This is a genomic window from Acidiphilium multivorum AIU301, from assembly GCF_000202835.1.
In the GTDB taxonomy this organism is placed as follows: domain Bacteria; phylum Pseudomonadota; class Alphaproteobacteria; order Acetobacterales; family Acetobacteraceae; genus Acidiphilium; species Acidiphilium multivorum.
In genome coordinates this window covers 980,116-1,036,956 of the sequence record NC_015186.1, presented here as the reverse complement: position 1 = coordinate 1,036,956, position 56,841 = coordinate 980,116, and the positions used below count along the sequence as shown (strand labels likewise).

The window sequence follows — 56,841 nt, the reverse complement described above, 5'->3', positions numbered from 1 at the left end:
CCGCCGTCATGTTCGGGAACAGCGAATAGGCCTGGAACACCATGCCCATGTTGCGCCGCGCCGCCGGCAGGGCGGTGATGTCGCTCCCCGCCAGCACCACCCGCCCGCCATCCGGCCGCTCGAACCCGGCGACGATGCGCAGCAGCGTCGTCTTGCCGCAGCCCGAGGGCCCGAGCAGCGAGACGAACTCCCCCTGCCCCAGCGCGAGGTCGATCCCGTGCAGCACGGTCTTGCCACCATAGCGCTTTACCGCGCCGTCGATTTCCAGATGCGGCATCAGCGCGCCCCTCCGATCTGCACGCTGCGCCCGCCCCGGCCCGAGACCAGCACGCCGAGCATCGCCAGCCAGGTGATCAGGAAGCTCAGCAGCGTCAGCGCCGAGGCCTGCGTCGCCGAAGTCTGGCCGACATAGTTGATATAGACGGCGAACGTGTTGAACAGCAGGATGTTGGCGAAGGTGAACTCGCCCATCACGATGGCGATCGTCAGCAGCGCCGCGCCCAGCAGCGCCGTCGTCAGGTTCGGCACCACGACGCGGAAGATCAGCGTCCCCCAGCCGGCGCCGAGGCTCTGCGACGCCTCGGTCATGGTGCGCAGGTCGAGCACGCGCATGCCGAGATCGAGCGCGCGATAGGTATAGGGCAATGCGAGGATCACGTAGGGTATCACCAGATAGTTGGGGGTGCCGACCAGCCAGTCCGGCCCCGTGTAGAGCGCCGTCATCCCGGCGACCAGCGCGATCGGCGGCACCACGAAGGGCAGCACCGAGATGAAATCGAACACCGGCCGCAGCCGCGGCACCCGCAGGTTCAGCCAGAACACCGCCGGCACCAGCACGATGAGCCCGAGCAGGATCGTCTCCACCGCCAGCCGCACCGAGAGGAACAGGCTCTGCCAGAGCTTCGGCTGGTGGAACAGCGCCACGTAAGCGGCGAAGCCGTAGCGCGAGCCGCCTTCCCACAGGCTGAACGCGCCCGTCGCGAGCAGCGGGACCAGGAAATACAGGCCGAGCAGCCCGAGCCAGGCCTCCGGCAGCAACCGTCCGAGCGCGCCTTTCATCGCCGCCCCCAGCGGCCGATCCGCCGCGCCGCCAGCGCATAGACGCCCATCACCGCGACCATCACCACGATCATCCCGAGCGCCAGCGCCGCCCCGGTCTGCTGCGAGATCATCACATTGCCCGACAGCACGTTGCTGATCTCCACCGGCACCAGCGCGACGATCCCCGAGGTCAGCGCATAGGGCGTCGCATAGGCCGAGAAGGCGTTGCCGAACAGCAGGATGAACGCCGAGAGCAGCGAGGGGAGCAAAATCGGCAACCCGACATGCCGCCAGTAATCGAAGGCGGAGGCGCCGAGATTCTCCGCCGCCTCCCGCCACTCCCGCCGCAGCGCCTCCAGCGCCGGGGTGAACACGATGATCATCAGCGGGATCTGGAAATAGGCGTAGACCAGCACGAGGCCCGGCAGCGAATACAGGCTGAATCCCATGCCGTAGAGATCGACCCCGACCGATTTCAGCCACACCGTGATGATGCCGAGGCTGCCCAGCGTCGCGATGAAGGCGAAGGCCAGCGGCACGCCGGCGAAATTCGCCGCCACCGCGCTGAAGCTCGTCACCAGCGAGCGCACGCCCCGCGGCATGCCCGGCCGCAGCACCAGGTAGGCGGCGATCCCGCCGGCGATCACGCCGACCAGCGCCGCCAGCGCCGACAGCACGAGCGAGTTGCGGAACGCGACCACCGTCTGCCCCTGGCCCAGCGCAGCGACATATTTCAGCGTCAGCCCGTGCTTGCCCGAGAACGCCTCCGCCAGCAGCATCAGCGTCGGCAGCACGAGGAAGGCGATCACGTAAACGACCAGCGGGCCGACGAAGGCGAGCGTCAGCCCGCCGCCCTCGCCGGCCTTGAACCGGAAACTCACGCCTTGACGAGCTTCGTCCAGTTGGCCGCCAGCAGTTGCTGCGCCTTCTTCGTCTGCTCGTTATTGGCGAACACCGCCTCGCCATACGGCTTGGCCGGCGGCAGTTCCGCCATCAGCGACTTCGGAATGGCCCCCGCCTTCGCCATCGCCGAGAACCGCGCCGGATGGGCGAAGCCCTTGAGGTAGAGAAGCTGTCCCTCGTCGGAATAAATGAATTCCTGCCACAGTTCGGCCGCCTTCGGGTGCGGCGCGAACTTGCTGATCGCCTGGCAGTAGAACGCGCCATACGGCGTCGCCCCCTCGGGAATGACCGTGTCGATCGGCGTCATCCCCTTCGCCTTCTTCGCCTGGGCGAGGTTCAGGTAATCCCAGTTGATCACCACCGGCGTCTGGCCGGAAACGAGGCTCGCCGCCGTCGCCGCCGAGGGGTTGAAATTGCCGCGCTTGGCGAGATCGGCGAAGAACTCGATGCCCGGCATGATGTTGTCGAGCGAGCCGCCATTGGCGAGTGCCGCCGCCACCACCGCGGCGAACGCCGCCCCGGCGCCGAGCGGGCTGCCGTTCAGCGCGACCATGCCCTTGAATTCCGGCTTCTTCAGGTCGGCCCAGTCATGCGGCACTGCCTTTGAGACCGAGCGGTTGATGCCGAACGACACCAGGCCGAAATAGTCGCCGTACCACAGCCCGTTCGGGTCCTTCATCGAGGCCGGAATGCTGTCCCAGGTCGCGACCTTGTAGGGCCGGAACAACCCTTCCTGCGCGCCGTTCAGCGCGAAGGCCGGGCCTACATCGACCACGTCCGGCCCGCGCGACTGGTGCTTGAGCGAGCGGATCGACTGCAATTCCTGCGCCGAGCTGTCATCCGGCGCGGCGTTGTGGATGGTGATCCCGTATTTCTTCTGGAACGTCGCGATGATCTCGCCGTAATTCGCCCAGTCCGGCGGCAGCGCGATGGTGTTGAGCTGCCCCTCGTGCTTCGCGGCGCTCACCAGCGCGGGCGATGCGGCGCGGCCCGCGGCGGGCAGCAGGCCCGCGCCGAGCCCGGCGCCGGCGAGTTTGAGGAATGTGCGGCGCGGCGATGAGATCAGGTCGGCCATGTCTTTCTTCCTTGCTTCCTTACGTCCTCGACCGGCCCGCGCCCAAGCGCGCTGCCGATGCGGCGGCGACCATATAACCCGAGGCGGCGGCCCCGCCCATAATGTCCGGCCGCCGCGAGGGGCGGCCGGATGTGAAGGTTTCGTGAAACGAGAAGCGTCAGAACACGATACCGGCGGCGAGCACGCCCATCACCTGGTTGCGGTCGGTCCCGCTGTTGCCGAAACCACCGCCGACAGCCGGCGTGCCAAGATCGGTCAGGTGCAGCAAGCCCACCTCGCCGCGGACGAAGAAGTGCCCCTTGATCCAGGACGGGGTGACGCCGATGCCGAAGCCGGACGAGTTGGCGTTCAGATACCAGGCCTGCGGCCCGATATTCTTGTAGTAGAACACCATGCTGCCGAGCGACCAGGGCGACTTGCCGAACTGGTAATTGGTGATGACCTCGGCGCCGAAATTGCTGGTGAACTTGTTGAGTCCAAGCCGGCTGTTCGGCTTGGAATAGACATACTGCACCTCGGGCACCACGTTCAGGTTGCCGTGCGTGTAGGAATAGTAAGCGCCATACATGTCCGAATTTTCGTAGGCCGGATTGTAAGCGTTATAGCCATAGCCGGTGAAGCTGTTGGCATAGGCCGTGCTGGTCGAGCCATAGGCATGGGTGTTCGGCCCGGTAAAGCCGACATTCTGGGTGCCGTAGAAGGACAGCGCGTTGTTGCTGTCGAACGAATAGGTCACCAGCTCCTGGAACGTGTTGAACACCCCGGTATCGAAACCGTCGCCGAAGGTCAGCGTGGCCGACAGCTTGCCATAGGTGTAGCTCGCCTGCACGCCGCGGCTCGACGAGTTCTCGACGTAGTAGAGCGGCGAGTCGATCAGGTTGGCGTTCTTCCAGTCGGTCGAGGATTCCCAGCCTTCCGTCGAATACACCTGGCCGACCGAGATGTTGAAATTCGCCGTCGGCGCCCAGGTGACGTAGGCGGCATAGACCGGCCCGAGCGAGAAGGTATGGGCGTTCATCGCCTGAGGCTGCACGCCGAAATACAGCGAGTCGTCCGGCTTGACGTCGAGGGTGAACTGGATCGGACCGGAGGATTTCGTCACCGTCAGTTCGAGAACCCGCGCCTCGGCCCCGGCGGACTTCTGGTTGCCCAGAATGCTGCTCGTGCCGGCGCCGGAAATGCCGTAGAAAAATCCGTCGAACCCGCCGCTCACATCGAGCGTGCCGAGCGGCCCGGCCTCGAATTTCTGCGGCGACGGCAGGTTCATCGCGAAGGCCGGCGATGCGAAGGCCATCAGCGCCAGCACGCTGGCTCCGGCGAGAAGCTTCCGGTCGATCAGTCTTTTCGTTCTCATTGCACTACCCTGTTGTTGTTGGAAAATCTTCGGTCTCTGTCGTGACTGGCATTGCGCCGAGCGGCGGCGCGCGTCGCAGATGCGCATCGCAACGGCATCTCGCCGGGCACAACCATTCTCCCTCCCGAAACCAGGTCATCGGGCTGTCGGCCGAATGGCAGTTCCACCGCTCAAGGAAACGATTTTCGCAAGACGTCCATGTTCGCAAAACCCCGCGCCACCAGCCATGAAACACCGCCGTGCACGAGAGACGGAAATCCTGCGGCTCTCACCTCCAACGTCAATCCCTGTTCATTTTCTTCCGCGATTATTCGATCTTTTCGCAATTGTATAAATTCTACGTGTACATCGCCACGTCTTGAATCGAATCGCTGTTTCGCTTGTTCAGATCCGACATTTCCTCCCCGCGCGACAAAATGCCGCGCCGCAAAATTTCGTTCTCAAAGCAAAACGAGTCCGGATCGCGCGGCGTCGGCCGTCGCACCCGTCATTATTCCGCTTCCCGATTTTCCTGAAATTTCCAGCAATTCCGCGATGATGTCAAACCGTCGCGGGCCTTTCCGGCGTCGTCGCGGGTTGACCGCCCCCCGCTTTGCGTCGATCATCGGCGGGATGAACGAGCTCAAGTCCTACTTCCTGCTCGCCATCGCGATCGCGTGCGAGGTGGCGGGAACGTCGTTCCTGAAGGCCTCCGACGGCTTCACCCTGCCGGTCCAGACGATCGGCACGCTGATGTTCTACGCAGCCGCCTTCTACCTCCTTGCGATCATCGTCAGGACGATGCCGATCGGCGTCGTCTACGCGATCTGGAGCGGCGCGGGCATCGTGCTCATCAGCGCCGTCGGCTGGCTCCGGTTCGGACAGTCGCTGTCCCCCGCCACGATGTTCGGCATCGCCGTCATCGCCGCCGGCGTCGTCATCGTGAATCTCTCCTCGGCCGCGCCGCCCCACTGAAGGGTGCGCCGCACAAACGGAACCATGCAAGCCCGGCGTCGGTTCCATGCAAGACAGTCCGTCGTCTATCATACGCTATACGCATGAAAGAACGATGAAAAATTCCAGGGACAGGGCAGGGACAGGCCGGTCGCGGGACCGCAACAGGGACTTTCAACGGAGCAGAGGAAAACAATGAAAAAATACACAATCGGCGCAGCGCTGGCGTCAATCACGATGAGTCTGGGCATCGCCCACGCGGCGGTTCCCGCCTCGTGCAAGACGATCCGCATGGCCAATATCGGCTGGACCGACAATGTGGTCCAGAACGCGGTCTTCTCGACGGTCGCCCAGGCGCTCGGCTACAAGACCGACATCAACCTCTACTCGCTGGAGGTGATGTATGCCGGTCTCAGCAACGGCAAGATCGACGTCTTCCTCGACAACTGGACACCGTCGCAGAACCCGACCACCACGCCCTACGAGAAGAAGCACGAGATCGACGTCATCGGCCCCGACCTCAAGCACGCCAAATACACGCTCGTGGTGCCGCACTACCTCTACGAGAAGGGCCTGAAGACCTTCGCCGACATCCACAAGTTCGCCAAGGAACTGAACTACAAGATCTACGGCATCGAGCCGGGCAACGACGGCAACCTGCATATCCTCGCCATGATCAAGGCGAACAAGTTCGACCTCGGCAAGTTCCATCTCGTGCAGTCGAGCGAGGCCGGCATGCTCGCCGAGGTCGCCCGCAAATACCCGAAGAAGAAGGACATCGTCTTCCTCGGCTGGGAACCCGAGCCGATGAACGTCGAGTTCCACATCAACTACCTCACCGGCGGCCGGGACTATTTCGGTCCTCACAAAGGCGAGGCGACGCTCTACATCAACACGCGCCACAACTACGCCAAGGACTGCCCGAATGTCGGCGTCCTGCTGCACCATTTCTACCTGTCGGTCGGCGACGAGAACAAGATGATGTACGACGTCCAGGTCAAGCATCAGGAGGCCCCCGCCGTCGCCGCCGCCTGGCTGAAGGCGCATCCCGCCTGGGTCAAGAAAACCCTCGACGGCGTCACCACGGTCGACGGCAAGCCGGGCGCGGCGGCGGTGCTCGCCAGCCTGAAGTCGGACTGAAACGGGTGAACCTCCGGCGCGCGGCGGCCCTCCACCGCGCGCCGGATCACGGAGGCTGACCGATGAACGGGCTAGATGGCGTCCAGCACTGGATCGTCCACCATGTCATCCCCCTCGGGGCATGGGCGACGGCGGCGATCGACGCGCTGAAAAACAACTTCCAGGGATTCTTCAACGTCCTTTCGGATGTGCTGGGTTTCCTGCTCGACAACACGACCGGCGCGCTCAACTGGGTCTCGCCGCTCATCCTGATCGTGATCTTTGCCGGACTGACCTGGTATTTCAAGAAATCCTGGAAGCTCGCGCTGTTCGTGCTGATTGCGCTCACCTTCGTGCTCAACCAGGGCTACTGGGGCCGGACGATCGAGACGCTCTCGCTGGTCGCCTACGCCACCCTCGCCTGCATGCTGATCGGCGTGCCGCTCGGCGTCGCCGCCGCGCACCACCCGACGCTCTACCGAATCCTGCGCCCCGTGCTGGACCTGATGCAGACGCTGCCCACCTTCGTCTACCTGATCCCGACGCTGGTGCTCTTCGGCCTCGGCAGCGTGCCCGGCCTGATCTCGACGGTCGTCTTCGTGGTGCCCACCCCGGTCCGCCTCACCTATGTCGGCATCGTCAACGTCCCCCGCCCGCTGATCGAGGCGGGCCAGGCCTTCGGCGCCTCGCCCTGGGAACTGCTCTGGAAGGTCGAGATCCCGGCGGCCATGCCGACGATCCTCGCCGGTCTCACCCAGGTCATCATGCTGAGCCTGTCGATGGTGGTCATCGCCGCGCTGGTCGGCGCCGGCGGTCTCGGCGAACCCGTGGTCGAGGCCATGGAAACCGTGCAGATCGGCCGGGGCTTCACCTCCGGTCTCGCTATCGTCATCGTGGCGGTCATCCTCGATCGGGTGTTCCGGCCGGAGCGCGAAAACGCATGAGCACCGAATTCGCAGCGCGTTTCGAGAATGTCGACATTCTCTTCCCGCCCGCCGAGGGCCGTGCCGGCCGCACCCGGCTCGCCGCCGCCACCGCCATGCTCGATGCCGGCAAGACCCGCGCCGACATCATCGAGTCCACCGGCGTCGTCGTCGGCGCCGCCGATGTGAATCTCGAGATCGCGAAAGGCGAGATCTTCGTCATCATGGGCCTGTCCGGCTCGGGCAAGACCACCGTGCTGCGCGCGGTCAACGGCCTGAACCGGATTTCCCGCGGCCGCATCCTGATCCGCCATGGCGACCAGACGGTCGACATGACCAACCCCGCCCCGGCCGCGCTGCGCGCCCTGCGCAACCGCGCGGTCTCGATGGTCTTCCAGCAATTCGCCCTGCTGCCCTGGCGCACCGTCCGCCGCAATGTCGAACTCGGCCTCGAACTGCGCCGCACCGGCGCCGCCGAAACCCGCGAGGCGGTCGACCGCTGGCTCGATCTCGTCGGCCTGCTGCCCTGGGCGGAGAAGCACGCGCATGAGCTTTCGGGCGGCATGCAGCAGCGCGTCGGCCTCGCCCGCGCCCTCGTCACCGACCCCGACATCCTGCTGATGGACGAGCCCTTCTCCGCGCTCGACCCGCTGATCCGCAACAAGCTGCAGGACGAGCTGCTCTCCCTGCAGCAGAGCATGCACAAGACGATCATCTTCGTCACCCACGATCTCGACGAGGCGCTGAAACTCGGCAACCGCATCGCGATCATGAAGGACGGCCGGGTGATCCAGGTCGGCGCGCCGGAAGACATCGTGCTGCGTCCCGCCACCGACTATGTCGCCGAATTCGTCCGCCACATGAACCCGCTCACCGCCATCCGCGCCGCCTCGCTGATGCGCCCGCTCGATACCGGGGACGATGCCCAGGGTGCCCAGTTCAGCTTCACCGACGACCGCTCGCACTACCGCCTCTCGCTCCGCCCCGACGGCACGCTGGACGGTCTTTCCTGCAACGGCGCGGCGATCGCCGTCCATCCGGTCGATGGCGAAACCGCGACACCGGAAGGTGCCGTCGGCATCGTCGAGACCACGCATCTGCTGAAGGATGTCGTCGAGCAGCGCCAGCGCAGCGGCCATCCCGTACTGGTCGCCGAAGACGGCTGCATCGTCGGCTGGTGCGGCGCCAACGAGGTGCTCGACGCCCTCACCCATGCCGGCCGCGCCACGATGACCGACGCGAGCCCCACCCCCGCCCTCGCCCCCAGCTGAACCGGAGCCCTGCCATGACAGGCGAACCCCGCCGCAACTTCATCGCCGGCGGCCCGTGGTCGCGCGCCGGCCTCGCGCGTTTCGAAACCCGCAACCCCGCCACCGGCGGCGTGCTGGCCGAGATCGAGATCGCCGACGCCGAAACCGTCGCCGCCGCCGTCGCCGCCGCGCGCGAGGCCCAGCGCGCCTGGGCCGCCACCCCCGCGGCGGCACGCGGGCGCATCCTGCTGCGTGCCGCGTCGATATTGCGGGAACGCAACGACGAACTCGCCCGCACCGAAACGCTCGATACCGGCCGCCCGATCGCCGAAACCAGCGTTGTCGATGTCATTTCCGGCGCCGAATGCCTCGAATATTTCGGCGGTCTCGCCGCCTCGATCACCGGCGAGTCGGTCGATCTCGGGCCCGCCGCCTTCGGCTACACCAGGCGCGAGCCGCTCGGCGTCGTCGCCGCGATCGGCGCCTGGAACTACCCGCTGCAGATCGCCTGCTGGAAATCCGCCCCCGCCCTCGCCTGCGGCAACGCGGTGATCTTCAAGCCCGCGCCGCAAACCCCGCTGACCGCGTTCGAACTCGCCGCGATCTACCGCGAGGCCGGCCTGCCGGACGGGCTGTTCAACGTCGTCAACGGCTTCGGCGAAACCGGCCTCGCCCTCGTCCGCCACCCCGACGTCGCGAAAATCTCGCTCACCGGCTCGGTCCCCACCGGCAAGGCCGTCGCCGCCGAGGCCGCGGCCAGCCTCAAGCGCGTCACCCTCGAACTCGGCGGCAAATCCCCGCTCATCGTCTGCGCCGATGCCGATCTCGACAGCGCCGCCGCCGCCGCGATGCTGGCGAATTTCTACTCCTCCGGCGAAATCTGCTCGAACGGCACGCGCGTCTTCGTCCACCGCTCGGTGCACGACCGTTTCGTCGAAACCCTCGCCGCCCGCGCCCAGCGCCTCGTCATCGGCGATCCGCTCGATCCCGCCACCGAGATCGGCGCGCTGATCTCGCCCGAACACGCCGACCGCGTCATGGGCTTCATCGAGGCCGGCCTTCGCGAGGGCGCGCGCCTCGTCTGCGGCGGAAAGCGCCGGACCGAGGGTGTGCCCGCCGGCAACACCTTCATCGAACCCACCATCTTCGCCGGCTGCGCCGATGGCATGACGATCGCGCGCGAGGAAATCTTCGGCCCCGTGATGTCGGTCCTCGCCTTCGACGACGAGGACGACGCCATCGCCCGCGCCAACGCCACCCCCTACGGCCTCGCCGCCGCCGTCTTCACCCGCGATCTCGCCCGCGCCCACACGCTCGTCGCCCGCCTTGAAGCCGGCACCTGCTGGATCAATCATTACAATATCACACCGATCGAGCTTCCCTTCGGCGGCATGAAGCAGTCCGGCTACGGCCGCGAGAACAGCCGCGCCGCGATCGACGCCTATACCGAGATCAAGAGCGTCTACGTCGCCCTCGCGCCCGTGGACTCCCCTTACTGACGAGGCGTTAGAAAATGCCCAGCGAATACGACTACATCATCGTCGGCGCCGGTTCCGCCGGCTGCGCGATGGCGAACCGCCTCACCGAGGATGGCAACGCCACCGTGCTGCTGCTCGAATTCGGCGGCTCCGACCGCTCGCCCTTCATCCAGATGCCGAGCGCGCTGTCGATCCCGATGAACACCAGGAAGTACGACTGGGGCTATCACAGCGAGCCCGAGCCGCATCTCGGCGGGCGGCGGATGCACACGCCGCGCGGCAAGGTGCTCGGCGGCTCCTCCTCGATCAACGGCCTCGTCTACATCCGCGGCAACGCGATGGATTTCGAGCACTGGGAGGAAATGGGCGCGCGCGGCTGGGGCTGGCGCGACGTGCTGCCCTATTTCCGCCGCGCCGAAACCCGTGCGGAGGGCGGCGACGCCTATCGCGGCGATTCCGGCCCGCTGCACACCAGCTACGGCCGCCTCGCCAACCCGCTCTACCGCGCCTTCATCGAGGCCGGGCGCCAGGCCGGCTACCCCGTCACCGACGATGTCAACGGCTACCAGCAGGAAGGCTTCGGCCGGATGGACATGACCGTCCATCGCGGCCGCCGCTGGAGCACGGCGAACGCCTATCTGCGGCCGATCCGCAACCGCCCCAACCTCACCCTGCACGCGCGCAGCCTGGTCTCGCACATCGTCTTCGCCGGCAAGGCGGCCAGCGGTGTCGCCTATCGCCGCTTCGGGCAGGACATCGTCGCCCGCGCCCGCCGCGAGGTGATCCTCGCCGCCGGCGCCATCAACTCGCCGCAACTGCTCAAGCGGTCCGGCATCGGCCCCGCCGCCGAACTCGCCGCGCTCGGCATCGACGTCGTGGCCGACCGTCCCGGTGTCGGCGAGAACCTGCAGGACCACCTCGAATTCTACTTCCAGGTCGCCTGCACCCGGCCGATCACGCTGTATTCGGCGATGAACCCGCTCGCCAAGGCGATGATCGGCCTGCGCTGGCTGCTGTTCCACGACGGTCTCGGCGCCACCAACCATTTCGAGAGCTGCGGCTTCATCCGCTCGCGCCCCGGCGTCGAATACCCAGACATCCAGTATCACTTCCTCCCCGTCGCCATCCGCTACGATGGCCGCGCCCACGCCACCCAGCACGGCTTCCAGGCCCATGTCGGCCCGATGCGCTCGAACAGCCGCGGCTGGGTCCGCCTGCGCGACCGCAATCCCGCAACCCCGCCGCGGATCTTCTTCAACTACATGAGCGAGAAGCAGGACTGGGCGGACATGCGCGCCTGCGTGCGCCTCACCCGCGAGATCTTCGCGCAGGAGGCCTTCGCTCCCTTTCGCGGCGCCGAAATCGCCCCTGGCGCCGATGTCACCACCGATGCGGAGATCGACGCCTTCATCCGCGGCGCCGTCGAAAGCGCCTACCACCCCAGCGGCACCTGCCGCATGGGCGATGCCGCCGATCCGCTCGCGGTGGTCGATCCCGAAACCCGCGTCATCGGCGTCGAGCGCCTGCGCGTCGCCGATTCCTCGATCATGCCGCGCATCACCAACGGCAATCTCAACGCGCCCACCATCATGATCGGCGAGAAGGCGGCCGACCACATCCGCGGCCGCGACCCGCTGCCGCCGAGCAACGCGCCGTTCCATCGCGCCGAACGCTGGCAAACCGCCCAGCGCTGACAGCCGGTGAGCGGCACGGCGGAAATGATCAGACGCATGTCGCTTCGATACAACCCCGGCGGCGTATCGCGCGATGTGCGGCGCGGTCCGGCATGGCATTGTCACTGCCGACAGGAGTTTTGAATGCAGCGTTTTTCCGCCCTTGCCCTCATCAGGCGCGCGCTCGACGGCCAGGCCGGCTGGCAGGCCCAGTGGCGCGATGCCGCCCCGAAGCCCGGCTATGACGCGGTCATCATCGGCGGCGGCGGCCACGGCCTCGGCACCGCCTACTACCTCGCCCGCAAGCACGGCATGCGCAACATCGCCGTGCTGGAAAAGGGCTGGATCGGCGGCGGCAACACCGGCCGCAACACCACCATCATCCGCTCGAACTACCTGTTCGACGAAAGCGCCGCACTCTACGACCACGCGCTGAAACTCTGGGAAGGCCTCTCGGCCGACCTGAACTACAACGTCATGTTCTCGCAGCGCGGCGTGCTGATGCTCGCCCACAACGTGCACGACGAACAGGTCTTCCGCCGCCACGTCCACGCCAACCGCCTCAATGGCGTCGACAACGAATGGCTCACCCCCGAACAGGCGAAGGCCTTCTGCCCGCCGCTGAACATCGCCCCCGGCATGCGCCACGCGGTCACCGGCGGCGCGCTGCAGCGGCGCGGCGGCACGGCGCGGCACGATGCCGTCGCCTGGGGCTATGCCCGCGCCGCCAGCGCCCTCGGCGTCGACATCATCCAGAACTGCGAGGTCACCGGCATCGACCGCGACGCCGCCGGCCGCGTCAGCGGCGTGCAGACCACCCGCGGCCCGATCGCGACGAAGCGCGTCGGCGTCGTCGCCGCCGGCAACACCTCGGTGGTGATGGCGATGGCCGGGCTGCGCATGCCGCTCGAAAGCTTCCCGCTGCAGGCGCTGGTCTCCGAGCCGGTGAAGCCGTGCTTTCCCTGCGTCGTCATGTCGAACACGATCCACGCCTATATCAGCCAGTCGGACAAGGGCGAGCTGGTCATCGGCGCCGGCACGGACGCCTACATCTCCTACAGCCAGCGCGGCGCGTTGCACATCTCGATGCACACGCTGGAGGCGATCTGCGAGCTGTTCCCGATGTTCCGCCGCATGCGCATGCTGCGCAACTGGGGCGGCATCGTCGACGTCACGCCGGACCGCTCGCCGATCATCGCGAAAACGCCGGTCCCCGGCCTCTACGTCAATTGCGGCTGGGGCACCGGCGGCTTCAAGGCCACGCCCGGCTCCGCCGATCTCTTCGCCCACACCATCGCCCGCGACGAACCGCACCCGATCAACGCGCCCTTCAGCCTCGAGCGTTTCGCCGAGGGCCGGCTGATCGACGAGGCCGCCGCCGCCGCGGTCGCGCACTGAGGAGTCCCGCCATGCTGCTGATCCCCTGCCCGCATTGCGGCGACCGTCCGGAAATCGAGTTCGCCTATGGCGGCGAGGCCCACCGCGTCCGCGCCGCCGACCCGCGCGCCGTCGATGACGCGGGCTGGACCGACTATCTCTACATCCGCCGCAACGCCCGCGGCGATTTCGAGGAACGCTGGCGCCACGCCCATGGCTGCGGCCGCTTCTTCAACCTCCGCCGCAACACCTACACCGACATGATCGACCGCGGAGCCGCACGATGAGCCAGAGCTTCCGGCTTGCCGAGGGCGGGCGGATCGACCGCTCCCGCACCCTCGCCTTCCGTTTCGACGGCCGCGCCTATGCCGGCCATCCGGGCGACACGCTGGCCTCGGCCCTGCTCGCCAACGGCGTCCACCTGGTCGGCCGTTCCTTCAAGTATCACCGTCCGCGCGGCATCCTGACCGCCGGCGCCGAGGAGCCGAACGCCCTGGTCGGCGTCGGCCGCGACGAGGGGCACTACACCCCCAACCTGCGCGCGACCCAGGTCGTCCTGCATGACGGCCTGGTCGCCGAAAGCCAGAACCGCTCCCCCTCGCTCGAACGCGACTTCGCCGGCCTCACCGACCTGTTCTGGAAATTCATCCCCGCCGGCTTCTACTACAAGACCTTCATGTGGCCGAAAGCGGCGTGGACGCGGTTCTTCGAGCCGCGCATCCGCGCCATGGCCGGCCTCGGCCGCGCCCCGGAGGCGGCGGACGCCGCCTGCTACGCCCAGCGCTACGCCCATTGCGACGTGCTGGTGGTCGGCGCCGGCCCCGCCGGCATCGAGGCCGCCCTCGCCGCCGCGTCCTCCGGCGCGCGGGTGATCCTGTGCGACGAACAGGCCGAGCTTGGCGGCGCCCTCCTCGCCGAGACGGATGCGACGCTCGATGGCACCAATGCCGCGAGCTTCCTCGCCACCCGCCTGAGCTGGCTGCAGGCCGCCGGCCAGGTCACCATCCTGCCGCGCACCATCGCCTTCGGCTATTTCCCGCACAACATGATCGGCCTCGCCCAGGACCTCACCGATCATCTCGGCGAACCCGACGACACCCAGCCCCGCGGCCGGCTCTGGCAGGTCCGCGCCCGCGAGGTGGTGATCGCCACCGGCGCCATCGAGCGCCCCCTCGCCTTCCCCGACAACGACCGCCCCGGCATCATGCTGGCCGACGCCGCGCGCACCTACGTCACCCGCTACGGCGTGCTGCCGGGCCGCAACGCCGTCGTCTTCACCGCGCACGATTCCGCCTATGCTGCCGCCCTCGCCCTGCACCGCGCCGGCGCCCGCATCGCCGCGATCGCCGATCTCCGGCCCGATCCGTCCGGCGAACTGGTCGAGGCCGCCCACGCCGCCGGCCTGCCGGTCCGCCCCGGCTGCACCCTCACCGGCACCGAGGGGCGGCTGCGCGTCACCGCCGCCACCATCGCGCGGCGCGATGGCGGCGCCGGCGAGCGCCTCTCCTGCGACCTCGTGCTGATGTCCGGCGGCTTCACCCCGAGCGTGCATCTCTTCTCGCAGAGCCGCGGCAAGCTCCGCTTCGACCCCGCGCTCGACGCCTTCATCCCCGGCGAGCCGGCCGAGGCCTGCCGCGCCGCCGGTGCCGCCGCCGGCACCACCTCGCTGGCCGACGCCCTCGCCTCCGGCCGCGCCGCCGGCGAGGCGGCGGCCGCCGCCGCCGGCTTCACCGCCCCGCCCGCCGCGACGATCGCGGTCGCCAACGCCCCCGCCGCCACCGGCGGCTTCCTCGGCGCCACGCCGCACGGCCGCAACCCCGGCTCGGTCCGCGCCTTCATCGACTTCCAGAACGACGTCACCGCGAAGGACATCTCGCTCGCCCTGCGCGAGGGCTTCCGCTCGGTCGAGCACGTCAAGCGCTACACCACCAACGGCATGGCGACCGACCAGGGCAAGCTCTCCAACATGAACGCGCTCGGCATCATGTCGGCCGAGCTCGGCCGCCCGATCCCCGAGATCGGCACCACCACCTTCCGCATGCCCTACACGCCGGTCCCCTTCGGCTATTTCGCCGGCTACGCCCGCGGCACGCTGTTCGAGCCCGAGCGCCACACCCCGATCCACGACTGGGCGGCGGAACAGGGCGCGGTGTTCGAGGATGTCGGCATCTGGAAACGCGCCCGCTACTTCCCGCGCGGCGGCGAGACGATGCGCAGCGCCGTCGCCCGCGAATGCCGCGCCGTGCGCGCGAGCGTCGGCATCTTCGACGCCTCGACCCTCGGCAAGATCGAGGTCGTGGGGCCGGACGCCGCCGAGTTCCTCAACCGCATGTACGTCAACGCCTGGACCAAGCTGAAACCCGGCCGCCTGCGCTACGGCGTGCTGCTGCGCGAGGACGGGTTCGTGATCGACGACGGCGTCATCGGCCGCCTGTCCGACACCCGCTTCCACGTCACCACCACCACCGGCGGCGCCCCGCGCGTGCTCGCCATGATGGAGGACTACCTGCAGACCGAGTTCCCCGAGCTCGATGTCTGGCTCACCTCCACCACCGAGCAATACGCGGTCATCGCCGTCCAGGGCCCCCGCGCGCGCGACGTGATCGCCCCGCTCGTCGAGGGGGCGGACATCTCCGGCGCCGCCATGCCGCACATGAGCATGGTCGAATGCCGCGTCGCCGGCATCCCGGCCCGGCTCTTCCGCGTCAGCTTCACCGGCGAGCTCGGCTTCGAGATCAACGTCCCCGCCGATTACGGCCGCGCCGTCTGGGAGGCGGTGTTCGACGCCGGCCGCCGGCACGACATCACCGCCTACGGCACCGAGACGATGCACGTTCTGCGCGCCGAGAAGGGCTACATCATCGTCGGCCAGGAGACCGACGGCACGGCGACGCCCGACGATGTCGGCCTCGCCTGGGCGATCGGCAAGGCGAAGCCCGATTTCGTCGGCAAGCGCGCGCTCGACCGCGCCGCCTTCGCCGGCCAGACCGGGCGCAAGCAGCTCGTCGGACTGTTCACCGAGCCCGGCGATATCGTGCTCGAGGAAGGATCCCACCTCGTCGCCGATCCCAGCCGGCCGCCGCCCGCCGAGATCCTCGGCCACGTCACCTCCGCCTACTGGAGCGAGACGCTCGGCCGCTCCATCGCCCTCGCCCTGGTGCGCGGCGGGCGCGACCGCATCGGCGACACGCTGCACGTGAAACTCGCGGACCGCGCGATCCCGGTCCGCCTCACCGATCCGGTATTCTACGACCGTGAAGGAGCCAGGCTCGATGGCTGACGTGATGCAGACCCGCCTCGCCTCCCCGCTCGCCGGCCTCGTCGGCGACCGCCGGGTGCGCGAGATGCCCCGCGCCACGCGCGTCTCGCTGCGCGTCAAGCCGGCCGCCGTCGAGGCCGCCGGCGCGGCGCTGGGGGTCGATCTCGCCCTCGGGATGAACCGCGCCACCGAGTCCGGCGCCCGCACCGCGATCCGCCTCGGACCGGACGAGTTCCTGCTCCTCGCCCCCGTCGCCGACACCTGGGAGGCGTTCGAAGCCGCCCTCGCCGCAGCTCTCACGCCGCGCGACTACGCGCTGGCCGACATTTCCCACCGCCAGCTCGGCGTCTCGATCGAGGGGCCGGACTGCACGGCGATGCTCAACGCCCTCTGCCCGCTCGATCTCGACCTCGCCGCCTTCCCCGTCGGCATGGCCACCCGCACCCTGTTCGGCAAGGCCGACATCGTGCTCTGGCGCACCGCCGAAACCCGCTTCCACATCGAGGTCTGGCGCTCCTTCGCCCCCTATCTCTGGGGCCTTCTCGCCGCCATCGGGCGGGAGTATCCCGACTAGGGCTTCCCCCGGCCGGATCGACCCATCCGGCCGGACCAGGCGGCCAGCCCCATCAAGCAACAGAAGCATCAAAGCATGATCAGCGTCTTCGACCTGTTCAAGATCGGCATCGGCCCGTCCTCGTCGCACACCACCGGGCCGATGCGCGCCGCGCACCGCTTCGCCGCGACTCTCGCCGAGGCCGATCTGCTGCCCCGCACCGCGCGCGTCACTGTCACCCTGCTCGGCTCGCTGGCCTGGACCGGCAAGGGCCACGCGACCGACAAGGCGGTGATCCTCGGCCTGTCCGGCGAGGCGCCCGAAACCGTCGACCCCGACCGGGCGGACGCCCTGGTCGCCGCCGTCGCCGCGGCGCGCCGCCTCACCCTCGCCGGCCGGCACGAGATCGGCTTCGACCCGGCGGCGGACCTGGTCTTCGATTTCGAAACCGCCGCCCCCCGCCACCCCAACACGCTGGAACTCACCGCGCACGACGCCGCCGGCACCCTCCTCGCCCGCGAGCGCTGGTGCTCGGTCGGCGGCGGCTTCGTGCTGCGCGAGGACGAACCGGCCGATCTCGGCGCCATCACCGACGACGTGCCCCACCCCTTCGCCACCATGGAAGAGCTGCTGCGCATCGGCGCGGCGACCGGCCTGTCCATCGCCGCGATCGTCCGCGCCAACGAAACCGCGCTGCGCCCGCCGGAGGCGGTCACCGCCCATATCGACCTGGTCATCGACGTGATGATGAGCGCCATCGAGCGCGGCCTCGCCGCCGAGGGCATGCTCCCCGGCAGCCTGCGCGTCACCCGCCGCGCCCGCGCCCTGCGCGCCCGGCTGGAGGCCGATTCCAGCCGCAACGATCTCGCACCCCACGAGCCGATGGACTGGGTCAGCCTGTTCGCGATGGCGGTGAACGAGGAGAACGCCGCCGGCGGGCGCATCGTCACCGCGCCGACCAACGGCGCCGCCGGCGTCATCCCCGCCGTGCTGCGCTACTATCGCGACAGCTGCCCCGGCGCCAGCCGCGCCGGCCTGCACGATTTCATCCTCACCGCCACCGCGATCGGCGGCCTGTTCAAGACTAACGCCTCGATTTCCGGCGCCGAGGTCGGCTGCCAGGGCGAGGTCGGCGTCGCCGCCTCGATGGCCGCCGCCGGCCTCGCCGCCGCCCGCGGCGCGACCAACGCGCAGATCGAGAACGCCGCCGAAATCGCCATGGAACACCATCTCGGCATGACCTGCGATCCGGTCGGCGGCCTGGTGCAGATCCCCTGCATCGAGCGCAACGCCTTCGGCGCGATCAAGGCGATCAGCGCCGCCTCCCTCGCCGCCCGCGGCGACGGCTCGCACCGCGTCTCGCTCGATCAGGTCATCGCCACGATGCGCCAGACCGGCGCCGACATGAACACGAAATACAAGGAAACCTCGCTCGGCGGCCTCGCCGCCAATTTCATCGAGTGCTAGAGCGCTTTCCGATCCACCCGGATCGAATGTAGCGCTCTGTCATATCGATGAAACGCGCTTTCCGATCCACCCGGATCGGATGCAGCGCTCTGTCATATCGATGAAACGCGCTTTCCGATCCGGACGGATCGGATGCAGCGCTCTGTCATATCGATGAAACGCGCTTTCCGGTCCGGATGGATCGGATGTCGCGCTCTGTCACATCGATGAAGCGGGCATGATCCGGCAGGATCGCAAGGTGCTCCGGGCGTCAGGCCTTGCGGGGCCTGAACCGCGCCACGAACTCGAGGATCGCCGCCGCCGCCTCGTCCGGCGCCGGCCGCAGCATCACCCGCCCGCCGGCATCCCGCGTCTCGCTCACCGCCTGCAGCCGCGCCTCCGCCGAACCGCCGCCGCCGACATCGCCGATCAGCTTCGGCCGCGCCCGGTAGGGCCGGATTTCCGCTCCTTCCGGCAGCGCCGCCGGCAGCGCCGCCGGTCCCGCCACCTCGCTCACCCGTCCCGCCAGCCGCGCGCGATGCACATAGGGCAGCGCCGCCGGCGCCGCCGGATGCACGGTGATCACCGCCGCCCCGCGCACCGTGGCCGCCCGCCGCCCGCCGCGCGGCAGCGCCTGCGTCACCGTCATCTCGCCGCCGGCAATCCCGGCCCCGATCGCATCGGCGACGATCGGCCATCCCAGCGCCCGCGCCAGCCGATAGGGCAGCAGCCCGCCATCCGCCCCGCCCCGGCCGCGCCGGCCCGCGAGGATCAGGTCCGGCAGCCTTCCCTCCAGCGCCGCCACCAGCGCGCCGAGCGGATCGTCCGCCGCTCCGGCCGCAACCAGCGTCAGCCCGTCGATCCCGTGCCCCAGCGCGTCCAGCACCGCCTCGTCGCGCCCGCCGGCATGCAGCCCCTCGACCGCGCCGCCCGCCCCGGCGATCTGCCGCGCCAGCGCGATCGCCTGCAATTCCGCCGGCACCGGGCAGGGCGCGCCCGTCGCCGGATGCCGCCCGGCGGACAGCAGCACGACGATTCTCATGCCTCGGCTCCCAGAAGCGCGAGCAGCGCCGGCAGCACCGCCTGAGCATCCGCGACCACCGCCAGGTCCGCCCGCGCGATCATCGCCGCGTGCAGGTCGGTATTCACCGCGACCACATGCTCCACCGTGCCGATCCCCTGCAGATGCTGCGGCGCGCCGGAAATCCCGAACGCCACGTAGCAGTCGGCGTTGAGCACGGTGCCCGACGCGCCGACCTGCATCGCCCGCGGCAACGCGCCGGCGTCGCACACCACCCGGCTCGCCCCCGGCGTCGCCCCGAGCGCGCGCGCGAGATCGAGAAACCCCGCGAAATCCGTCACCCCGTTCCCCGCCGCGATCACGAATCCCGCCTCGTCCAGCCGCACATTCGCCGCCTCCACCGGCAGGGGCGACAGCCGCACCGCCATCGCCGCATCCCTCGCCGGATCAGTGGGCTGATCGACCGGCGCGGCCGCATGCGCCGCCCCGCGCCAGGGCGCGATGCGGTCGGCCGCGATGCTCAGCAGGCGCGGCGGCGCCACCCGCCATTCCGCCCGCCCCGCGGCAGCCGGGCGGATCGCCTGCCGCGCCGACAGGCTCTCGACCGCGTCGAACAGCGCCTCGTCGCAGAGTGCCGCCACCCGCCGCGCCAGATCCCCGCCATCCGCGCTCTCGGCGAACACCACATGGCGCGGCCGATGCGCGCCGATCGCGGCGGCGACCGATGCCGCCAGCGCCGCCGGATCGTCCCGCGCCGGCAGCACCATCACCCGGTCCGCCCCCGCCGCACCCGCGTCCTCCGGCAGGCCCGGCGCCAGCAGCACCACCGCCGCCGTCCCGCCGCCATCGAGCAGCCGCGCCGCCCCCAGCACCTGCCGGTCATGGCGCGACAGCACGCCGCCCGCCATCTCCACCACGGCGAACACCAGATAGGCCGGGTCCGCGATCGTCACGACCGGCGCCGCCGCCGGCGCCACCGTGGCGCCCTGCGCGACCGCCCCGCCGCGATGCGTCCGGTCGATCCGCCGGCGCGGCGCCTCGGCCACCACCACCGCCGCGCGCTCGGCCCGGGGATCGCGCCGCTTCGCGCTCACGCCCGCGCCTCCACCGGCACCGTGGCCATCGCCGCGTGCACCAGCTCGGCAATGTCGCGCACCTCGGGCCGCGCGCCCGTCACCCCCTCCAGCATCGCGGTGCAGCCCGGGCACGCCACGGCGACGATGTCCGCCCCCGTCTCCCGCGCCTGCGCCATCCGCAGATCGGGAATCCGCCGCTCCCCCGCGATGTCCGAAACCGGCGCGCCGCCCCCGCCGCCGCAGCAGAACGAGGCCGCGCCATGGCGCTCCATCTCGCTCACCGCCAGGCCGATCCGCCCCAGCACCCGCCGCGGCGCGTCATACTCGCCGTTATAGCGGCCGAGATAGCACGGGTCGTGATAGGTCACCGTCCCGCCGGATGCCGCCTCCGGCCGGATCGCGCCGGTGCCGATCAGCTTGTCGATCAGCGCCGTATGGTGCTGCACCGTATAATGCCCGCCGAACGCCGGATATTCCTGCCGCAGCACATGCAGCGCGTGCGGATCGGCGGTGACGATCCGCCCGAACCGCCTTGCCGCCAGCGCCGCCACATTGGCGCGCGCGAGGCGCTCGAACCCCGCCTCGTCGCCGAGCCGCCGGGCGAGGTCGCCGCAATCGCGCTCCGCTTCCCCCAGCACCGCGAAATCCAGCCCCGCCGCCCGCATGATCGCCACCAGCGCCCGCAGCGTCCGCCCATAGCGCGCGTCGAACGCCCCGTCGCCGAGCCAGAGCAGGATGTCGGCGCTCTCGCCCTCGCCCAGCACGCGCAGCCCGCCGGCGGCGAAATCGAGCCGCCGCCCGGGCTCGAACCCGCCCGGATTGAACGCGTAGCGCAGCTCCGAAAGCACCTGGTCCGCCTTGCCCGGCGCCGCACCGGCGTCCAGCGTCAGATGCCGCCGCAGATCGACCACCGCGTCCACATGCTCGATCATCATCGGGCAGGCGGATACGCAGGCGCGGCAGGTCGTGCAGGCGAACAGCGTCTCCGCGTGCAGCCGCCCCAGCACCGGGCCCGGCGACGAAATGCCCGGATGCGGCGAGCCGGCATAGGCCGGCGCCTCCGGATGCAGCGCCGTCGCCAGGTCCTGGATCAGCGCCTTCGGGTTCAGCTTCTGCCCGGCGGCAAAGGCCGGGCATGCCTCTTCGCACCGCCCGCACTGGATGCAGGCATCGAACCCCGCCAGCCGGTTCCAGGCGAAATCGCCGATCGCCGCCACGCCGAAGTTTTGCGCCGGCAACAGCCCGCTTGCTGCTGCGCCCGCGAAGCGCTCAGGCCGCGGATGAGCCGCGAGATGCACCGCCCCGGCCAGCGCGTGCCGCATCGGCCCGGTCCCGATCCCCGCCACCAGCCGCGCCCCGCCCCAGGCGGCAAGCCCGATCCCCGCCAGTGCGGGCAGCCACAGCCCGAGCAGAATGCCGAGCGAGGCCAGGAACCCGCCCGCCGCATAGGCAGCCAGATCCCGCGCCAGCCCCTGGAACGCCCCGCCGGAGAGCGACGCCGGCCGCGCCGGCTGCCGCCTCTGCGCGACCAGCCGCGCGCCGAAAATCGCGAAGCCGAAGCCGAGCGCGGCCAGCAGCCAAAGCATTTCCGCGCCACGCAGCGCCGGGATGATGCCCAGCAGCACCAGAGCGGTGCCGCCGAGCAAGCCCCCGGCGATCGCCTGGTGCATCCGCGCCGCCGCCGCCCGCCGCGCCACCACGCCATGCACATCCACGAGATAGCGCCGCGGCAGCGCCGCCAGCCCGCGCGCCCAGTCCACCGGCGCCGCCCCGCCCCGCCGCCACGATGCGGCGAGACGCAGCCCCTGCGCGACCACCCCGGCCAGCAGCAGCCAGGCCAGCAGGACGAACAGGCCCGCCATCAGAAATCCTTGCAGAGGCGCAGCGCGTCGTAGATCGCGGCGTGGATGTTGCGCCCCGCCGCCGCATCGCCGATGCGATACAGCGCGTATCCGTCCTCCGGCCAGGGCTGCGCCCGCCCCGCCACCAGCGCGCCGGCATCGATCCGCCCCCGGTTGACCGACCCCGCCTTCAGCGGATCATAAAGCGCGTCATCCGGCAGCGTGCCGAAATCGACGACGACATGATCCACCACCCGCTCCTCCTCGGCGAGATCCATCGTGTTGAGCAGCACCGCGACCAGCCGGTTCTCCTCCCGCCGCACCGCGAGCAGGTCGAGATTCGGCGTCATGATCACGTCATGGCGGTAGAGTTCGCGCAGATGGATCGGCTGGTTGGTGGTGCCGACCTCCTCGGCCGCCATCCGGTCGCCGGTCGCGAGTTCCACCAGCGCGCCGCGCTTCGCCAGGAACTCGGCGCAGGAGGCGGCGTTGTGCTGCCCCATCCCGTCATAGAGCAGCACCGAACCGCTGAGCGCGATCCCGTCGCGCAGGATCGCGGCGGTCGTCGTCACCAGTTCCGCCCCCTCCATGAAGCCCGGATTGGGCACGCCGCCGGTCGCGAGAATCACGATGTCCGGCCGTTCCGCCAGCACCATCGCCGCATCCGCCGCGACACCGAGCCGCAGATCCACGCCGAGCCTGCGCACCTGCGCGCCGAGCCAGCGCGGAATCCCCGACAGCGCCTCCCGCCATCCCGCCTTCGCGGCGATGTTGATCTGCCCGCCAAGCGCCGTCTCCCGCTCGAACAGCACCACCTCGTGGCCGCGCTCCGCACTCACCCGCGCCGCCTCCAGCCCGCCCGGCCCGCCGCCGACGACAACCACCCGCCGCCGCCGCGCCGCCTTGCCGATCACGTGCGGCATCGTCGCCTCGCGCCCGGTCGCGGCGTTCTGGATGCACAGCGCATCCGCCCCGGTATAGATCCGGTCGATGCAGTAGCCGGCGCCGACGCACTGGCGGATATCGTCCTCCCGCCCGTCCTGCAGCTTGCGCGCGAGATGCGGGTCGGCGATGTGCGCCCGCGTCATCGCGATCATGTCGACATGCCCCTCCGCCACCGCGCGCGCGGCGGTGGCAAGGTCGGTGACCCGCTGCGCGTGGAACACCGGCACCTCCACCTCGCGGCGGATCGCGCTGGCCAGCGGCAGGAAGGGCGCGACCGGAAACGACATGTTCGGCAGCGACACCGCATGCGCCAGATGGTCCCGCGCCTGCCCGCCGAGCACGTTGATGAAATCGACCAGCCCGCGCCGCGCATGCGCCTCGGCGATGGCCACGCAATCCTCGTGGCTCAGCCCCTCGGCCAGCATCTCGTCGCCCGACATGCGGATGCCGATCAGGAAATCATCCCCCGCCGCCGCCCGCATCGCCTCGAGAATCTCGAAGCCGAACCGCATCCGGTTCTCCAGCGACCCGCCATAACCATCGCCGCGGTGATTGACCGAGGGCGACCAGAACTGGTCGACCAGGTGCCCGTGCGCCGCCGAGAGCTCGCAGCCATCGAGCCCGCCCTCGCGGGCCCGCCGCGCCGCCGCCGCGAAATCGGCGACCACCCGGTCGATATCCTCCTGCTCCATCTCCCGCGGGATCGACCGGCTCGCCGGCTCCCGCCGCGGCGAGGCGGAAAGCGTCGGCAGCCAGTTCTCGGTATCCCACCGGGTCCGCCGCCCCATATGCGTGAGCTGGATCATCAGCGCCGCGCCATGCGCATGCACGCGTTCGGAAAATTGTTGAAAATACGGAATGACACTGTCATCCGCGACCGATATCTGGTTCCACGGCGCCGCCGGGCTGTCGAGCGAGACGGAGGACGATCCGCCGAACATCGTCAGCCCGATGCCGCCCTTCGCCTTTTCCGCGTGGTAGAGCTGGTAGCGCTCCTGCGGCTTGCCGTCCCGGCCGTAGCCCGGCGCGTGGCTCGTGCTCATGATCCGGTTGCGGAACGTCGTCCGGCGGATCGTCAGCGGGCGGAACAGCGCCTCGGCGTGGGCGATCATGCAATGCCTCCAGGCCGCCGCTCGGCGCGCGGCGGATGTCCGAAATAATCGTGATAGGCGCTGGCGAAATGCGTGCTGGAGCCGAACCCGCAGGCCATCGCCACATCGGTCACCGGCACCCGCAGCGATTGCAGCATCCCCTGCGCCCGCTTCAGCCGCCGCGCCCGGATGAACGCCGCCGGGCTCTCGCCGACATGGGCGCGGAACAGCCGCTGCAACTGCCGCAGCGAAATGCCGAGCTCGCCGGCGATCTCGCCGAGAATCTGCTTTTCCCCAAGCCGCGCCTCGATCATCACCATCGCCCGCGCCAGCATCGGCTGCCCGGCATGGCCGCGGTCGTCCTTGTCGAGCGGCTGGCGCTCGGCACTCGGGCGGATCCGGTCGAGGACGAAAATCGCCCGCACATGCTCGGCCACGTTGCGGCCGAGCCGCGCCTCGATCAGCGCCAGCATCATGTCGAGCGGCCCGGTGCCGCCGGTGCAGGTCAGCCGGTTGCGGTCGAGCACGAACAGCTCGTTGACCAGTTCGATCTCCGGAAACTCGGCGCGCATCGCCGGCATGTCCTCCCAGTGGACGGCGCAGCGATACTCGTCGAGCAGCCCGGCGGCGGCGAGCGCGAAGGTGCCGGTGCAGAGCGCGCCGAGCGGCGTGCCCGCCCGCGCCGCGCGGCGCAGCGCCGCGAGCACCGGCCGCCCCACGGCCGAGCGCACGTCGAGCCCGCCGCAGACGAACAGGATATCCGGCGCCGGCCCTGACTCCGGCGCCGTCACCGCGCCGAGGCTCAGCCCGTTGCTCGCCGTCACCGGCGCCTCGCCCACCGCGTGCAGGCTCCACCGATACACCGCCCGCCCGGCGCAGCGATTGGCCATCCGCAGCGCCTCGATCGCATTGGCCACCGCGATCATCGAATAGTTCGGCAGCAGCAAGAAGCCGAAATGCGACAGCGCGGCGGGGTTCAGCGGCCGCGGCATCAGCGTTCGATCACGAGATCGGTCAGCGGCGTCGAGCAGCAGATCAGGATCATGTCCTGGTCGATCTCGCGCTGGCGGATGCCGCCCTGGTGCTTCATGTCCACCCGTCCCGAGACGAGCTTGCTCTTGCAGGTGCCGCACACGCCCTTGGTGCAGGACGAGGGCAGCCGCATGCCCGCCTCGCGCGCGGCGGCGAGGATATGCTGCCCCGGCGCCACCCCGATCGTCCGGCCGGACTTGCTGAACGTCACCTCGAAGGTTTCCGCCCCCTGCGCGGCCAGCACCTCCTCGACCGGCGGCGGCACGCCGAAATCGAAGCTCTCCTCGTAGTAATACCGCATGTCGTAGCCGAGGCCGACGAGCCCGTCGCGCACCACCTGCATGTAGACCGGCGGCCCGCAGTTGAAGATCCAGCGCTCGGCGAAATCCGGCGCCAGCAGCGAGAGCAGCTGCGGCGTCACCCGCCCGCGCGGCCCGCCCCAGCGCCCGCCGGCGCCATCCGCCTCGCACACCGGAATCACCCGCAGGTTCGGCATCTGCCGCGCCATCACCGCGAGCTCGTCGCGGAAGATGATGTCCTCCGGCGTCCGCGCGAAATGGATGAACACGATGTCCGCATCCGGTGCGAGGTCCTGATGCGCCCGCGTCATCGACATCAGCGGCGTGATTCCCGAACCGCCCGAGAGGAACAGGTATTTTTCTCCCGGCGTCGCCACGAAGCTGAAATCCCCGAGCGGCCCGATCGCGCGGATCTCCATCCCCGGCCGCAGATTGTCGTGCAGCCAGGGCGAAACCGCGCCGCCCGGCTTGCGCTTCACCGTGATCGAGATCTGGTCCGGCCGCGTCGGGCTGGAGGCGATCGTGTAGCAGCGCTGCACGATCTCCCCGCCCACCGGCACGTCGAACACGAGGAACTGGCCCGGCCAGTAGCTGAAGCGCGACGGCGTGCGGCTGACGAAGGTGAAGGTCCGCACGTCGTGCGTCTCCAGCCGCGCATCGACGCAGACCAGCACGTCGTCGACCTCAGGGTCCCAGACGGACAGGCTGCCGTCGCGCGCGGCACGGCAGCGCTCGGCCGGCGTCATGTTCATCGCGCCGGCTCGATCCCGAGATGCGCCGCCATGCGGCGGACATACCAGTTGGCGAAAGCCTCGACCTGGCCTTCGGTTTCCGCCGAATACGGCCCCGGCACATAGCCGGCGCCCGACGCCCCCGCCTGCGCGAGGCCGACCAGCGCGCCATCCTGCAGATTGGTCTCGCGCCACACCCGGATCAGGTTCTCGAGGTCGTAATCCACGCCCTGGATCGCGTCGCGATGCACCAGCCACTTGGTGCGCAGCAGCGTGCGGTCCGGCGAGAGCGGCAGCACCGAGAAGGTCACAATGTGGTCGCTCATGAAATGGTGCCAGGAATTCGGCTGGGTATGGAACGAGAGATCGCCGAGCCGCTTCTCCTTGGCCTGGCCGAGCAGGCGCCGGCTCGCCACCTTGGTGTCCAGCGTCTGCGATTCGCCATCGCGGTCCATCGGCATCCGGCCGATCCGGAATCCCGAGACCATGTCGTCGAGATGGCCGATCTCCTCGGAGGGAAACCCGCTCGCCGCCCAGGCGCTGCACGACTGCGCGACCATGTCGTCATAGTTCCGCCGCAGCGCCGCGCGCGCCGGGTCGTCCTCGCGCGCATCGAAGCCGAAGCCGAACTCGAAGATCGAGGTGGTCAGCTCCGGATGGTTCAGCGCGCAGTGATAGCACTCGCGGTTGTTCTCCATCGTCAGCTTCCAGTTGCCCTCCTCGATCAGGTCGATCTGCTGGGCCACCTTGCAGTTGGCGATCTCGTGCGGCGCTATATATGGCCCGACGATCCGCGCCATCTCGTCGAAATCCGCCGGCGGCTCCTCGGCGAGGCAGACGAACAGCAGCCCCTCCAGCGAGCGGAGATGGATTTTCTTCAGCCCGTGGCAGGAATGATCGAAATCCTCGCCCATGTGCTCGGCATGCACGAGCGCGCCGTCCAGCCCGTAGGTCCAGGCGTGATACGGGCAGACCAGCCGCCCCACCGTCGCCTTCTCGGTCGAGACCAGCCGTGCCGCGCGATGCCGGCAGACATTGTGCATGGCGTGGATCGCGCCGTCGTCGTCGCGGCAGATCAGGATGTCGTTGTCGCCGATCTTCAGCGTCATCACGTCGCCCGGCTCGGGAACATCCGGCTCCACGCCGACGAAAATCCAGTGCCGGTTGAAGATGTACTCGAGATCGGCGCGGAAGACGTCCGGATCGGTATAGAAATCCCGCTCCAGCATGTAGCCGCGGCGGCGCCGGGCCACGAGGTCACGAAGTGCAGGGGAAGCGACATCCGCCATGGCGTTCACTTTCAAAAAGGGTCAGAACCCGGCGACGGAATGTGACGGTTCGGTGTATCAGCGTCTTTCGTTTTTGCGACATCGCGCCAGAACGATTTCGCAGCCCCCTCGCATGGCGGCCATGCGCTGCTCACATGCGCGGATCAGAACGGACGCGGCCCCGCATGCATCGCGACCGCCTCGGCGCCGCCGCCGTCGCGCCCGGCCATGCCCGGCCGCATCTGCGAGGGCGACAGCCCGTGCAGCGCCTTGAACTGGCGGGAGAAATGCGCGCAGTCCGAGAAGCCGGCCTCCAGCGCGATATCCGTGACCGAGCGGCCCGTCGTCTCCAGCAGCCAGCGCGCGTAACGCAGCCGCAGCGTGCGGTAGAGCAGCGAGGGCCGTTGCCCGAGCGCCGATTCGAAGCGCCGCTCCAGCTGCCGCGTCGACAGGTCGAGCCGCCGCGCGATGGTCGCAATCGGCACCGGGTCGGAGAGGTTCTGCTCCATCATCAGCAGCGCGCGCCGCACCTGCTCGTCGGCCACCTCGTGCGCCACCGGCGGGTGCGGCTGCACCGCCCCCTCGCCGCGCGTGCGCGTCAGCTGCAGCACCTGGTGCGGCTTCTGCGCGAGCCGGCTGCCGAGATGCCGCTCGATCAGCAGCGCCGCGAGATCCGCCGCCCCGGCCCCGCCGGCGCAGGTGATCCGGTCGCCGTCGATCTCGAACAGCCGGTCGCCGGTCACCTCGTGGTCGGGGAAGGCCGCGCGGAAATCCTGGTAGTGCAGCCAGCTCACGCAGACCCGCCGCCCCTGCATCAGCCCCGCCTGGCAGAGCAGGAAACTGCCGTTGCAGATGCCGACCAGCTTCACCCCCGCCGCGGCGGCGCGCTTGAGATAGGCGCAGAGCGGTGCCGCGTTCTGGTTCAGCCCGGCCAGCAGCCCGCCGATCACGACGACGTAGTCGAACCCGGCCGGGTCGAGGAAGGTCGCGCCCGGCAGCACCTGCACCCCGCAGCTCGCGCGGATCGGCGCGGCGCTGTCGGACATGATCGTCCAGCGGCAATGGATCGGGCGCGAGAAATCCGATTCGTCGGCGGCGAGCCGCAGCGTGTCGACGAACATCGACAGCGCCGAGAGGGTGAAGTCATGGGCGAGCAGGATGCCGACCGAAAGCGGTCGCCGCTCCTCGCCCCTTTGTGCGTTCGCTGCCCTTCCGTTCATGGCCCTGCTCCACGATCTCGCCGCATACGAGCCATGCGGCGGAACCGCATATCACCACACTCGCGCGGATCGCGATACGGAAATCATGCATCCCGCATCGCGCCGCATCGCGCCGGCGGGTCAGTCCCCCGCCGGCCGGGGAAACCGCGCCCGCTTCTCGAGGTCGCCGAGCCGCATGTGGTTGCGCATGTACTGTTCCGAGGCATCGACGAAGGGCTGGAAATCCCACGACTTCCGCCGCCCCTGCCGCAGCGCCGCGTCGATGAAGCGCCGCCGCGCCTGGCTCGCCAGCACCGCGCGATGCACCGCGTCGAGGTCCCAGCGCGCCGCCACCTCGGCGCGGAACGCGGCCACCAGCGCCGCGTGCTCCGGCGCCGCCGCGAGGTTCGCCCGCTCGTCCGGATCGGCCTCGAGGTCGAAGAGCTGGTCCGGATCGGCCGGGCAATGGATGAACTTGTGCCGCCCGCGCCGGATCATCACGATCGGCGCGATCGCCCCCTCGGCGAGATATTCGCCGAACGCGCCGTCATGCCCGCCGCGCCCTTCGAGATGGCCGAGCAGCGAGGTCCCGTCGCAGGCGAGCCCCGCCGGGATCCTCCCGCCGCCGAGCCCGACCAGCGTCGGCAGCATGTCGACCGAGGACACCGCCGCCCCCACCCGCGCCGGCGCGAACCGCCCCGGCGCATGCACGATCAGCGGAATCCGGCACGCGTCCTCGAAGAAGCTCATCTTGTACCAGAGCCCGTGCTCGCCGAGCAGCTCGCCGTGATCGGCGGTCATCACCGTCACCGTCCGCGCCGCGAGCCCGCACGCCTCGACCGTCTCGCGCAGCCGGCCGAGCTGGCGGTCGACGAAGGAGATCGCCGCGTAATAGGCGTGCCGCGCGTTGCGCACCTGCGCCTCGGTCACCGGCTCGTTGTCCATGTTCGACACGTGGCGCAGCCGCAGCGAATGCGGGTCCATCGAAGCCGGCGCCGTCCGCACCCGCGGCATGTCGATCGCGTCGTGGTCGTAGAGGTTCCAGTATTCCTCCGTCATCGCGAAGGGATCGTGCGGATGCGTCAGCGACACCACCATGCAGAACGGCCGCCCGTCGTCATCGCGCGCGAGGTCGAACAGCTTCTGCCGCGCCGCGAACACCACCTCGTCGTCATAGTCCATCTGGTTGGTCCGCACGCACAGCCCCGCCTCGCGCACCGAGCTCATGTCGTGGTACCAGCTCGGCCGCGTCGCGAAATCGGTCCAGTCCGGCGTCCAGCCGAAATCGGCCGGGTAGATGTCGGTGGTCAGCCGCTCCTCGAATCCGTGCATCTGGTCCGGCCCGCAGAAATGCATCTTGCCGGACAGGATCGTGCGGTATCCGGCGGCGCGCATGTGGTGCGCGAAGCTCGGCAGCATCGCCGGAAACTCGGCCGCGTTGTCGAAGGCGCCGATCGCCGAGGGCAGCTGCCCGCTCATGAACACGTAGCGCGAGGGGCCGCAGAGCGGGCTGTTGCAATAGGCGTTGTCGAACACCACCCCGCCGGCGGCGAGCGCGTCGATATTGGGCGTCAGCGCGACCTGGTTGCCATAGGCCGGCAGCGCCCGCGCGCCGAGCTGGTCGGCCATCACGATCAGGATATTGGGCCGCCCGTCCGCCGCCTTGTCTGCTCCGTTGCCATCAACCCCAGGCATCATCTCTCGCCATCTCCCCTTGCGTCCAATATCGATCCGGCGGCACGCTGCCTTGAAACCGGGCCCGCTTGAAGACCGAATCGATGAATGGAACCCATCAGCATGGCTAATGGCAACTGGCGCGCCGCGCTGCCCGCCCTCGCGGTGTTCGAGGCGGCGGCCCGGCATCTCAATTTCAGCCGCGCCGCCCGCGAGCTCGGCGCCACCCAGCCCGCGGTCAGCCACCAGGTCGGCTGGCTCGAGGCGCATCTCGGCTGCCGCCTGTTCCACCGCCGCCATCGCGGCGTCAGCCTGACGCCGGAGGGGCAGATCCTGTTCGAGGCGGCGGCGGCCACGCGCGCCGCGGTCGAGCGCGCGCGGGACGACATCCGCGCCCTGTCCGGCCAGCGCCCGCTGACCGTCGCCACCGATTACGGCTTCGCCGGCGATTGGCTGATCCCCCGCCTCGGCGCCTTCGCCGCCGCCGCCCCGGCGACCGAGCTGCGCATCGTCGCCTCGCAATTCCTCGCCGACCCGCTGGCCGACCCCGCCGATGTCGCGATCCTGATGGGAACCGGCGCCTGGCCGGGCCGGGCCGCGCACCTGCTGTTCCGCGAAACCGTCTCGGCGGTGGCGAGCCCCGCCCTATTGCGTGTTCCCGCCGGCCCGGCGGACCTCGCCCGGATGCGCCTGCTGCATCTCGAACCCCGCCACCCGGCGCCCTGGCTCACCTGGCGCGGCTGGTTCGCCGCCCACGGCATCGACCGCCCGCCCCGCCCGGGCGACGCCACGTTCGACACCTATTCCCTGGTCCAGCAGGCGGCGATCGCCGGCCAGGGCATCGCCCTCGGCTGGCACCCGCTGATCGCCGGCGCGCTGGAAACCGGCCGCCTCGCCTGCGCCGCCGCCCCGCCGGTCACCACCGGCCTCGGCTATTACCTGCTGGAAAACCCGGCCCGCCGCCCGCCCGGCCTCGCCGCCTTCCGCGACTGGCTGCTCGCCGCCTGCCGCGACTCCGAAGCGGCCGGCCTCAGCCCGCCACCGCCATCGCGATGTAGTTGATCCGCGTATCCCGGGCGATGCGGAATCCGCCCGCCAGCGGCGCCGGCACCATCCCCGCCGTCGCCGCCAGCCGCAGCCCGGCGGCGCGGCACATCGCGGCCAGCTCCCCCGGCGTGACGAATTTCCGCCAGTCATGCGTGCCGGGCGGCGCCAGGCCCAGCACATACTCCGCCGCGTATTTTGCAAAAACAATCGATTGCGGCGTTCTGTTCAGTGTTGAGATGAACAGCAACCCGCCCGGCTTCAGCAGCCCCGCCAGCGTGTCGAGAAACCCCTGCGGGTCCGGTACGTGCTCGATCACCTCCAGCGCCGTCACCACGTCGAACCGCGCGCCGGCTTCGGCCAGCGCGTCCGCCGTGGTCGCGCGGTAGTCGATCCCGAGTCCCTGCGCCTCGGCATGCGCCCGCGCCGCGGCGATCGCCTCGCCCGCGGCGTCGATCGCCGTCACCCTGCATCCGGCGCGGGTCAGGCTTTCCGCCAGCAGCCCCGCGCCGCAGCCGACATCGAGCACCGCCACCCCCGCCGCGCCGCCGCGCGCCGCGGCGACATGGTCGAGGATCCACCGGCTGCGCGCCGGATTCATCGCGTGCAGCGCGCGCATCGGCCCGTGCCGGTCCCACCAGCGCGCCGCCAGCGCGTCGAATTTCCGCACCTCCGCCGCGTCCGCCCGTCCGGCGCCCTGCCCGTCATCCATGCTCACGTCCTCTTCCGCCCGCATTGCCCTTCTCCCTGCCGCTCGCTATGTGAGCCTGCCGGGAGACGGCAGCAAGCGCCGCTCCCGCGTCGATACCAGTTTCACGGCAAGATCGGATCACATGGCGCGCATCGTGATGAAATTCGGCGGCACATCGGTCGCCGATCTGGACCGGATTCGCAACGTCGCCGCGCGCGTCAAGCGCGTGGTGGACGAGGGGCACGAGGTCGCGGTCGTCACCTCGGCGATGGCCGGCGCCACCAACCAGCTCGTCGCCTGGTGCCAGGAGCTTTCCCCGCTCTACGACGCGCGGGAATACGACACGGTGGTCGCCACCGGCGAGCAGGTCACCATCGGCCTGCTCGCCGTCGCGCTGCAGACCATCGGCGTCGATGCCCGCTCCTGGACCGGCTGGCAGATCCCCATCCGCACCGACGGCCAGCACGGCAAGGCGCGGATCGACGCGATCGACGGCGCCGAGCTGATCCGCCGCATGCAGATGGGCCAGGTCCCGGTGATCGCCGGCTTCCAGGGCATCGGGCCGGACAACCGCGTCACCACCCTCGGCCGCGGCGGGTCGGACACCTCGGCCGTCGCCGTCGCCGCCGCGGTGAAGGCCGACCGCTGCGACATCTACACCGATGTCGACGGCGTCTACACCACCGACCCGCGCATCGTCCCCAAGGCGCGCAAGCTGCCCGCCATCGCCTATGAGGAGATGTTGGAACTCGCCTCGGTTGGTGCGAAGGTATTACAGACCCGCTCCGTCGAACTCGCGATGAAGGAGCGTGTGCGGGTGCAGGTTCTCTCCAGCTTCACGGATGCGCCGGGAACGCTGGTCGTTGATGAGGATGAAATCGTGGAACAGGAAATCGTCGCCGGCATCGCCTATTCGCGGGACGAGGCCAAGGTCACCGTCCGCCGCGTGCCCGACCGCCCCGGCGTCGCCGCCTCGGTGTTCGGCCCGCTCGCCGAGGCCGGCATCAATGTCGACATGATCGTGCAGAACGTCTCCGCCGACGGCACCACGGACATGACCTTCACCCTCAACAAGACCGAGCTGCCCCGCGCCCGCCTCGTGCTCGACGAGAAGCGCGACGAGATCGGCTTCGCCGAACTCGCGACCGACCCCGACGTCGCCAAGATCTCCGTCGTCGGCGTCGGCATGCGCAGCCATGCGGGCGTCGCCGGCACCATGTTCCGCTCGCTCGCCGCCCGCGGCATCAACATCCAGGTGATCTCCACCAGCGAGATCAAGGTCAGCGTGCTGATCGACGCCGAATACACCGAGCTCGCCGTCCGCGCCCTGCACACCGCCTACGGGCTGGACGTCGCATGAGCGCGCTCGATCCGCTCTGGGCCCGCGGCCGCGCCTTCCTCGGCACCGAGACCGCGATCATGGGCGGCGCCATGAGCTGGGTCAGCGAGCGCCACCTCGTCTCCGCCATCTCCAATGCCGGCGGCTTCGGCGTCATTGCCTGCGGCTCGATGACCCCCGAACTGCTCGACGCCGAGATCGCCGCGACCAAGGCGCTCACCACGAAGCCCTTCGGCGTCAACCTGATCACCATGCACCCGCAGCTGCTGGAGCTGATCGCGGTCTGCGTCCGCCACGGCGTGGGCCATGTCGTCCTCGCCGGCGGCCTGCCCTCCGCCGCCGCGGTCCGCGCGGTGAAGGAGGGCGGCGCGAAGCTCGTCTGCTTCGCCCCCGCTTTGGTGCTCGCGAAACGCCTCATCCGCAGCGGCGCCGACGCGCTGGTGATCGAGGGCTCCGAGGCCGGCGGCCATATCGGCCCGGTCTCGCTCGCCGTGCTGGCGCAGGAAATCCTGCCCGTCATCACCGAGGTCCCGGTCTTCGTCGCCGGCGGCATCGGCCGCGGCGAGGCGATCCTCGCCTTCCTCGAAATGGGCGCCGCCGGCGTGCAGCTCGGCACCCGCTTCGCCGCCTCCGCCGAGAGCATCGCCCACCCCAATTTCAAGGCCGCCTTCCTGAAGGCGAACGCGCGCGACGCGATTCCCTCGGTCCAGCTCGACGCCCGCTTCCCGGTCATCCCGGTGCGCGGCCTCGCCAATGCCGGCACCGCCCGCTTCGTCGAGCACCAGGCCGAGACCATCCGCCGCTTCCAGGCCGGCGAGCTCGACAAGGAGCAGGCCCAGCTCTCGATCGAGCATTTCTGGGCCGGCGCCCTCCGCCGCGCGGTGATCGAGGGCGATGTCGAGCAGGGCTCGGTGATGGCCGGCCAGTCGGTCGGCATGGTCACCGCGATCCAGCCGGTGGCCGAGATCATCGCCGAACTCATCGCCCAGGCCGACGCCGCCTTCGCCGCGCGCGCCACCGTCCGCCAGCCGGATGCCTCGATCGAAGCGGCCTAAGGGCGCGCCCCGCCCGCGCACCATCCCGCTCGCCGCCTCGCGGCGGCTGTTCGCGAAGCTGCGCGAACGGCTGAGCGCGGGCAATTCCAGCCTGGCCGAGCTGGTCGAGCTGATCGCCGCCGAACTCGCGGTCGAGGTCTGCTCGGTCTATGTCGCCCGCGCCGGCGAAATGCTCGAACTCGCCGCCACCCACGGGCTGCGCATCGCCGCGGTCGGCCACACGCGGGTGCGGGTGGGCGAGGGCATCATCGGCCTCGCCGCCGCCAAGGGCGAGGCGCTCAACCTGCCGGACGCGCAGAACCACCCCGAATTCGCCTACCGCCCCGAAACCGGCGAGGAGCGCTACGCCTCGATGCTCGCGGTGCCGATCCGCCGCGCCGGCCGCACCCTCGGCGTCATCGCGGTGCAGAATTCCGAGCCCCGCGTCTACACTCCGCTCGAGGTCGAGACGATCTCGACCATCGCCATGCTGATCGGCGAGATCCTCGCCAGCCAGGGTGCGGCCGACATCGCCGCCGCCGGCTTCGGCGACGCGCTGGCCCGGCGCTATTCCGGCCATCCGCTCGCCCCCGGCATCGTCCGCGGCACCGCCCTGCCCTTCGGCCGCTCGCCCGGCCCGCGCCACGTCCTCGCGGAAGACACCGCGGCCGAGCTCGTCCGCCTCGACCAGGCGATGGCCGATGCCGAAACCTCGCTCGACAGCCTGGTCTCCGAGCACCTGCCCACCGGCCACGCCACCCGCGAGGTGCTGGAGGCCTATCGCCTGATCTCGCAGGGCACCGGCTGGCTCGAGCGCGTCCGCGCCGCGATCAATGACGGCCTGACCGCCGAGGCCGCGGTCGACCAGGTCGGCAGCGAGCTGCGCCGGCGCATGCGCAAGGTGGCCGACCCCTATCTGCGCGAGCGCGTCGCCGATATCGAGGACATGATCGAGCGCATGCTCGCCGCCCTCGGCGCCGGCACCGCGAAGCCGGAGGATGCGCGCGGCATGGTCCTGGTCTGCCGCCGCCTCGGCCCCGCCGAACTGCTCGACTGGCACCAGCGCGGCATCGCCGGCGTCGCGATCGAGGAGGCCAGCACCGGCGGCCACGCCGCGATCCTCGCCCGCGCGCTGGAAATCCCCGCCATCGCCGTCGAGGCCGGCGCGACCGAGGCCGCCCGCCAGGGCGATCCCGTGCTGCTCGACGCCGAATCCGGCGCCCTCATCCTCCGCCCCGACCCCGAGGTCACCGCGCTGTATGACCGCGCCCTCGCCGCCCGCGGCGCCCGCGCCGCCGAGCTCGCCGTCTTCCGCGACCGTCCGGCCCGCACCCGGGACGGCACCGAGGTCACGCTGATGCTCAATGTCGGCCTCGCCTTCGAGATCGACCAGCTCACCCGCACCGGCGCCGAGGGCATCGGCCTCTACCGCACCGAGATCGCCGCCCTCGCCGCCGCCCGCGTCCCCGGCGTCGCCGCCCAGGCGGCCGAGTACCGCCGCGTCCTCCAGCGCGCCGACGGCAAGCGCGTCGTCTTCCGCACGCTCGATCTCGGCGCCGACAAGCTTCTCCCCGGCGAGGCCGACGACCAGGTGGAAAACCCGGCGATGGGCTGGCGCTCGCTGCGCGTCGGGCTCGACCGTCCGGCCATCCTGCGCAAGCAGCTCCGCGCCCTGCTGATGGGCGCGGCCGGACTCGATCTCTCGGTGATGTTCCCGATGGTGGCGACGGTCGCCGAATTCCGCGCCGCGCGCGACCTGCTCGAGGCCGAGGCCGCCCGGCTCGACGAGATGCCGAACCGCATCGAGATCGGCACGATGCTCGAAGTGCCCTCGCTGCTGTTCCAGCTCCCCGGCCTGCTCGCCGAGGCCGATTTCGTCTCCCTCGGCACCAACGACCTGATGCAGTTCCTCTTCGCCGCCGATCGCGGCACGCCGAAGCTCGCCGGCCGTTACGACGTGCTCTCCGCCCCGGTGCTCGAACTGATCGAGGGTCTCGCCGCCGCCTGCGCCGAGGAGGAGGTCGGTTTCTCGATCTGCGGCGAGTCCGCCGGCCGCCCGCTCGATGCCCTGGTCTTCGCCGCCATCGGGGTCGACACGCTGTCGATGTCCGGCGCCTCGATCCTGCCGGTCAAGGCGCTGTTCGCCGAGGCCGACCTCGCCGCCCTGCGCCCGGTGCTGCGCGAACTCCGCCGCGCCGGCGCCGCCGGCAGCTCGCTGCGCGAGCCGCTCACCGCCTGGGCGCGGGAGCACGGTTTGCCGATCTAGCCCGAACGCGCTACAGGGGGCATATCGCATCCGATACCGTACGGGACAGGCGGGCACCGGTGGCGCTCCGGTGCGATCCCGGCGCGGCGTGACCCGACCCTAACCGTTCCACGAGCTTTCATGGGTACTATGAACGGCGACCACGATTTCGACCTGACCATCCCCGCCCCCCATGCGACGGTTTCCCGGGGTCCCGCGAGTGTCGGCGCCGAATTGCGCGCCGTCCGCGAGCGGCTCGGCTGGAAACTGCCGGACATCGCCGCGCGGCTGAAGATCCGGCGGGTCTTCCTCGAAGCCATCGAGGCCGGCAACCTCGCCGCCCTGCCGGCGCCGACCTATGCCGCCGGGTTCATCCGCTCCTATGCCGAGGCGATGGGGCTCGACCCCGAGGAAATCCTCCGCCGCTTCCGCGCCGAGGGCATGACCCGCCCGCGCCAGCCGGACCTCGCCTTTCCCCAGCCGGTGCCGGACCGCGCGGTGCCGCCCGGCGCCGTGCTCTTCGTCGTCGCGGTCATCGGCATCGCCGGCTATTTCCTCTGGTACCGCCATTCCGAGCACGAGCTGAAAATGGCGCGGATGGTCCCCGCGGTGCCGGCCAAGCTCGCGCCGCTCGCCGTCCCCAAATCCCCGCCCGCGCCCAAGGCCGCTGCCGCGCCCGCGGCACCGCCCGCGAGCAGCGGCGCCACGCCCGACCAGCTCGCCGCGAACGGTGCCGCCGCCCCGGCCGCATCCGCGTCCGGCCCCTCCACATCGGGCCCGTTCACCTCAAGCCAGTCCGCGTCGGACCAGACCGCGTCGGGCCAGTCCGCATCGGGCGAGACCACGTCCGGCGCATCCGCGTCCGGCACGTCCGCCGCCGGCCAGTCCGCGCCTGCGGCCGCCACGCCGGACCAGACCGCGTCCTCCGCCAACGCGCCGGCCTCCCTGGCCGCCGGCGGCGCCACGTCCGGCACCGCCAGCGGCGGATCGGGCGGGTCGACAACCGCCATGTCATCGTCCGCCTCGGCATCTTCGGCCACGTCATCGTCCGGCGCGTCATCGGCCTCCGGCGGCGCCACGCCCGGATCGGCGACCCCGGCGCCGGCGACCCCGGCGCCGGCCACCCCGGGCGCCGGCACGGCGACCTCCGCCACCGCGATCGCCGGCGCCAACCCGCTGGTCATCAGCGCCAGCGCCGATAGCTGGGTCCAGGTCCGCGGCCCGCACGGCACCATCCTGTTCAGCCGCGTGCTGAAGGCCGGCCAGTCCTGGCCGGTGCCGAACGAGCCGGGCCTGACCCTGACCACCGGCAATGCGGGCGGCACAGAGCTGGTCCGCAACGGCGCCGCCGGCTCCCCCCTCGGAAAGCCGGGCGTGGTTCTCCACAATATACCACTGACGCCGCCGGCCTCCGGCAGCGCCGCCGCCCCCTCCGGCGCCTCCACCGCGCAGTAACCCCTCCACGGAAGCGAGCCCGATGAATTACCGCGAATACCAGCAGATCGTCCGCCGCAAGTCGCGGCAGATCAGCGTCGGCCCGGTCAAGGTCGGCGGCGACGCGCCGATCACCGTGCAGACCATGACCAACACGCCGACCGACGATGTCGCCGCCACGGTGGCGCAGATCCACCGCGCCGAGCGCGCCGGGGTCGACATCGTCCGCGTCTCCTGCCCCGACGAGGCGGCCACCGCCGCCCTCGCCGACATCGTGCGCCAGGTGAACGTCCCCATCGTCGCCGACATCCATTTCCACTACCGCCGCGCGATCGAGGCGGCGAAGGCCGGCGCCGCCTGCCTGCGCATCAACCCCGGCAATATCGGCAGCGCCGAGCGCGTGCGCGAGGTCGTCGCCGCCGCCCGCGACCACGGCTGCTCCATCCGCATCGGCGTCAACGCCGGCTCGCTGGAGAAGCACCTGCTCGAGAAATACGGCGAGCCGAACCCCGACGCCCTGGTCGAATCCGCCCTCGAACACGCGAAGATCCTGCAGGATCACGACTTCCACGAATTCAAGATCAGCGTGAAGGCGTCCGACGTGTTCATGGCCGTCGCCGCCTACCAGCAGCTCGCCGAGGTCTGCGACCACCCGCTCCACATCGGCATCACCGAGGCCGGCGGGCGGCGCACCGGCACGGTCAAATCCTCGATCGGCCTGGGCTCGCTGCTTTGGGCCGGCATCGGCGACACGATGCGCGTCTCCCTCTCCGCCGAGCCGGAGGAAGAGGTCGCCGTCGGCTGGGACATCCTGAAGTCGCTCGGCATCCGCCATCGCGGCGTGCGTGTCATCTCCTGCCCCTCCTGCGCCCGCCAGGGCTTCAACGTGATCGACACGGTGGCCCAGCTCGAAGACCGCCTCGCCCATATCGAGGAGCCGATCACCCTCTCCATCATCGGCTGCGTGGTCAACGGGCCGGGCGAGGCGCTGATGACCGATCTCGGCGTCACCGGCGGCGGCAACGGCCGCCACATGGTCTACGCCGCCGGCAAGACCGACCACACGATCGAGGGGGCGGCGATGATCGACCATGTCGTGGAGCTGGTCGAACAGCGCGCCGCCCGCCTGCGCGAGGAAAAGGCGGCGGCGAAGCAGGCGGCGGAATAGCCCGCCCGCGCGCCGCGGACTGTTCAGCGGCGGCGATTTCCGGCAAACCACCGGCAATCTCCGCTGTCTGAAGGATATCCGCCTTGACCAAGCCCCAACCCGTGCGCGGCACCCAGGACATCATCGGCGAGGACGCGCGCCGGCATCACCACGTGGTCGAGACCGCCCGCCGCGTCGCCGGCCTCTACGGCGCCGCCGAATGGGCCACGCCGGTCTTCGAGCTCACCTCCGTCTTCGCCCGCAATCTCGGCGAAACCTCGGACGTGGTGACCAAGGAGATGTACACCTTCGAGGACCGCTCCGGCGAATCCGTCACGCTCCGCCCCGAGGGCACCGCCGGCGTCTGCCGCGCCCTGGTCTCCAACGGCCTCACCCAGACCCTGCCGCAGAAAATCTTCTACCAGGGCCCGATGTTCCGCTACGAGCGCCCGCAGAAGGGCCGCTACCGCCAGTTCCACCAGATCGGCCTCGAGATCATCGGCGCCGCCGAACCGCTGGCCGACGCCGAGGCGATCGCCTGCGGCCAGCAGATCCTCGACGAGCTCGGCGTCGGCGCCAGCATCACCCTGCACATCAACACGCTGGGCGACCGCGACAGCCGCGACGCCTACCGCACCGCCCTGGTCGACTATCTCTCCCGCTACGAATCCGAGCTTTCCGACGAGAGCAAGGTCCGCCTGGTCAAGAACCCGCTGCGCATCCTCGACACCAAGGATGCGAACGACATCCGCCTCCTCGCCGACGCCCCGCTTATCTACGACCACCTGAACCCCGCCTCCGCCGCGTTCTACGACGGTCTGAAGGCCGCGCTTTCCGCCTTCGGCATCGCCTTCGTCGAGAACCCGCGCATCGTCCGCGGCTTCGACTACTACAACCACACCGCCTTCGAATTCGTCTCCACCGCCCTCGGCGCGCAGGGCACCGTGCTCGGCGGCGGCCGCTACGACCAGCTGGTCGAGCAGATGGGCGGCCCGCCCACCCCCGGCGTCGGCTGGGCGGCGGGCATCGAGCGCCTCGCCATGCTGCTCGCCGCAACCCCCGCCACGCCGCGCCCCGTCGCCGTCATCCCGATGGGCGAGGCCGAGCAGACCGCCGCGATCGAGATCCTCGCCACCCTCCGCCGCGCCGGCATCGCCGCCGAGGCCGCCTATCGCGGCAACCTGAAGAAGCGTCTCGAACGCGCCAACCGCATCAACGCCCGCGCCGCCGTGCTGATCGGCGCGGACGAGCTCGCCCGCGGCGCCGTCACCCTGAAAACCCTCGACGACGGCGCCCAGCGCGAACTCCCCCGCGCCGAGCTTCTCGCCGCCCTCGGATGACCCGCTGACGCGATGACCCTTGAGCAAAAACTCGACCGTATCGTCCTCCGCGCCGAGGAGCTGCGCGCGATGCTCGCCGCCGGGGTCGATGGCGAGCGCTTCGTCGCCGCCTCGCGGGAGCTGGCCGAGATCGAGCCGGTCGAGCAGCAGATCCTCCTGCTCCGCGCCGCCGAGCGCGCCCGCGACGAGGCCGAGGCCGCCCGCGTCGATCCCGAGCTGCGCGAACTGGCCGATGCCGAGCTCGATTCCCTGCGCGAGACCCTGCCGCGGCTCGAACACGAGATCCGCCTCGCCCTCCTGCCGCGCGACGCCGCCGACGAACGCCCCGCCATCCTCGAAATCCGCCCCGCCGCCGGCGGCGACGAGGCCGCGCTGTTCGCCGCCGAGCTCTTCGCCGCCTATCGCCGCTACGCCGACCTGCGCGGCTGGCGCTTCGAGATCCTCGACTATACCGAGACCGAGCTCGGCGGCCTGCGCGAGGGCATCGCCGAAATCACCGGCCGCGCCGTCTTCGCCCGCCTCAAGTTCGAAAGCGGCGTCCACCGCGTCCAGCGCGTCCCCGCCACCGAAACCCAGGGCCGCATCCACACCTCCACCGTCACCGTCGCCGTCCTGCCCGAGGCGGAGGACGTCGATGTCGAGGTCAACGAGGCCGATCTCCGGATCGACGTCTTCCGCGCCTCCGGCGCCGGCGGCCAGCACGTCAACAAGACCGAGAGCGCCGTCCGCATCACCCATCTGCCCACCGGCATCGTCGTCGCCATGCAGGAGGAGCGCAGCCAGCACAAGAACCGCGCCAAGGCGATGAAGATCCTGCGCGCCCGGCTCTACGAGCAGACCCGCGCCGCCGCCGCCGCCGGCCGCGCCGCCGACCGCAAGTCCCAGGTCGGCACCGGCGACCGTTCCGAGCGCATCCGCACCTACAATTTCCCGCAAGGAAGGGTCACCGACCACCGGATCAACCTCACCCTGCACAAGATCGACCGCGTCATGCTCGGCGAGTTCGACGAGATCATCGACGCGCTGACCGAGGAAGACCAGGCCGCCCGCCTCGCCGCCGCCGGCGCATGATCCCGACCACCGAGGCCCTGCGCGAACTCGGCCGTATCCTCGCCGCGGGCGGCGTCGAGAACCCGACCCGCGAGGCCCGCCTGATCCTCGCCCACGCGCTCGGCGTCGATCTCGCCGCACTCTGGGCGCTCGACGAGGTCGACCCCGAACCCGCCTTCGCCCTCGCCCGCCGCCGCGCCGCCCGCGAGCCGCTGGCCTACATCACCGGCGCGAAGGGCTTCTGGAGCCTCGACCTCGCCGTCTCGCCCGCCACCCTCATCCCCCGGCCTGACACCGAAACCCTGATCGAGGCCGCGCTGCGCCACCGCCCCGACCGGCGCACGATCCGCACGATCCTCGATCTCGGCACCGGCACCGGCGCCCTGCTCCTCGCCGCCCTCGCCGAATACCCCGACGCCTTCGGCATCGGGATCGACCGCGTGCCCGCCGCCTGCGCCCTCGCCCGCGCCAACGCCGCCCGCACCGGCCTCGCCGCCCGCGCCGCCTTCTGCTGCGGCGACTGGGCCGACGCCCTCGCCGCCCGTTTCGACCTCATCCTCGCCAACCCGCCCTATATCCCGAGCGCCGACATCCCCGGCCTGATGGCGGAAGTCGCCGCCCACGAGCCCGCCTCCGCGCTCGATGGCGGCGCCGACGGGTTCGACGCCTATCGCCGCATCGTCGCCGATCTGCCCCGCCTGCTCGCCCCCGGCGGCCTCGCCATCCTCGAGGCCGGCATCGGCCAGGCCGCGCCGCTGGCCGCCCTCGCCGCCGCGCACGGGCTGGACGCCACCGCCGAACCCGACCTCGCCGGCATCCCCCGCGCCGTGATCATGGCAGCGCGGGAAAAATATTCGTGAAAAACCATTTGTCGATTCGGCCGAATCAGACTAGATATCCCTTGTATTCGGTGCCCGGCCTCATGCGGCCGGAGCGGCTTGTGTCAGATCGCTTCGTTCTGCGACGCGGTCCCGGTTCCACAAAAGCCGTATCGAAAATCGTTTGAACGACCAAGCCATGAGAGACGCTGCCCGGCTTCGACCAGGGAACCGACGGTCCGGTACGCGCATGGTCGCACTGAAACAGGATTACGCAACTCGATGAACATCAAACGTATGCGCGGGCGCAACAATCGTGGCGGCGGCGGCGGATTCCGCAACTACCAGAGCGGCGGCACCCCCCTCAACCGCAACCACGTCTTCGACAGCAACGGCCCCGAACAGCGGGTCCGCGGCACCGCCCAGCAGCTCTATGACAAGTACCAGCAGCTTGGCCGCGATGCCTCCGGCGCCGGCGACCGGGTCCTCGCCGAGAGCTATTTCCAGCACGCCGAGCATTATTTCCGCATCATTTCCGCGATGAACCAGGCCGCCCAGGCCCCGCACGGCAACGGCCATTCCCGCCGCGGCGATGCCCAGCCTGCCGAGGCGCAGGACGAGGCCGAACTCGTCGAAGCCGCCCCCGGTCTCGGCGAACAGCCGCCGACCGAAGCCCGCGAAATCCCGATCAGCGCCGCCCCGCCGGAGGCCTGACCGCCCGCCCCTGCCCGCGCCGCCGCCCGGTCACTCCCGGGCGAGCAGCCGGTCGTTGACGAACCGCGCGATCCGCCGGCCCGGCCGGTTGCGCGTCTCGCGCGCGTAGCGCTCGCGCAGCGCCTGCTCGCGATAGGCGTCGCGCACCCAGTCGAGAAACGCCATCCCGCCGCCCTCCTCCTCGTACATGTCGAGGAAGGCGTCCAGGATCCCGGTGTTCGACTGCCGTATATGGCCAAAGCGCAGGCTGAGCTGCCGCCGCGCCTCCGCCACGCTGCCGCCCTCGATCAGCACGAACAACGCACTCGCGATCCCCGCCCGGTCGGCGCCGGACTTGCAGTGCACCAGCGCCGGCCGCCGCATCGTGCGGATGATCTCGGCCAGCCGCAGGATGCGGTCGCGATGCGGCGCGCCGCGCGATTCCAGCGCCATGTCGTAGAAATCGAGCCCGAGCCGCCGCGCCGCCTCGCGCGAGAGCGCGTCCGATCCGTTGCGGCACTCGCCGCGCAGGTTGATCAGCGTGTTGATCCCGACCAGCCGGCGGAATTTCGCCAGCTGGAACGGCACCGGATGGTTCGATCGATACAGCGCGCCCGGCTTCACCGGAGCGAAATTGGTCCAGCCCAGCCGCAGCACGGCATGGTCGACGAACAGCGCGTCGATCCAGGCATTGCGCCGCCCCGCCGGGGTCGACAGGTCGCCGCGATAAATCGTGTCCATGCCGGCTGACTAGCAGGTATTCTCTGCCCATGCGACTCGCCCTGCCCGCCCTCGCGGCGCCGCTGCTGCTCGCCGCCTGCGCCACCTCGCGCTTCGCCGGATACGGCACCCCGACCACGCTCACCTGCGTGCCCTATGCCCGCGCCGTCTCCGGCATCGAGCTCACCGGCGACGCCTGGCGCTGGTGGGACGAGGCCGATGGGCTCTACCCCCGCGCGCACCATCCCGTCCCCGGCGCCGTGCTGGTCTTCCGCCGCCACGGCGCGATGACCGCGGGCCATGTCGCCGTCGTCACCCGCGTGCTCGGCCCGCGCGAGATCCTCGTCACCCAGGCCAACTGGCTGCCCGGCCGCCTCCAGCGCGCCACCCCGGTGCTGGACGTCTCGCCCGCGAACGACTGGACCTCGGTGCGCGTCTGGTACGCGCCCGATCACGAGCCCGGCCGCACGATCTATCCCACCGACGGCTTCATCCTCCCCGCCCGCCCAAGGCTGGAAACCGTGCCCGCCACCCGCTAATGCTCTGCGCTCGTTCCGGCCGATCCGGCCGGGCGCCAACCGCCGAGGAGCGAGAATGCTGCGCAATGCGCTGACCGTGGGCGCCTGGACGATGGGCAGCCGGGTGCTCGGATTCGCGCGCGACATCCTGATCGCCGCCCTGCTCGGCGCCGGCCCGGCGGCGGACGCGTTCTTCGTGGCGCTGCGCCTGCCCAACCTGTTCCGCCGCCTGTTCGGCGAGGGCGCGTTCAGCGCCGCCTTCATCCCCGCCTATGCCGGCGCCCTCGCGCAGGAGGGCGAGGCCCCGGCCCGCCGCCTCGCCGAGGAGGTCACCGCGATCATGGCGGTGTTCCTCATGGCCCTCACCATCCTCGGCCTGCTGTTCATGCCCCTGGTGCTCGACGTCCTGGCCCCCGGCTTCCGCGCCGATCCGGCGAAATTCGCCCTCGCGGTCCGGCTCTCGCGCATCACCTTCCCCTATCTCTGGCTGATCTGCCTCTGCGCCCTGTTCTCCGGCGTGCTGAACGCGCGCGGCCATTTCGCCGCCGCCTCCGCGGCCCCCATCCTGTTCAATGTCTGCATCATCGCGACGCTGCTCATCCTGCACGCCGCCGGCCAGCGCGTGCCCGAGGCGCTGGCCTACGGCGTCGCCCTGTCGGGGATCGTGCAGTTCGTCCTGCTCGCCTGGGCGCTCGCCCGCGCCGGCTCGCCGCTGCGCCTGCGCGTCCCGCGCCTCACGCCGGGCGCGCGCACCGTGCTGCGCCGCCTCGGCCCCGGGCTGATCGGCGCCGGCGTCACCCAGCTCAACCTCACGGTCGACACCATCATCGCCTCGCTGCTGCCGACCGGCACCGTCTCGGTGCTGTACTACGCCGACCGGGTGAACCAGCTCCCCCTCGGCGTCATCGGCACCGCGGTCGGCACCGTGCTGCTGCCGAGTCTCTCGCGCCAGTTCCGCCGCAACGAGACCGATGCCGCCCGCGAATCGCTCAACCGCGCCATTGCCGTCTCGCTGCTGCTCACCCTGCCCGCCGCCGCCGCCCTGGCCGCGATCGGCCTGCCGGTGATGCGCACCCTCTTCGCCCACGGCGCCTTTTCCGACGCCGACGCCGCCCGCAGCGCCGCCGCCCTCGCCGTCTATGCCTTCGGCCTGCCCGCCTTCGTGCTGGTGAAGCTGTTCGCCCCCGGCTTCTTCGCCCGCGGCGACACCTCCACCCCGGTCAAGACCGGGCTCGCCGCGGTCGCGATCAACCTCGCCCTCAACCTCGCCCTGATGCACCCGCTGCAACAGGTCGGCATCGCGCTCTCGACCAGCCTCGCCGCCTGGTTCAACGCCCTCGCCCTCGCCCTCCTGCTCCGCCGCCGCGCCGATTTTGCGCCGGACCGCGCGCTCGCCCGCCGCATCCTCGCCATCGCGCTGGCGAGCGGGCTGATGGCCCTCGCCCTGCTCGCCCTGCGCCGCACCGCGCTGATGCATCTCGCCCCCGTCGCCAGCCTCGCCCTGCTGATCGCCGCCGGCCTCGCCGTCTTCGCGCTCGCCGGCATTCTCCTCGGCGCCATCCGCCCGGCCGAGCTGCGCCTGCTCCTGCGCCGCCCCAAACCCGCCTGAACGGCGCTTGACCGGGCCGCCGAAGCGCGCTGATACAGCGGCCATGGCACGCATATTTTCGGGCATCCAGCCCACCGGAATCGCGCATCTCGGCAATTATCTCGGCGCGATCCAGAACTGGGTCGCGCTGCAGGAGGGCAACGAGGGCATCTACTGCCTCGTCGACCTGCACGCGCTCACCGTCTGGGTCGAGCCCGAGGCGCTGCGCCAGCAGACGCGGGTGAACGCCGCCCTGCTCGTCGCCTGCGGCATCGACCCCGCCCGCAGCATCCTGTTCCACCAGTCGGCGGTGCACGCCCATGCGCGCCTCGCCTGGATCTTCAACTGCGTCGCCCGCTTCGGCTGGCTCAACCGCATGACCCAGTTCAAGGACAAGGCCGGCAAGGACCGCGAGGCCGTCTCCACCGGCCTGTTCGTCTATCCCAACCTGATGGCCGCCGACATCCTCGCCTATCACGCGACCGAGGTGCCCGTCGGCGAGGACCAGAGCCAGCATCTCGAACTCGCCAACGACATCGCGCAGAAATTCAACCACGATTACGGGGTGGAATTCTTCCCCGCCATCACCCCGCGCATCATCGGCGGCAGCGCCCGCATCATGAGCCTGCGCGACGGCACCAGGAAAATGTCGAAATCCGACACCTCGGACCAGAGCCGCATCAACCTCACCGACGATGCCGACGCCATCGCCCAGAAGATCCGCCGCGCGAGGACCGACCCGGAACCGCTGCCCGAGCGCCCGGCGCAGCTCGATTCCCGCCCCGAGGCCCGCAACCTCGTCGGCATCTACGCCGCCCTCGCCGGCATCACCGCCGAGGAGGTGCTGCGCCAGCACGCCGGCAGCGGATTCGGCCCGTTCAAGGAACGGCTGACCGAGCTTGCGGTGCAGAAACTCACCCCGATCGGCGCCGAGACCAAACGCCTCGCCGCCGATCCCGCCGAGATCGACCGCATGCTCCAGGCCGGCGCCGCCCGTGCGGCGGCCATCGCCGAGCCGATCGTCGCCGAAGCCGAGCGCCTCGTCGGCCTGCTGCCCGCGCGCTGAACCGAAAACGCCCCCGGTTCCGGCCGGGGGCGCATCGTCAATCTTTGAACTTCAGTGGCTTAATGCCCGGAATTCGCGCCGGAGAAATCCGGCGCGAGGCCCGAGGCCGCGAGCTGCGAGGCGAGGATCTGCTTCAGCCGCGCCAGCCCCTCGGCCGATCCCGCCTCCGCCCGCGCCACCAGCACGGCCTGGGTGTTCGAGGCCCGCAGCAGCCACCACCCGTCCTCGGTCGTCACCCGCACCCCGTCGGTCTCCGACACGGTGGCGCCATCCGCCCGCAGCCGCTCGGCCACCTCGGCCACCACCTCGAATTTCCGGTCCTCCGCGCAGTCGAAGCGCAGCTCCGGCGTGTTGATCACCTGCGGCAGGCTCTTGCGGAAGGCGGAAACGCTCTCGCCGCTCCGGTTCACCGCGTTCAGCACGCGGATCGCGGCATAGATCGCGTCGTCGAACCCGTACCACTTGTCGGCGAAGAAAATGTGGCCGGACATCTCGCCCGCCAGCGGCGCGCCGGTCTCCGCCATCTTCGACTTGATCAGCGAATGCCCGGTCTTCCACATCAGCGGCGTGCCGCCCGCGGCGGCGATCTGGTCGAACAGCACCTGGCTCGCCTTCACATCGGCGATGATCATCGCCCCCGGATGCGCCGCCAGCACGTCGCGCGCCAGCAGCACGAGGAACTGGTCGCCGAACAGGATCTCGCCGGTATCGTCGACGATGCCGATCCGGTCGGCGTCGCCGTCGAAGGCGATGCCGATATCCGCCCCCTGCTTCTTCACCGCGGCCACCAGCTGCTCGAGGTTCTTCGGCACCGTCGGGTCCGGATGATGCGCCGGGAACCGCCCGTCGATCTCGGCGTTCAGCACCATGTGCCGCCCCGGCAGCGCCTGCACCAGCCGCGCGACGATCTCGCCGGCGGCGCCATTGCCGGTATCCCACACCACGTTGAGCATCCGGTCGCCGCCTTCCCAGTCCTCCAGCAGCCGGGCCAGATAGGCGTCGCTGACATCCTTTTCCTCGACCGACCCCTCGCCTTCCGGCTCCACATTCCCCGCCGCCGCCAGCCGCCCGAGCTCCTGGATCTGCGCGCCGAAGAACGGCTTGCGCCCGAGCATCATCTTGAAGCCGTTGTAGTTCGAGGGGTTGTGGCTGCCGGTCACCATCACCGCGCCATCGGCCTCGGCGACGGTCGCCGCGTAATACAGCATCGGCGTCGGCCCGCAGCCGATATCGGTCACCTGCATGCCGCTGGCGACCAGTCCCGCGATCACCGCCCGCGCCATCGCCGGCGAGGAGAGCCGCCCGTCGCGGCCCACGATCACCCGGCTGCCGCCCTTGCGCGCGACCATCGAGCCGAAGGTTCGCCCGATCGCGAAGGCGTCCGTCTCGTGCAGCGTTTCGCCGACGATGCCGCGAATATCGTATTCGCGCAGCGTGCTGGCGGGGAATTGATGCGAGAAACCGGTCTTGTCATGCATCGGAATAAGCCTTCAGGAAGTGACGGATCGACGGCCCCAGGTCCGGACGCACCAGACCGAAGGCAATCTGCGCTTCCAGATAGCCCGCCTTGTCGCCGCAGTCGAACCGCCGCCCCTCGAATTTCAGCCCGTGGAACGGCGCCGCCCCGATCATCTTCGCCATCGCGTCGGTCAGCTGCACCTCGTTGCCGGCGCCGCGCTCCATCCGCGCCAGATGGCCGATCACCTCCGGCAGCAGCACGTAGCGCCCGATGATCGAGAGATTCGACGGCGCCTCCTCGCGTTTCGGCTTCTCGACCAGCCCCTTCACCTCCACGAGATTCCGCTCCGTCGCCCCGGTCTTGAGCACGCCGTAGCGGTGCACCTGCTCCATCGGCACCTCCTCGACGGCGACGACATTGCCCCCGGTCGCCCGGTAGGCGTCGGCGAGCTGGCCGAGGCAGGGGGTCTGGCTCAGCACCAGGTCGTCCGGCAGCAGGATGGCGAACGGATCGTCGCCGATGAAGGCCCGCGCGCACCAGATCGCGTGGCCAAGCCCGAGCGGCACCTGCTGGCGCACCGTCACGATCGAGCCCGGCTCCATCACCTCCTCGTGCAGCATGTCGAGCGCGTCCTGCTTGCCGCGCTCGGCCAGCGTCGCCTCCAGCTCGAAGGCGATGTCGAAATGGTCGATCAGCGCCGTCTTGCCGCGCCCGGTGACCATGCAGAACTGCTCGATCCCGGCCGCCCGCGCCTCGTCGATCGCGTACTGGATCAGCGGCTTGTCGACGACGGGCAACATCTCCTTGGGAATCGCCTTGGTGGCCGGGAGAAATCTCGTCCCCAGGCCGGCAACGGGAAGAACGGCTTTTTTCAATGGTTTGATCGGCAAAACAACCTCCCGGACTATCATAGGGCGCGGGATGCGCGGTATCGAATGGACGCCTTCCGGACCTTGTGGCAGGTGTGACGTCCAACTTCACTGCCACGGTGCGACGCGGCGGACAAGAACACGCGAGGAAGGCCAAAACATGGCGGAATTGGTGAAGCTCGGCCACAGTTTCGAGACCGATCACGTTTTTCATGAAAGTGCGTCCCGGGCTTTTGCCCTGCTGGTGGGCGACACCAACCCGATGCATCACGACGAGGCGAAGGCGAAAGCCTCGCGCTATGGTGGGCTGATCGTCAGCGGCACCGAGACCACGGCGCGGATGATGGGCCTCACCGCCGCGCATTTCGCCCGTCTCGGCCCGACCGTCGGCATGGAGTTCAGCTTCCGCTTCCGCCGCGCGGTGCCGATGGGCGCGCACGCCCGCATCCGCTGGGAGGTCACCGAGCTGGACTACAAGCCCGGCCTCGGCACCATCGCCATCTGCGCCGGCACCCTCACCCTGCTCGAATCGGGCGAGGTCGCGGTCGAGGGCACCAGCAAGGGCGTCCTGCTCGAACGCTGAGCCGCGCTCACCCCGCCGGATGCTCCGGCACCGGCGCGCCGGTGAGCCAGGCCCGGATCATCGCGTTCACCGATTCGGGCGCCTCCTGCTGCACCCAGTGCGACACGTCCGGCAGGTAACGCAGCGTCAGGTCGTCCACCAGCGCCCCGGTCCCCTCGGTCAGCTCCCGGCCGAGCGCGACATCCCGCTCGCCCCAGATCATCAGCGTCGGCACCGCGAGCCGCTTCGCCGGCGCGAGCCCGCGGAACGGGTTGCGGAAATTCGCCCGGTACCAGTTGATCATCGCGGTCAGCGCGCCGGGGATCAGCGCGTTCTGCCGGTAGACCTCCAGCACCTCGTCGGGAAACCGGCTCTTGTCGATCGCGGCGCCGCGAAACGCCCGCGCGATCCAGGCGGCCCGGTTCGCCGCCAGCACCCGCTCCGGCCAGCGGGGGATCTGGAAACCGAAGATGTACCAGGAGCGCCGCAGCTGCTTCCAGGTCCTGAGCCCGCGCGCGAACAGGTACGGATGCGGCATGTTCATCACGATGAACCGCTCGACCGGCCGCACCCCGTTCAGCACGAACAGCCAGCCCAGCGCCCCGCCCCAGTCATGCGCGAGCAGCACCACCCCCTCGTCGATCCCGCGCGCCTTCGCCGCGTCGATCAGCCCGGCGACGTCGCGCAGCAGATGCGAGATGCGATAATTCTCCACCCCCTCCGGCCGCGAGGAGTGCCCGTACCCGCGCAGATCCGGCGCCCAGGCGGTGTAGCCAAGGCTCGCCAGCAGCGGCAGCTGGAACCGCCAGGAGAAGCGCGATTCCGGGAACCCGTGCAGGCAAAGCGCGAGCTTCTTCCCCGAACCCGCTGAATCCACGACAAATTCGAGCCCGTTCGCCGGAACCCTGATCGTCTCTGTCGCACCGTCCATGCCCGTCTCCCGGCTCCGTCCACCCGTTCAGCGATCGGCATCACCCGGCCGGATGATGCCCCGTCACCGGCAGGACGGAGGAGAAAGGTTCAGAGCTTCTCGACCTGCCCGTATTCGAGTTCGACCGGCGTCGACCGCCCGAAGATCGAGACCGAGACCTTCACCCGGCCCTTGTCCTCGTCGATATCCTCGATCACGCCGTTGAAACTGGTGAACGGCCCGTCGGCCACGCGCACCTGCTCGCCGATCTCGAAGACCACGGCGGGGCGGCGATGCTCGGTGCCTTCCTGCACCTGCTGCAGCATGCGCTGCGCCTCGGCCTCGGAAATCGGCGTCGGCTTGAGCTTGGTGCCGAGGAATCCGGTGACCTTCGGAATGTCGCGCACGAGGTGCCAGGCGTCGTCGGTCATTTCCATCTTCACCAGCACGTAGCCGGGGAAGAACTTGCGCTCGGCGTTGACCTTCTGGGCGCGGCGGATCTCCACGACCTCCTCGGCCGGGACCATCACCTGCTCGATCTGGTCCGCCAGCCCCTTCTGGGCCGCGGTTTCCATGATCTGGGTCGCGATCTTCTTCTCGAACCCGGAATACACATGCAGCACGTACCAGCGTTTTGCCATGACCCTACCTCAATTCCCGACGCCGAACAGCAGCCGCATGCCGAACCCGATCACCTGGTCCACCACCAGGAAGAAGACGATGGTCACCACGACCATCGCCAGCACCACACCGGTGGTCACCAGTGTCTCCTTGCGCGAAGGCCAGGTGGTCTTGGACGCTTCGCTGCGCACGTCGCGCAAGAACTTCGCCGGGTTGAACGCCAATGTCTGAGTGCTCCACGAAAAACAAGAATCGCTGCCGGCGCCGGCCCTCGGGTTCCGGCTGGCAGGGGTGGAGGGTCTCGAACCCCCAGCCTCCGGTTTTGGAGACCGGCGCTCTAGCCAATTGAGCTACACCCCTGCGGGCTCGGACTGCCCGCACACCGTGCGCGTCCATCCGCCTTCCACAACGACCCGGCCCCGCTGTCAAGAGCGCCACCCCGTCCGAAGGCCGCGCGCGTGGCCCGCACGGCCATTTCGGCAGCATCCATGCCCGTCCCCCGCACGAGGCATGCCGCTTCGGCAAGGAGCCGGGGCCAGTGTCCCGCCCCTGAAATTCGCGGGTGAATTTCAGGAACAAGCAGGCCGCCAAATCATTGATTTTCCAGCATCCACCCGTGCCCGCCGCGTCGGATCGCGGCCATGGTTCCCGGCGCTCGACAACTCCTCGCGAAGCCCCACCGATAAACGAAGCCGTCGATCAACCGCTTGTCGTCAGCGGGACAATCCAGCGCCAGACCTTCCCCGGCAACCATCGCGGCGGCCACGCCCGGCATCCCGGCAGCTCTGCGCGAGGCAAAAGACATGCCGGCGGCCTTCCGGCGCGCGGGCGAGCGCCTCGCTCATGACGGGCAGAGATTTCGTGCAGTCCGCATCGCCAGCTTCTGAAATCGCGGCGATCGCCATCAATCATGAATGACTCCGGAAATCCAGGATTTACTTGAGCGAATACGCACGAACCCGCCGGTGACTGTGGCCCGCCCCGTCTGAAATTGTTCAAATCAAGAATAATTTGATACAATCCGAAATATTTTATCAAAATAAATTAAATAATTATTAATTCATTATGTTGATTTAATATAATTCGTCCAGAAAAATGAGAATAAGCATGATTAAGTATACGGTCCACGCTTCTGGTCCATTGCGAGATTCTGCTGCAACAATATCATTTGTCCAAATCGCCCTCCGCGCGTTTTTTATAATATCCGTTTCACTTCTAACCCTTGCACCAGGATATGTTTGGGCAAACGGTGGAGATGGAGGGGGAGGAATCAATTCCGGCCTCGCAGCGACCCTCGGTCTCGCGCCCGCCGGCGCGGGGGGTACCGGCGGCGCGACAACTCCGACATCCGGTCAAGCCGCTGGAGTGCAAGGAAGTCAAAGCGCCGTCGGCGTGGTCACTAACGGTCTGGGCACGGGCGCCGGAGGCGGCGGGGGCGGCGGCGTCAATTTGTCCGATGGCATCGGCGGCGCCGGTGGAAATGGCGGAAACGGCAACCTTCTGCTGTCCATTCTCAGCACTTCTCCCGGCGGCACGGGCGGTAGCGGCGGTTCCGTTGGCAGCAATGCCACGCAGATCGACAACGCCGGCGCGGTTGCCGGCGGGGCGGGCAATGCCGGAACCGACGGAACCGGCACGCTCGATCTTCTCGAAGGCGGAGGCGGCGGCGGCGGCGGCGCCGGTGGGTCAGGCCTCGTTGTGACCGGGAGCGGAAGCTCCGGCAACTCGACGACCGGCACGATCACCGGAGGGGCCGGCGGTCATGGCGGCAGCGGCGATGCCGGCGGCAACTCGGGCGGTGGCGGCGGCGGTGGCGGGTCCGGTGGCGTGGGGCTGCTTCTCACGGGCGACGGCAGCTTCGACAATGCCGGGCAGCTTGCCGGCGGCACAGGCGGTTTCGGCGGCACCACCGATAATGGCGGCGGCGGCTCGGGGGGAGATGGCGGACTGGGAGCCGCCCTCACCAATGGGGGTAGTCTAATCAACTCCGGCAGTATTTCCGGTGGCAATGGCGGGATCGGCGGCGCCAGCACGGGCGGGAATGGTTCATTTGGCAATGGTGGCGCCGCAATCACCGGAACAAACCTCTCCATCATCAATAGCGGAACGATTTCAGGTGGTCTGTCCGGGAACGGCAGCACGCGCGCCGAAGCCATTCAGTTCACGGGCGGCACGAATTCTCTGGAGATCCGCACGGGTTCCAATATCATCGGCGATGTGAACGCCACAGCCGGAACCAACGCCCTTATCCTGGGCGGCACGGTGAACGACAGCTTCGATACGTCGACGATCGGATCTCAATATCTCGGCTTTTCCGCCTATCGGAAGACCGGCAACGGCACCTGGGCCCTGACGGGCTCCACCTCTGCGGTAACACCGTGGACAATCGATGCGGGCACGTTATCCATCTCGGCGGCAGGCAGCCTGGGCGCGGCGGGCAGCAGCCTCACCTTCAACGGCGGAACTCTTCAGTTTTCCAACACTTTCGATCTTGCGAGCGGAAACGCCATCGTGCTCGCGGCCGGTGGCGGATCCATCGACACGAATACCTTCGACACGAGCATATCGCAGCCGGTCTCCGGAACCGGAAACCTCATGGTCTATGGCCTCGGCCAGCTGACTCTTGCTGGAGCCAACACATACTCGGGCACGACAACGATCGGCAACGCAACCACCCTGAACCTTGGCCCTGGTGGCGCAATTGCCGATTCATCCGGCGTCGTTGACAATGGCGCCTTCGATATTTCAGCCACCAGCCATGGTGCATCCGTTACCGGTCTCACCTGGACCGGCACCGTATACCTCGGCAACCAGACCCTGACCCTGACCAGTGCAAGCGGCACCTTCGCCGGGAACATCTCCGGAAGGGGAGGCCTTGTCCTGACAGGCGGCACCGAAACCCTCGCCGGGACCAGCACCTATGCCGGCAATACCAGCATCACGGCGGGCACGCTGGCCCTGGCCGGCGCCAGCTCCATCGCCAGCTCTTCCAGCCTCATCGATAACGGCAGGTTCGACATCTCCGGCGCATCGGGCAATGAGACCATTGCCGCTCTGACCGGCTCCGGCGCTGGCGCCGTCACCCTCGGCGCCAACAACCTGATCATCAGCAACGGGAGCGGCACCTTCGCCGGAACCATCGCAGGCGCCGGCGGGCTTCAACTTGCCGGCGGCACGACAACCCTCGCCGGAACCAGCACCTATGCCGGCAATACCAGCATCACGGCGGGCACGCTGGCCCTCGCCGGCGCCAGCTCCATCGCCAGCTCTTCCAGCCTCATCGATGACGGCATGTTCGACATCTCCGGCGCATCGGGCAATGAAACCATTGCCGCCCTGACCGGCTCCGGCGCCGGCACCGTCGCCCTCGGCGCCAACAACCTGATCATCAGCAACGGCAGCGGCACCTTCGCCGGAACCATCGCAGGCACCGGCGGGCTTCAACTTGCCGGCGGCACGACAACCCTCGCCGGAACCAGCACCTACACCGGCAATACCAGCATCACGGCGGGCACGCTGGCCCTGGCCGGCGCCAGCTCCATCGCCAGCTCTTCCAGCCTCATCGATGACGGCAGGTTCGATATCTCCGGCGCATCGGGCAATGAAACCATTGCCGCCCTGACCGGCTCCGGCGCCGGCACCGTCGCGCTCGGCGCCAACAACCTGATCATCAGCAACGGGAGCGGCACCTTCGCCGGCACCATCGCAGGCGCCGGCGGGCTTCAACTTGCCGGCGGCACGACAACCCTCGCCGGAACCAGCACCTATGCCGGCAATACCAGCATCACGGCGGGCACGCTGGCCCTGGCCGGCGCCAGCTCCATCGCCAGCTCTTCCAGCCTCATCGATGACGGCACGTTCGATATCTCCGGCGCATCGGGCAATGAAACCATTGCCGCCCTAACCGGCTCCGGCGCCGGCACCGTCGCGCTCGGCGCCAACAACCTGATCATCAGCAACGGGAGCGGCACCTTCGCCGGCCCCATCGCAGGCACCGGCGGGCTTCAACTTGCCGGCGGCACGACAACCCTCGCCGGAACCAGCACCTACACCGGCAATACCAGCATCACGGGCGGTACCCTGCTGGTGTCGAATGATTCGGCCCTCGGCGCAGCAGGCGGCAATCTCTTGCTGAGTAGCGGCGGCACGCTCGGTGCCATGTCGCCGTTCAGCACGGCGCGCCTGATTGATGTCGCCAAGACCGGTGGCAGCCTTGCCGGCCCGGCCGGAACCTCTCTCGACCCGACCACCGCCAATGCCCTGACCTTGACCGGAACGCTCAACCTCGCCGGAACCCTCACCACCAGAGGCACGGTGATTGACAACGCCACGAGCCAGACGAACACGGGAACCGGCAGCGCGCCCGTTGTCACTGTCGCGAATGGTCTTTTCGAGGTCGGAGACAGCATCCATGGCAGCACCGTTCTGCACGCCATGGTCACCGTCGATGCCAGCGCCATTCTGCGCGGTCACGGCACCATCGCCGGCGATGTCGCGAACAATGGCGGCATTGTCGCCCCTGGCGGCACCATCGGCGTCATGACCGTCACGGGCAACTACGCTCAGAACCCTGCCAGCACGCTCTCGATCGAGATCACCCCCAACGATCAGGCGCCCGGCATCAGCTACAGCCAGCTCGCCGTGACGGGCTCCGTCCAGCTCGCCGGCGGCCTCGCCGTCAATGCCGATTCCGGCATCTACCGCCCCGGCTCGCGCTACGACATCGTCCATTCCGGCGGCGGTGTCTCGGGACAATTCTCAACCGTCGCCTACAATTCCGCGCTCGCCAGCTATCTCTTGCCGCAGGTCCAGTACACCGCCGACAATGTCTATCTCAGCCTGAACGTCGGCCCTCTCGCCTTTTCCTCGGGCAGCGGCGTCGCCGGCAATGCCTACATCATCAATCAGGACATCCTGGACACGACGGATGCGGTCCTCGCCTCGCGGAAAGGCTTCTGGCTTCACGGATTGGGCAGCTTCGGCCAGGCCAATGACGGGAATATCACCGACGGGGGCGCCATCATCGGCTATGGAGCCCGGATCCGGCCCGGCTTCCTTCTCGGCGTCGCTGTCGCCGGCACCGCCAGCAGCAGCAACACCGCCTACCAGCAGATCTCAAACCGCCAGATCAG

At 69.6% G+C, this 56,841-nt stretch carries 49 protein-coding genes and 1 tRNA gene (2 of these 50 cut by a window edge); 26 read left to right on the top strand and 24 right to left on the bottom strand.

From position 1 onward, the window contains the following. The 6 genes from ACMV_RS04490 to ACMV_RS20750 form a co-directional block, all read right to left on the bottom strand. A protein-coding gene (locus ACMV_RS04490; RefSeq protein WP_011941903.1) for an ABC transporter ATP-binding protein crosses the window boundary here: on the bottom strand, positions 1–277 show its 5' portion. Its footprint begins 785 nt before the window's first position; only the first 277 of its 1,062 coding nucleotides appear in the window; the start codon lies at positions 275–277; its stop codon lies beyond the left edge, outside the window. Further along, a complete protein-coding gene (locus tag ACMV_RS04485; RefSeq protein WP_013639681.1) occupies positions 277–1,059 on the bottom strand; it encodes an ABC transporter permease in 783 nt (260 codons plus the stop codon). The genes ACMV_RS04490 and ACMV_RS04485 overlap by 1 nt, the downstream gene beginning before the upstream one ends. Continuing rightward, positions 1,056–1,922 (bottom strand): ABC transporter permease, encoded by an 867-nt coding sequence (locus ACMV_RS04480; RefSeq protein ID WP_011941904.1) that lies wholly within the window; start codon positions 1,920–1,922, stop codon positions 1,056–1,058. Before ACMV_RS04480 ends, ACMV_RS04485 begins: the two co-directional genes overlap by 4 nt. Beyond that, the gene (locus tag ACMV_RS04475; protein WP_013639680.1) at positions 1,919–3,019 is read right to left on the bottom strand and encodes an ABC transporter substrate-binding protein; all 1,101 of its coding nucleotides are present in this window, start codon (positions 3,017–3,019) and stop codon (positions 1,919–1,921) included. The genes ACMV_RS04480 and ACMV_RS04475 overlap by 4 nt, the downstream gene beginning before the upstream one ends. Positions 3,020–3,176: 157 nt before the next feature. Next, a complete protein-coding gene (locus tag ACMV_RS04470) occupies positions 3,177–4,373 on the bottom strand; it encodes an outer membrane beta-barrel protein (protein ID WP_013639679.1) in 1,197 nt (398 codons plus the stop codon). A 440-nt stretch (positions 4,374–4,813) separates the two neighbouring features. Continuing rightward, on the bottom strand, positions 4,814–4,999 hold the full coding sequence (locus tag ACMV_RS20750; RefSeq protein ID WP_148360991.1) for a hypothetical protein: 186 nt from the start codon (positions 4,997–4,999) through the stop codon (positions 4,814–4,816). Between ACMV_RS20750 and ACMV_RS04465 the strand changes: the two genes are divergently transcribed. The 11 genes from ACMV_RS04465 to ACMV_RS04415 all read left to right on the top strand — a co-directional run bounded on the left by ACMV_RS04465 (position 4,986) and on the right by ACMV_RS04415 (position 18,405). Next, a complete protein-coding gene (locus tag ACMV_RS04465) occupies positions 4,986–5,327 on the top strand; it encodes a DMT family transporter (protein WP_013639678.1) in 342 nt (113 codons plus the stop codon). The two genes, ACMV_RS20750 and ACMV_RS04465, sit on opposite strands and share 14 nt — an antisense overlap. A gap of 174 nt (positions 5,328–5,501) precedes the next feature. Next, the gene (locus ACMV_RS04460) at positions 5,502–6,446 is read left to right on the top strand and encodes an ABC transporter substrate-binding protein (RefSeq protein WP_007422474.1); all 945 of its coding nucleotides are present in this window, start codon (positions 5,502–5,504) and stop codon (positions 6,444–6,446) included. 62 nt (positions 6,447–6,508) lie between these two features. Then, the gene (choW, locus tag ACMV_RS04455; protein WP_007422475.1) at positions 6,509–7,369 is read left to right on the top strand and encodes a choline ABC transporter permease subunit; all 861 of its coding nucleotides are present in this window, start codon (positions 6,509–6,511) and stop codon (positions 7,367–7,369) included. Further along, on the top strand, positions 7,366–8,619 hold the full coding sequence (locus tag ACMV_RS04450; protein ID WP_011941908.1) for a quaternary amine ABC transporter ATP-binding protein: 1,254 nt from the start codon (positions 7,366–7,368) through the stop codon (positions 8,617–8,619). Before choW ends, ACMV_RS04450 begins: the two co-directional genes overlap by 4 nt. A 14-nt stretch (positions 8,620–8,633) precedes the next feature. Continuing rightward, the gene (gene betB / locus ACMV_RS04445; RefSeq protein WP_011941909.1) at positions 8,634–10,097 is read left to right on the top strand and encodes a betaine-aldehyde dehydrogenase; all 1,464 of its coding nucleotides are present in this window, start codon (positions 8,634–8,636) and stop codon (positions 10,095–10,097) included. Between the two features lie 14 nt (positions 10,098–10,111). After that, entirely contained in the window at positions 10,112–11,770 is a 1,659-nt protein-coding gene (gene betA, locus ACMV_RS04440) for a choline dehydrogenase (RefSeq protein ID WP_011941910.1), read from the top strand. Between the two features lie 123 nt (positions 11,771–11,893). Then, on the top strand, positions 11,894–13,147 hold the full coding sequence (locus ACMV_RS04435) for a sarcosine oxidase subunit beta family protein (RefSeq protein ID WP_011941911.1): 1,254 nt from the start codon (positions 11,894–11,896) through the stop codon (positions 13,145–13,147). An 11-nt stretch (positions 13,148–13,158) separates the two neighbouring features. Continuing rightward, positions 13,159–13,413: a sarcosine oxidase subunit delta gene (locus tag ACMV_RS04430; protein WP_007422480.1), complete on the top strand. Its 255-nt coding sequence runs from the start codon at positions 13,159–13,161 to the stop codon at positions 13,411–13,413. Next, positions 13,410–16,406 carry a sarcosine oxidase subunit alpha family protein gene (locus tag ACMV_RS04425; protein WP_013639677.1) on the top strand — a complete coding sequence of 999 codons (2,997 nt, stop codon included), beginning with the start codon at positions 13,410–13,412 and terminating at the stop codon, positions 16,404–16,406. The genes ACMV_RS04430 and ACMV_RS04425 overlap by 4 nt, the downstream gene beginning before the upstream one ends. Continuing rightward, complete coding sequence (locus tag ACMV_RS04420; RefSeq protein ID WP_013639676.1) at positions 16,399–16,959, top strand: sarcosine oxidase subunit gamma; 561 nt, start codon at positions 16,399–16,401, stop codon at positions 16,957–16,959. Before ACMV_RS04425 ends, ACMV_RS04420 begins: the two co-directional genes overlap by 8 nt. A 75-nt stretch (positions 16,960–17,034) precedes the next feature. Beyond that, positions 17,035–18,405, top strand: a complete 1,371-nt coding sequence (locus ACMV_RS04415; protein WP_007421934.1) for an L-serine ammonia-lyase — start codon at positions 17,035–17,037, stop codon at positions 18,403–18,405. Positions 18,406–18,655: 250 nt separating this feature from the next. On the opposite strand, the gene ACMV_RS04410 is transcribed toward ACMV_RS04415, so the two are convergent. The 9 genes from ACMV_RS04410 to betC all read right to left on the bottom strand — a co-directional run bounded on the left by ACMV_RS04410 (position 18,656) and on the right by betC (position 30,582). Beyond that, positions 18,656–19,426 (bottom strand): adenine nucleotide alpha hydrolase family protein, encoded by a 771-nt coding sequence (locus ACMV_RS04410; protein ID WP_013639675.1) that lies wholly within the window; start codon positions 19,424–19,426, stop codon positions 18,656–18,658. Further along, positions 19,423–20,499: an electron transfer flavoprotein subunit alpha/FixB family protein gene (locus ACMV_RS04405; protein WP_013639674.1), complete on the bottom strand. Its 1,077-nt coding sequence runs from the start codon at positions 20,497–20,499 to the stop codon at positions 19,423–19,425. Before ACMV_RS04405 ends, ACMV_RS04410 begins: the two co-directional genes overlap by 4 nt. Continuing rightward, positions 20,496–22,343, bottom strand: a complete 1,848-nt coding sequence (locus ACMV_RS04400) for a (Fe-S)-binding protein (protein WP_013639673.1) — start codon at positions 22,341–22,343, stop codon at positions 20,496–20,498. Before ACMV_RS04400 ends, ACMV_RS04405 begins: the two co-directional genes overlap by 4 nt. Next, entirely contained in the window at positions 22,343–24,379 is a 2,037-nt protein-coding gene (locus ACMV_RS04395) for an NADH:flavin oxidoreductase (RefSeq protein ID WP_013639672.1), read from the bottom strand. The genes ACMV_RS04400 and ACMV_RS04395 overlap by 1 nt, the downstream gene beginning before the upstream one ends. Continuing rightward, complete coding sequence (locus tag ACMV_RS04390) at positions 24,376–25,350, bottom strand: GlxA family transcriptional regulator (protein ID WP_013639671.1); 975 nt, start codon at positions 25,348–25,350, stop codon at positions 24,376–24,378. Before ACMV_RS04390 ends, ACMV_RS04395 begins: the two co-directional genes overlap by 4 nt. Continuing rightward, positions 25,350–26,441 (bottom strand): hybrid-cluster NAD(P)-dependent oxidoreductase, encoded by a 1,092-nt coding sequence (locus ACMV_RS04385; RefSeq protein WP_007422824.1) that lies wholly within the window; start codon positions 26,439–26,441, stop codon positions 25,350–25,352. Before ACMV_RS04385 ends, ACMV_RS04390 begins: the two co-directional genes overlap by 1 nt. Beyond that, positions 26,438–27,709, bottom strand: coding sequence for an aromatic ring-hydroxylating oxygenase subunit alpha (locus ACMV_RS04380; protein WP_011941920.1), 1,272 nt, complete (start codon positions 27,707–27,709; stop codon positions 26,438–26,440). The genes ACMV_RS04385 and ACMV_RS04380 overlap by 4 nt, the downstream gene beginning before the upstream one ends. 143 nt (positions 27,710–27,852) lie before the next feature. Then, the gene (locus ACMV_RS04375; protein WP_007422822.1) at positions 27,853–28,908 is read right to left on the bottom strand and encodes a GlxA family transcriptional regulator; all 1,056 of its coding nucleotides are present in this window, start codon (positions 28,906–28,908) and stop codon (positions 27,853–27,855) included. 120 nt (positions 28,909–29,028) lie between these two features. Next, entirely contained in the window at positions 29,029–30,582 is a 1,554-nt protein-coding gene (gene betC, locus ACMV_RS04370) for a choline-sulfatase (protein WP_172637321.1), read from the bottom strand. Between the two features lie 102 nt (positions 30,583–30,684). Here betC and ACMV_RS04365 point away from each other — a divergent pair, with 102 nt between their 5' ends. Further along, a complete protein-coding gene (locus ACMV_RS04365; protein ID WP_231295372.1) occupies positions 30,685–31,623 on the top strand; it encodes a LysR substrate-binding domain-containing protein in 939 nt (312 codons plus the stop codon). Here the strand turns inward: ACMV_RS04365 and ubiG are convergent. Continuing rightward, positions 31,592–32,341, bottom strand: a complete 750-nt coding sequence (gene ubiG / locus ACMV_RS04360) for a bifunctional 2-polyprenyl-6-hydroxyphenol methylase/3-demethylubiquinol 3-O-methyltransferase UbiG (RefSeq protein WP_007422819.1) — start codon at positions 32,339–32,341, stop codon at positions 31,592–31,594. The genes ACMV_RS04365 and ubiG overlap by 32 nt on opposite strands. A 97-nt stretch (positions 32,342–32,438) precedes the next feature. Here ubiG and ACMV_RS04355 point away from each other — a divergent pair, with 97 nt between their 5' ends. The 9 genes from ACMV_RS04355 to ACMV_RS04315 all read left to right on the top strand — a co-directional run bounded on the left by ACMV_RS04355 (position 32,439) and on the right by ACMV_RS04315 (position 43,417). Continuing rightward, the gene (locus ACMV_RS04355; protein ID WP_011941923.1) at positions 32,439–33,656 is read left to right on the top strand and encodes an aspartate kinase; all 1,218 of its coding nucleotides are present in this window, start codon (positions 32,439–32,441) and stop codon (positions 33,654–33,656) included. Next, positions 33,653–34,690: an NAD(P)H-dependent flavin oxidoreductase gene (locus ACMV_RS04350; RefSeq protein ID WP_007422817.1), complete on the top strand. Its 1,038-nt coding sequence runs from the start codon at positions 33,653–33,655 to the stop codon at positions 34,688–34,690. Before ACMV_RS04355 ends, ACMV_RS04350 begins: the two co-directional genes overlap by 4 nt. Next, entirely contained in the window at positions 34,668–36,935 is a 2,268-nt protein-coding gene (gene ptsP, locus ACMV_RS04345) for a phosphoenolpyruvate--protein phosphotransferase (protein ID WP_011941924.1), read from the top strand. Before ACMV_RS04350 ends, ptsP begins: the two co-directional genes overlap by 23 nt. Positions 36,936–37,055: 120 nt before the next feature. Continuing rightward, positions 37,056–38,369 carry a helix-turn-helix domain-containing protein gene (locus ACMV_RS04340; RefSeq protein WP_013639670.1) on the top strand — a complete coding sequence of 438 codons (1,314 nt, stop codon included), beginning with the start codon at positions 37,056–37,058 and terminating at the stop codon, positions 38,367–38,369. A 22-nt stretch (positions 38,370–38,391) separates the two neighbouring features. Beyond that, positions 38,392–39,516 (top strand): flavodoxin-dependent (E)-4-hydroxy-3-methylbut-2-enyl-diphosphate synthase, encoded by a 1,125-nt coding sequence (ispG, locus tag ACMV_RS04335; protein ID WP_011941926.1) that lies wholly within the window; start codon positions 38,392–38,394, stop codon positions 39,514–39,516. A gap of 83 nt (positions 39,517–39,599) precedes the next feature. Beyond that, positions 39,600–40,835 (top strand): histidine--tRNA ligase, encoded by a 1,236-nt coding sequence (gene hisS / locus ACMV_RS04330; protein WP_013639669.1) that lies wholly within the window; start codon positions 39,600–39,602, stop codon positions 40,833–40,835. Positions 40,836–40,847: 12 nt separating this feature from the next. Beyond that, a complete protein-coding gene (prfA, locus tag ACMV_RS04325) occupies positions 40,848–41,906 on the top strand; it encodes a peptide chain release factor 1 (protein ID WP_013639668.1) in 1,059 nt (352 codons plus the stop codon). Then, the gene (prmC, locus tag ACMV_RS04320) at positions 41,903–42,745 is read left to right on the top strand and encodes a peptide chain release factor N(5)-glutamine methyltransferase (protein WP_013639667.1); all 843 of its coding nucleotides are present in this window, start codon (positions 41,903–41,905) and stop codon (positions 42,743–42,745) included. The genes prfA and prmC overlap by 4 nt, the downstream gene beginning before the upstream one ends. 240 nt (positions 42,746–42,985) lie before the next feature. Then, on the top strand, positions 42,986–43,417 hold the full coding sequence (locus tag ACMV_RS04315; protein ID WP_011941930.1) for a DUF4167 domain-containing protein: 432 nt from the start codon (positions 42,986–42,988) through the stop codon (positions 43,415–43,417). Positions 43,418–43,447: 30 nt separating this feature from the next. Here ACMV_RS04315 and ACMV_RS04310 read toward each other — a convergent pair whose 3' ends face one another. Further along, on the bottom strand, positions 43,448–44,137 hold the full coding sequence (locus ACMV_RS04310; protein WP_007423792.1) for a tyrosine-protein phosphatase: 690 nt from the start codon (positions 44,135–44,137) through the stop codon (positions 43,448–43,450). A 29-nt stretch (positions 44,138–44,166) separates the two neighbouring features. On the opposite strand from ACMV_RS04310, the gene ACMV_RS04305 reads away from it, so the two are divergent. Genes ACMV_RS04305 through trpS form a run of 3 tightly spaced genes read left to right on the top strand, consistent with a single transcriptional unit; the run spans position 44,167 to position 47,288 of the window. Then, positions 44,167–44,655 (top strand): CHAP domain-containing protein, encoded by a 489-nt coding sequence (locus ACMV_RS04305; RefSeq protein ID WP_013639666.1) that lies wholly within the window; start codon positions 44,167–44,169, stop codon positions 44,653–44,655. 55 nt (positions 44,656–44,710) lie between these two features. Beyond that, positions 44,711–46,243: a murein biosynthesis integral membrane protein MurJ gene (murJ, locus tag ACMV_RS04300; RefSeq protein WP_013639665.1), complete on the top strand. Its 1,533-nt coding sequence runs from the start codon at positions 44,711–44,713 to the stop codon at positions 46,241–46,243. 43 nt (positions 46,244–46,286) lie between these two features. Then, positions 46,287–47,288 (top strand): tryptophan--tRNA ligase, encoded by a 1,002-nt coding sequence (gene trpS / locus ACMV_RS04295; protein WP_011941932.1) that lies wholly within the window; start codon positions 46,287–46,289, stop codon positions 47,286–47,288. 59 nt (positions 47,289–47,347) lie between these two features. On the opposite strand, the gene pgmG is transcribed toward trpS, so the two are convergent. Together pgmG and galU are read right to left on the bottom strand one after the other, a co-directional pair. Beyond that, positions 47,348–48,766, bottom strand: a complete 1,419-nt coding sequence (pgmG, locus tag ACMV_RS04290; protein WP_007421773.1) for a phosphoglucomutase/phosphomannomutase PgmG — start codon at positions 48,764–48,766, stop codon at positions 47,348–47,350. Further along, the gene (gene galU, locus ACMV_RS04285; RefSeq protein ID WP_035188603.1) at positions 48,759–49,658 is read right to left on the bottom strand and encodes a UTP--glucose-1-phosphate uridylyltransferase GalU; all 900 of its coding nucleotides are present in this window, start codon (positions 49,656–49,658) and stop codon (positions 48,759–48,761) included. Before galU ends, pgmG begins: the two co-directional genes overlap by 8 nt. Before the next feature lie 118 nt (positions 49,659–49,776). Between galU and ACMV_RS04280 the strand changes: the two genes are divergently transcribed. After that, positions 49,777–50,199, top strand: a complete 423-nt coding sequence (locus tag ACMV_RS04280) for a MaoC family dehydratase (RefSeq protein WP_007421771.1) — start codon at positions 49,777–49,779, stop codon at positions 50,197–50,199. 7 nt (positions 50,200–50,206) lie between these two features. Here the strand turns inward: ACMV_RS04280 and ACMV_RS04275 are convergent, their stop codons facing one another. From ACMV_RS04275 to ACMV_RS04255, 5 genes are all read right to left on the bottom strand, one after another. After that, positions 50,207–51,109, bottom strand: coding sequence for an alpha/beta fold hydrolase (locus ACMV_RS04275; protein WP_011941934.1), 903 nt, complete (start codon positions 51,107–51,109; stop codon positions 50,207–50,209). A gap of 89 nt (positions 51,110–51,198) precedes the next feature. Then, on the bottom strand, positions 51,199–51,729 hold the full coding sequence (gene nusG, locus ACMV_RS04270) for a transcription termination/antitermination protein NusG (RefSeq protein WP_007421769.1): 531 nt from the start codon (positions 51,727–51,729) through the stop codon (positions 51,199–51,201). 9 nt (positions 51,730–51,738) lie between these two features. Beyond that, on the bottom strand, positions 51,739–51,909 hold the full coding sequence (gene secE, locus ACMV_RS04265; RefSeq protein ID WP_307188570.1) for a preprotein translocase subunit SecE: 171 nt from the start codon (positions 51,907–51,909) through the stop codon (positions 51,739–51,741). A gap of 83 nt (positions 51,910–51,992) precedes the next feature. Continuing rightward, a tRNA-Trp gene (locus ACMV_RS04260) sits at positions 51,993–52,069 on the bottom strand. Between the two features lie 232 nt (positions 52,070–52,301). Then, a complete protein-coding gene (locus tag ACMV_RS04255) occupies positions 52,302–52,475 on the bottom strand; it encodes a hypothetical protein (RefSeq protein ID WP_154653528.1) in 174 nt (57 codons plus the stop codon). A 341-nt stretch (positions 52,476–52,816) separates the two neighbouring features. Between ACMV_RS04255 and ACMV_RS21780 the strand changes: the two genes are divergently transcribed. After that, positions 52,817–56,841: the 5' portion of an autotransporter-associated beta strand repeat-containing protein gene (locus tag ACMV_RS21780; RefSeq protein ID WP_269447782.1), read on the top strand. The gene runs 604 nt beyond the window's last position; only the first 4,025 of its 4,629 coding nucleotides appear in the window; it begins with the start codon at positions 52,817–52,819; its stop codon lies beyond the right edge, outside the window.

Excerpts from the sequence above, each read along its gene's own strand:
- ACMV_RS04485 (WP_013639681.1), bottom strand. The coding sequence starts at position 1,059 with ATGAAAGGCGCGCTCGGACGGTTGCTGCCGGAGGCCTGGCTCGGGCTG.
- ACMV_RS04475 (WP_013639680.1), bottom strand. The coding sequence starts at position 3,019 with ATGGCCGACCTGATCTCATCGCCGCGCCGCACATTCCTCAAACTCGCC.
- ACMV_RS04470 (WP_013639679.1), bottom strand. The coding sequence starts at position 4,373 with ATGAGAACGAAAAGACTGATCGACCGGAAGCTTCTCGCCGGAGCCAGC.
- ACMV_RS04465 (WP_013639678.1), top strand. The coding sequence starts at position 4,986 with ATGAACGAGCTCAAGTCCTACTTCCTGCTCGCCATCGCGATCGCGTGC.
- ACMV_RS04460 (WP_007422474.1), top strand. The coding sequence starts at position 5,502 with ATGAAAAAATACACAATCGGCGCAGCGCTGGCGTCAATCACGATGAGT.
- choW (WP_007422475.1), top strand. The coding sequence starts at position 6,509 with ATGAACGGGCTAGATGGCGTCCAGCACTGGATCGTCCACCATGTCATC.
- ACMV_RS04450 (WP_011941908.1), top strand. The coding sequence starts at position 7,366 with ATGAGCACCGAATTCGCAGCGCGTTTCGAGAATGTCGACATTCTCTTC.
- betB (WP_011941909.1), top strand. The coding sequence starts at position 8,634 with ATGACAGGCGAACCCCGCCGCAACTTCATCGCCGGCGGCCCGTGGTCG.
- betA (WP_011941910.1), top strand. The coding sequence starts at position 10,112 with ATGCCCAGCGAATACGACTACATCATCGTCGGCGCCGGTTCCGCCGGC.
- ACMV_RS04435 (WP_011941911.1), top strand. The coding sequence starts at position 11,894 with ATGCAGCGTTTTTCCGCCCTTGCCCTCATCAGGCGCGCGCTCGACGGC.
- ACMV_RS04430 (WP_007422480.1), top strand. The coding sequence starts at position 13,159 with ATGCTGCTGATCCCCTGCCCGCATTGCGGCGACCGTCCGGAAATCGAG.
- ACMV_RS04425 (WP_013639677.1), top strand. The coding sequence starts at position 13,410 with ATGAGCCAGAGCTTCCGGCTTGCCGAGGGCGGGCGGATCGACCGCTCC.
- ACMV_RS04420 (WP_013639676.1), top strand. The coding sequence starts at position 16,399 with ATGGCTGACGTGATGCAGACCCGCCTCGCCTCCCCGCTCGCCGGCCTC.
- ACMV_RS04415 (WP_007421934.1), top strand. The coding sequence starts at position 17,035 with ATGATCAGCGTCTTCGACCTGTTCAAGATCGGCATCGGCCCGTCCTCG.
- ACMV_RS04410 (WP_013639675.1), bottom strand. The coding sequence starts at position 19,426 with ATGAGAATCGTCGTGCTGCTGTCCGCCGGGCGGCATCCGGCGACGGGC.
- ACMV_RS04400 (WP_013639673.1), bottom strand. The coding sequence starts at position 22,343 with ATGGCGGGCCTGTTCGTCCTGCTGGCCTGGCTGCTGCTGGCCGGGGTG.
- ACMV_RS04395 (WP_013639672.1), bottom strand. The coding sequence starts at position 24,379 with ATGATCGCCCACGCCGAGGCGCTGTTCCGCCCGCTGACGATCCGCCGG.
- ACMV_RS04390 (WP_013639671.1), bottom strand. The coding sequence starts at position 25,350 with ATGCCGCGGCCGCTGAACCCCGCCGCGCTGTCGCATTTCGGCTTCTTG.
- ACMV_RS04385 (WP_007422824.1), bottom strand. The coding sequence starts at position 26,441 with ATGAACATGACGCCGGCCGAGCGCTGCCGTGCCGCGCGCGACGGCAGC.
- ACMV_RS04380 (WP_011941920.1), bottom strand. The coding sequence starts at position 27,709 with ATGGCGGATGTCGCTTCCCCTGCACTTCGTGACCTCGTGGCCCGGCGC.
- ACMV_RS04375 (WP_007422822.1), bottom strand. The coding sequence starts at position 28,908 with ATGAACGGAAGGGCAGCGAACGCACAAAGGGGCGAGGAGCGGCGACCG.
- betC (WP_172637321.1), bottom strand. The coding sequence starts at position 30,582 with ATGCCTGGGGTTGATGGCAACGGAGCAGACAAGGCGGCGGACGGGCGG.
- ACMV_RS04365 (WP_231295372.1), top strand. The coding sequence starts at position 30,685 with ATGGCTAATGGCAACTGGCGCGCCGCGCTGCCCGCCCTCGCGGTGTTC.
- ubiG (WP_007422819.1), bottom strand. The coding sequence starts at position 32,341 with ATGCGGGCGGAAGAGGACGTGAGCATGGATGACGGGCAGGGCGCCGGA.
- ACMV_RS04355 (WP_011941923.1), top strand. The coding sequence starts at position 32,439 with ATGGCGCGCATCGTGATGAAATTCGGCGGCACATCGGTCGCCGATCTG.
- ACMV_RS04350 (WP_007422817.1), top strand. The coding sequence starts at position 33,653 with ATGAGCGCGCTCGATCCGCTCTGGGCCCGCGGCCGCGCCTTCCTCGGC.
- ptsP (WP_011941924.1), top strand. The coding sequence starts at position 34,668 with ATGCCTCGATCGAAGCGGCCTAAGGGCGCGCCCCGCCCGCGCACCATC.
- ACMV_RS04340 (WP_013639670.1), top strand. The coding sequence starts at position 37,056 with ATGGGTACTATGAACGGCGACCACGATTTCGACCTGACCATCCCCGCC.
- ispG (WP_011941926.1), top strand. The coding sequence starts at position 38,392 with ATGAATTACCGCGAATACCAGCAGATCGTCCGCCGCAAGTCGCGGCAG.
- prfA (WP_013639668.1), top strand. The coding sequence starts at position 40,848 with ATGACCCTTGAGCAAAAACTCGACCGTATCGTCCTCCGCGCCGAGGAG.
- prmC (WP_013639667.1), top strand. The coding sequence starts at position 41,903 with ATGATCCCGACCACCGAGGCCCTGCGCGAACTCGGCCGTATCCTCGCC.
- ACMV_RS04315 (WP_011941930.1), top strand. The coding sequence starts at position 42,986 with ATGAACATCAAACGTATGCGCGGGCGCAACAATCGTGGCGGCGGCGGC.
- ACMV_RS04310 (WP_007423792.1), bottom strand. The coding sequence starts at position 44,137 with ATGGACACGATTTATCGCGGCGACCTGTCGACCCCGGCGGGGCGGCGC.
- ACMV_RS04305 (WP_013639666.1), top strand. The coding sequence starts at position 44,167 with ATGCGACTCGCCCTGCCCGCCCTCGCGGCGCCGCTGCTGCTCGCCGCC.
- murJ (WP_013639665.1), top strand. The coding sequence starts at position 44,711 with ATGCTGCGCAATGCGCTGACCGTGGGCGCCTGGACGATGGGCAGCCGG.
- trpS (WP_011941932.1), top strand. The coding sequence starts at position 46,287 with ATGGCACGCATATTTTCGGGCATCCAGCCCACCGGAATCGCGCATCTC.
- pgmG (WP_007421773.1), bottom strand. The coding sequence starts at position 48,766 with ATGCATGACAAGACCGGTTTCTCGCATCAATTCCCCGCCAGCACGCTG.
- galU (WP_035188603.1), bottom strand. The coding sequence starts at position 49,658 with ATGATAGTCCGGGAGGTTGTTTTGCCGATCAAACCATTGAAAAAAGCC.
- ACMV_RS04280 (WP_007421771.1), top strand. The coding sequence starts at position 49,777 with ATGGCGGAATTGGTGAAGCTCGGCCACAGTTTCGAGACCGATCACGTT.
- ACMV_RS04275 (WP_011941934.1), bottom strand. The coding sequence starts at position 51,109 with ATGGACGGTGCGACAGAGACGATCAGGGTTCCGGCGAACGGGCTCGAA.
- nusG (WP_007421769.1), bottom strand. The coding sequence starts at position 51,729 with ATGGCAAAACGCTGGTACGTGCTGCATGTGTATTCCGGGTTCGAGAAG.